The sequence below is a fragment of the Parvularcula oceani genome, assembly GCF_000733125.1.
GTDB classification, from domain to species: Bacteria; Pseudomonadota; Alphaproteobacteria; order Caulobacterales; family Parvularculaceae; genus Parvularcula; species Parvularcula oceani.
The window spans coordinates 57,672-99,864 of the sequence record NZ_JPHU01000013.1 but is presented as its reverse complement, the minus strand read 5'-3'; the positions used below and the strand labels follow the sequence as shown (position 1 = coordinate 99,864).

Annotated in this window: 39 protein-coding genes (1 of these 39 running past the window's edge); 18 read left to right on the top strand and 21 right to left on the bottom strand. The window is 68.5% G+C overall.

The window, feature by feature from the left end; genetic code table 11:
• Positions 1 to 417: 417 nt before the first annotated feature.
• Both IE88_RS0113285 and IE88_RS0113280 read right to left on the bottom strand, forming a co-directional pair.
• Positions 418 to 846 (bottom strand): CBS domain-containing protein, encoded by a 429-nt coding sequence (locus tag IE88_RS0113285; RefSeq protein WP_031555253.1) that lies wholly within the window; start codon positions 844 to 846, stop codon positions 418 to 420.
• A 72-nt stretch (positions 847 to 918) separates the two neighbouring features.
• Complete coding sequence (locus IE88_RS0113280; protein ID WP_031555252.1) at positions 919 to 1,716, bottom strand: rhomboid family intramembrane serine protease; 798 nt, start codon at positions 1,714 to 1,716, stop codon at positions 919 to 921.
• 116 nt (positions 1,717 to 1,832) lie between these two features.
• On the opposite strand from IE88_RS0113280, the gene IE88_RS0113275 reads away from it, so the two are divergent.
• The 4 genes from IE88_RS0113275 to IE88_RS0113260 all read left to right on the top strand — a co-directional run bounded on the left by IE88_RS0113275 (position 1,833) and on the right by IE88_RS0113260 (position 5,119).
• Positions 1,833 to 2,471 (top strand): PilZ domain-containing protein, encoded by a 639-nt coding sequence (locus tag IE88_RS0113275; protein ID WP_162178347.1) that lies wholly within the window; start codon positions 1,833 to 1,835, stop codon positions 2,469 to 2,471.
• A gap of 9 nt (positions 2,472 to 2,480) precedes the next feature.
• Positions 2,481 to 3,014 carry a GYF domain-containing protein gene (locus IE88_RS0113270; RefSeq protein WP_031555249.1) on the top strand — a complete coding sequence of 178 codons (534 nt, stop codon included), beginning with the start codon at positions 2,481 to 2,483 and terminating at the stop codon, positions 3,012 to 3,014.
• 61 nt (positions 3,015 to 3,075) lie between these two features.
• Positions 3,076 to 3,804 carry a response regulator gene (locus tag IE88_RS0113265; RefSeq protein ID WP_238319311.1) on the top strand — a complete coding sequence of 243 codons (729 nt, stop codon included), beginning with the start codon at positions 3,076 to 3,078 and terminating at the stop codon, positions 3,802 to 3,804.
• Positions 3,805 to 3,811: 7 nt separating this feature from the next.
• On the top strand, positions 3,812 to 5,119 hold the full coding sequence (locus tag IE88_RS0113260; RefSeq protein WP_031555246.1) for an ATP-binding protein: 1,308 nt from the start codon (positions 3,812 to 3,814) through the stop codon (positions 5,117 to 5,119).
• A 2-nt stretch (positions 5,120 to 5,121) separates the two neighbouring features.
• On the opposite strand, the gene IE88_RS0113255 is transcribed toward IE88_RS0113260, so the two are convergent.
• Both IE88_RS0113255 and IE88_RS0113250 read right to left on the bottom strand, forming a co-directional pair.
• Positions 5,122 to 6,519 (bottom strand): outer membrane protein assembly factor BamB family protein, encoded by a 1,398-nt coding sequence (locus IE88_RS0113255; protein WP_036767285.1) that lies wholly within the window; start codon positions 6,517 to 6,519, stop codon positions 5,122 to 5,124.
• 84 nt (positions 6,520 to 6,603) lie between these two features.
• A complete protein-coding gene (locus tag IE88_RS0113250) occupies positions 6,604 to 7,368 on the bottom strand; it encodes a tetratricopeptide repeat protein (RefSeq protein ID WP_031555243.1) in 765 nt (254 codons plus the stop codon).
• Between the two features lie 131 nt (positions 7,369 to 7,499).
• Here IE88_RS0113250 and IE88_RS0113245 point away from each other — a divergent pair, with 131 nt between their 5' ends.
• Complete coding sequence (locus tag IE88_RS0113245) at positions 7,500 to 8,837, top strand: GntP family permease (RefSeq protein WP_031555241.1); 1,338 nt, start codon at positions 7,500 to 7,502, stop codon at positions 8,835 to 8,837.
• 77 nt (positions 8,838 to 8,914) lie between these two features.
• Here IE88_RS0113245 and gor read toward each other — a convergent pair whose 3' ends face one another.
• The 5 genes from gor to IE88_RS0113220 are packed head-to-tail and all read right to left on the bottom strand — an operon-like array spanning position 8,915 to position 13,504.
• Positions 8,915 to 10,273, bottom strand: coding sequence for a glutathione-disulfide reductase (gor, locus tag IE88_RS0113240; protein WP_031555239.1), 1,359 nt, complete (start codon positions 10,271 to 10,273; stop codon positions 8,915 to 8,917).
• A 49-nt stretch (positions 10,274 to 10,322) separates the two neighbouring features.
• Complete coding sequence (locus IE88_RS0113235; protein WP_031555238.1) at positions 10,323 to 10,859, bottom strand: hypothetical protein; 537 nt, start codon at positions 10,857 to 10,859, stop codon at positions 10,323 to 10,325.
• Between the two features lie 9 nt (positions 10,860 to 10,868).
• Positions 10,869 to 11,855: a biotin synthase BioB gene (gene bioB, locus IE88_RS0113230; protein ID WP_051882201.1), complete on the bottom strand. Its 987-nt coding sequence runs from the start codon at positions 11,853 to 11,855 to the stop codon at positions 10,869 to 10,871.
• Positions 11,845 to 12,537, bottom strand: a complete 693-nt coding sequence (gene rpiA, locus IE88_RS0113225; protein WP_051882200.1) for a ribose-5-phosphate isomerase RpiA — start codon at positions 12,535 to 12,537, stop codon at positions 11,845 to 11,847. The genes bioB and rpiA overlap by 11 nt, the downstream gene beginning before the upstream one ends.
• Positions 12,538 to 12,577: 40 nt before the next feature.
• Positions 12,578 to 13,504: a divergent polysaccharide deacetylase family protein gene (locus tag IE88_RS0113220; RefSeq protein ID WP_051882198.1), complete on the bottom strand. Its 927-nt coding sequence runs from the start codon at positions 13,502 to 13,504 to the stop codon at positions 12,578 to 12,580.
• Between the two features lie 80 nt (positions 13,505 to 13,584).
• Between IE88_RS0113220 and IE88_RS0113215 the strand changes: the two genes are divergently transcribed.
• From IE88_RS0113215 to trpC, 3 genes are read left to right on the top strand one after another with little or no spacing between them, the layout of a single operon-like run.
• Positions 13,585 to 14,175: an anthranilate synthase component II gene (locus IE88_RS0113215; RefSeq protein ID WP_031555232.1), complete on the top strand. Its 591-nt coding sequence runs from the start codon at positions 13,585 to 13,587 to the stop codon at positions 14,173 to 14,175.
• Positions 14,172 to 15,182, top strand: coding sequence for an anthranilate phosphoribosyltransferase (gene trpD / locus IE88_RS0113210; protein WP_031555230.1), 1,011 nt, complete (start codon positions 14,172 to 14,174; stop codon positions 15,180 to 15,182). The genes IE88_RS0113215 and trpD overlap by 4 nt, the downstream gene beginning before the upstream one ends.
• Positions 15,179 to 15,961, top strand: a complete 783-nt coding sequence (gene trpC, locus IE88_RS0113205; RefSeq protein ID WP_031555228.1) for an indole-3-glycerol phosphate synthase TrpC — start codon at positions 15,179 to 15,181, stop codon at positions 15,959 to 15,961. The genes trpD and trpC overlap by 4 nt, the downstream gene beginning before the upstream one ends.
• A 23-nt stretch (positions 15,962 to 15,984) precedes the next feature.
• Here the strand turns inward: trpC and IE88_RS0113200 are convergent, their stop codons facing one another.
• Positions 15,985 to 17,133, bottom strand: a complete 1,149-nt coding sequence (locus IE88_RS0113200) for a glycoside hydrolase family 43 protein (protein ID WP_036767281.1) — start codon at positions 17,131 to 17,133, stop codon at positions 15,985 to 15,987.
• A gap of 233 nt (positions 17,134 to 17,366) precedes the next feature.
• Here IE88_RS0113200 and lexA point away from each other — a divergent pair, with 233 nt between their 5' ends.
• Positions 17,367 to 18,071 (top strand): transcriptional repressor LexA, encoded by a 705-nt coding sequence (gene lexA / locus IE88_RS0113195; protein ID WP_031555224.1) that lies wholly within the window; start codon positions 17,367 to 17,369, stop codon positions 18,069 to 18,071.
• A gap of 81 nt (positions 18,072 to 18,152) precedes the next feature.
• Here the strand turns inward: lexA and IE88_RS0113190 are convergent, their stop codons facing one another.
• Both IE88_RS0113190 and IE88_RS0113185 read right to left on the bottom strand, forming a co-directional pair.
• Positions 18,153 to 18,599 (bottom strand): Dps family protein, encoded by a 447-nt coding sequence (locus IE88_RS0113190; RefSeq protein ID WP_031555222.1) that lies wholly within the window; start codon positions 18,597 to 18,599, stop codon positions 18,153 to 18,155.
• A gap of 96 nt (positions 18,600 to 18,695) precedes the next feature.
• On the bottom strand, positions 18,696 to 19,934 hold the full coding sequence (locus IE88_RS0113185; RefSeq protein ID WP_202900508.1) for a pyridoxal phosphate-dependent aminotransferase: 1,239 nt from the start codon (positions 19,932 to 19,934) through the stop codon (positions 18,696 to 18,698).
• A gap of 74 nt (positions 19,935 to 20,008) precedes the next feature.
• On the opposite strand from IE88_RS0113185, the gene IE88_RS0113180 reads away from it, so the two are divergent.
• Positions 20,009 to 21,163: a mechanosensitive ion channel family protein gene (locus IE88_RS0113180; protein WP_162178346.1), complete on the top strand. Its 1,155-nt coding sequence runs from the start codon at positions 20,009 to 20,011 to the stop codon at positions 21,161 to 21,163.
• Positions 21,164 to 21,168: 5 nt separating this feature from the next.
• On the opposite strand, the gene IE88_RS0113175 is transcribed toward IE88_RS0113180, so the two are convergent.
• A complete protein-coding gene (locus IE88_RS0113175) occupies positions 21,169 to 21,726 on the bottom strand; it encodes a Dps family protein (protein ID WP_051882196.1) in 558 nt (185 codons plus the stop codon).
• A gap of 99 nt (positions 21,727 to 21,825) precedes the next feature.
• The gene (locus tag IE88_RS0113170; protein ID WP_031555214.1) at positions 21,826 to 22,197 is read right to left on the bottom strand and encodes a VOC family protein; all 372 of its coding nucleotides are present in this window, start codon (positions 22,195 to 22,197) and stop codon (positions 21,826 to 21,828) included.
• 128 nt (positions 22,198 to 22,325) lie between these two features.
• On the opposite strand from IE88_RS0113170, the gene IE88_RS0113165 reads away from it, so the two are divergent.
• Complete coding sequence (locus IE88_RS0113165) at positions 22,326 to 23,702, top strand: M28 family peptidase (RefSeq protein ID WP_031555212.1); 1,377 nt, start codon at positions 22,326 to 22,328, stop codon at positions 23,700 to 23,702.
• A gap of 4 nt (positions 23,703 to 23,706) precedes the next feature.
• Here IE88_RS0113165 and IE88_RS0113160 read toward each other — a convergent pair whose 3' ends face one another.
• Genes IE88_RS0113160 through IE88_RS0113150 form a run of 3 tightly spaced genes read right to left on the bottom strand, consistent with a single transcriptional unit; the run spans position 23,707 to position 26,734 of the window.
• On the bottom strand, positions 23,707 to 24,408 hold the full coding sequence (locus IE88_RS0113160) for a hypothetical protein (RefSeq protein ID WP_156032597.1): 702 nt from the start codon (positions 24,406 to 24,408) through the stop codon (positions 23,707 to 23,709).
• A gap of 20 nt (positions 24,409 to 24,428) precedes the next feature.
• A complete protein-coding gene (locus IE88_RS0113155; protein WP_031555209.1) occupies positions 24,429 to 25,244 on the bottom strand; it encodes an SDR family NAD(P)-dependent oxidoreductase in 816 nt (271 codons plus the stop codon).
• The gene (locus IE88_RS0113150; protein ID WP_051882193.1) at positions 25,241 to 26,734 is read right to left on the bottom strand and encodes a flavin-containing monooxygenase; all 1,494 of its coding nucleotides are present in this window, start codon (positions 26,732 to 26,734) and stop codon (positions 25,241 to 25,243) included. The genes IE88_RS0113155 and IE88_RS0113150 overlap by 4 nt, the downstream gene beginning before the upstream one ends.
• 105 nt (positions 26,735 to 26,839) lie before the next feature.
• Here IE88_RS0113150 and IE88_RS0113145 point away from each other — a divergent pair, with 105 nt between their 5' ends.
• The 6 genes from IE88_RS0113145 to serB all read left to right on the top strand — a co-directional run bounded on the left by IE88_RS0113145 (position 26,840) and on the right by serB (position 33,631).
• Positions 26,840 to 27,361, top strand: a complete 522-nt coding sequence (locus IE88_RS0113145) for a 2'-5' RNA ligase family protein (protein ID WP_031555206.1) — start codon at positions 26,840 to 26,842, stop codon at positions 27,359 to 27,361.
• Positions 27,358 to 28,848 (top strand): glycerol-3-phosphate dehydrogenase, encoded by a 1,491-nt coding sequence (glpD, locus tag IE88_RS0113140; RefSeq protein WP_031555205.1) that lies wholly within the window; start codon positions 27,358 to 27,360, stop codon positions 28,846 to 28,848. Before IE88_RS0113145 ends, glpD begins: the two co-directional genes overlap by 4 nt.
• Positions 28,849 to 28,983: 135 nt before the next feature.
• Complete coding sequence (locus tag IE88_RS0113135; RefSeq protein WP_031555203.1) at positions 28,984 to 29,919, top strand: UDP-glucuronic acid decarboxylase family protein; 936 nt, start codon at positions 28,984 to 28,986, stop codon at positions 29,917 to 29,919.
• Positions 29,920 to 29,981: 62 nt separating this feature from the next.
• Positions 29,982 to 31,139, top strand: a complete 1,158-nt coding sequence (locus IE88_RS0113130; protein ID WP_031555201.1) for a phosphoserine transaminase — start codon at positions 29,982 to 29,984, stop codon at positions 31,137 to 31,139.
• A 33-nt stretch (positions 31,140 to 31,172) separates the two neighbouring features.
• Positions 31,173 to 32,771, top strand: a complete 1,599-nt coding sequence (serA, locus tag IE88_RS0113125; protein ID WP_031555200.1) for a phosphoglycerate dehydrogenase — start codon at positions 31,173 to 31,175, stop codon at positions 32,769 to 32,771.
• A complete protein-coding gene (gene serB / locus IE88_RS0113120) occupies positions 32,771 to 33,631 on the top strand; it encodes a phosphoserine phosphatase SerB (RefSeq protein WP_036767276.1) in 861 nt (286 codons plus the stop codon). Before serA ends, serB begins: the two co-directional genes overlap by 1 nt.
• A 3-nt stretch (positions 33,632 to 33,634) precedes the next feature.
• On the opposite strand, the gene treY is transcribed toward serB, so the two are convergent.
• The 4 genes from treY to glgX are packed head-to-tail and all read right to left on the bottom strand — an operon-like array spanning position 33,635 to position 41,570.
• A complete protein-coding gene (treY, locus tag IE88_RS0113115; RefSeq protein WP_051882191.1) occupies positions 33,635 to 35,890 on the bottom strand; it encodes a malto-oligosyltrehalose synthase in 2,256 nt (751 codons plus the stop codon).
• Positions 35,887 to 37,653 carry a 4-alpha-glucanotransferase gene (malQ, locus tag IE88_RS0113110; RefSeq protein ID WP_051882189.1) on the bottom strand — a complete coding sequence of 589 codons (1,767 nt, stop codon included), beginning with the start codon at positions 37,651 to 37,653 and terminating at the stop codon, positions 35,887 to 35,889. The genes treY and malQ overlap by 4 nt, the downstream gene beginning before the upstream one ends.
• Entirely contained in the window at positions 37,650 to 39,437 is a 1,788-nt protein-coding gene (gene treZ, locus IE88_RS0113105) for a malto-oligosyltrehalose trehalohydrolase (protein ID WP_031555193.1), read from the bottom strand. The genes malQ and treZ overlap by 4 nt, the downstream gene beginning before the upstream one ends.
• Positions 39,438 to 41,570: a glycogen debranching protein GlgX gene (glgX, locus tag IE88_RS0113100; RefSeq protein ID WP_202900507.1), complete on the bottom strand. Its 2,133-nt coding sequence runs from the start codon at positions 41,568 to 41,570 to the stop codon at positions 39,438 to 39,440.
• Between the two features lie 154 nt (positions 41,571 to 41,724).
• Between glgX and IE88_RS0113095 the strand changes: the two genes are divergently transcribed.
• Positions 41,725 to 42,193, top strand: partial view of an alpha-1,4-glucan--maltose-1-phosphate maltosyltransferase gene (locus IE88_RS0113095; protein ID WP_202900506.1) — the beginning only. The gene runs 2,822 nt beyond the window's last position; only the first 469 of its 3,291 coding nucleotides appear in the window; its start codon is at positions 41,725 to 41,727; its stop codon lies off the right edge, out of view.

Here is a 42,193-nt window from a genome sequence, read left to right as displayed (position 1 = left end):
AATCTTTCCCGTCCCTGCCGTCAATCCCCAAAGTTGACTTTGTCTTTTGCTTTCAGGCCGTTCAAGCCGTCGGCGAAGACTTCGTCTTCCCTGGTGGAGCGGCGAGATATTCGCCCCGGCGCCCCGCGTCAACGACTTTTCGGAACTTTTTTCTCGCCGCATCCGACCCCGCTCGGGGAGCACGAACAAACCGGCGAGGCATCAGGTCTGGGAGGCGCCAGCCGCCCTTGCCGTCAGCAGTCTCGATTGCCGTTGAGGGAGGCGTATATGCCCAGACGGGCTTCGCCCCGCAAGCCTTTTTTGCGCCGCGCGCGAAGAAAGATGGTGAAGGTTTCGTAAACGCCGGCTCACAGGTCCGGCATCAGCGTCCCGCCGCGGCGCCGCGGTTCTGCGGCGCCGCCCGGCCGCACCCCTTCCTCAGCTCGAGGAGATGTAGCTTTTCAGCGCCTTGGCCTCGTCCTCGACCTCGCGGATGCGGTGCTTGACCACATCGCCGATCGACAGGATGCCGGACAGGGTTTCCCCCTCCAGGATGGGGACATGCCGGACCCGCCTCTCGGTCATCAGGTCGAGGAGTTCGTCGACGCTGGCCTCCGGGCTCGCCGTGAAGAGGTCGGTGGTCATCAGCGCCTCGACCTTGGTCTCGCGGAACCCCGTCGGCGCCCCTGCGAGCGCGCGGACGATGTCCCGCTCGGACAGGATGCCGGCGAGCGCGTCGCCGCGCCGCACGACCACGGCACCGATATTCTTATTAGCGAGCAGGGCGATGGCGTCATCGAGCCGGTCATCGGCCTCGACCCCCAGAACCTGCCTCCCCTTTCGCTCGAGGATGTCTTTGGCTTTCACCGCTTCTCCTCCTGCTTGTCTGGCAGGAGCGTGCGCCCTTTGTGCCCCTCGGTGCAACGCCCGGTGGCAGCGTCAGGATGGATTGGGCGCGGAGATCGGGCTCGACCGGCGGGCACAGCCATCGAAGAGCGGAAAGGCGAAGAGTCCGAAGAGGTAGCCGCCGATATGCGCCTCCCATGCGATGGTCAGGCCGCTGCCGAAGACGCCGCCCGCGCCGATGGCCGTCAGGAGGTTGAAGCCGATATAGACCGCGCTCGCCACGATGACGGGCCGGGCGCTCATGGGCGCGAGGCGACCCTGTTCGGGACCGAAGGGCGCGAAGGGGCGCAGGGCGAAGCGCATCGCCCCGGCCATCAGGCCGGAAATCGCGCCGGACGCGCCGATCAGGACGACGGGAGAGGCAGGATTGAAGGCGGCGTAGAACAGCGCGCCCGCCACACCGCAGGCGAAGAAGAAGGCGAGGAAGACGGCCGCGTTGAAAGGATGCGTGCGCCCGTCGGCCCCCTCCACGGCCAGGCGCCGGACGACGCCCGTCCCGAAGACGGCGAGCCAGAGGCTGTTGAGGAGGAGATGCGGCAGGTTCCCGTGCACGAAGACATGCCCGACCAGCGGCAGCAGCGTCTCGGTCAGGCCGACCTGCCCATTGAGCCCGGCGAGGAACCGCGCCGGAATGAAGCCGAGCACCCAGTCCAGCGTGCGCCCGAGCCCGAGCACGCCGAGAACGTGCACGATCGCCATGACGGCGATGAGGACACCGACGAGACGCGGCAGGACGATCATGCCGCCGCCGCCGCCGCGTCGACGCTCCGGCGGGTTGAGGCCCAGACGGCTGTCGAGACCACGGCGGGAGGCGGAGGGGCGCTGCTGCATCGCCCGAACATAGGAAGGCCGGACCGCTTTGCGTAGTCCGCGCGGCGCGCGAGCCGGGAAAGCCTTTGTTCACGGCTTTGTCCTACGCCGCCGGGGAACAGCAACAGGGCCTGCCGTTGACTCGTCTCTCTCCCTCCGCGGCGCCGCATGGCGAACCGGCGGCGCCGGCCGCCTCGCAGAAGCCGGAGAACCGGCGGCACCGGCGCGCGCCCCTGCCGCTCGCCGTCCGCTATCTCGCGGCGAATGGCGAGGAAGGCGAAGGCCGCCTGACCAATGTGTCCGCCGGCGGCGCGAGGATCGCGGGGGCCAGCGCCGCTGCCGTGGGCGACGTGCTGATCCTCTATGTCGAGAAGCTCGGCCGGTTCGACGCCTGCGTCGTCCGGCGGGAGGAGGACGGCTTCGCCGTGCGGTTCTCGCACAAGGCCGCCCGCGCCAAGCGCCTTTGCGACACGCTGACCTTTCTCGTGAACAGCGCCGGCGACGGCATCGAGAAGCGCGGCGCCCGCCGCTTTCCGCAGGACGAGCCGGCGCGCATGGTGCTGCCCGACGGCTCGATCATCGATTGCCGGATCCTCGACATCTCGACCACGGGCGCCTCGGTCGGCGTGAAGCCGAGGCCCGGCGTCGGCACGCATCTTCGCGTCGGCCGCATGCAGGCCCGGGTCGTCCGTCACCACGAGGACGGCATTGGCGTGGTTTTTGCACAAGCCGAACCGGAAGGGTCCGCGTGTTCCGAAGCCGAGCGGACCGGGTGAGGCGTCGGCATGCTCGCTACGGATAATTGGTGCATCAAGGTCGCGCAGAAGGTCTACGGCCCCTACACGCAGAGCCAAATGGCGAAGTTCGCGGGCGAAGGCCGCCTGTCCGACGCCTCGCTGGTCGCGCCGGCAGGCGGGCAGACCTGGCGCGAGGCGCGGCATTACCCGGTTCTCGCTTCGTTTCTGGACTCGAAACCGGCCCCCGAGGCCAAGCGGTTCGGCCGCGCCGGCACCAGCGCCCCGGCAGTGCGCCCGGAAGGCGAGACCGCCAATTTCATTCTGATCTTCGACACCGTTTCCGGCGCGGCCAGCCGCCTGTCGCAGACGATCTGCGATTTGGGCCCGGCCTTCCGCCTGACCGAGAATGTCTGGAGCGTCGCGTCGAGCCAGACCGCGCTCGGCATCAAGAACGCCGTCGCGCCGCTTCTCCAGCCTCGCGAACCGGTCTTCGTCATCGACTGCACCCGCGGCCGCACGGCCTGGCAGAACTTCCTGCCCGAAACCCATTCCCGCCTGACCAAGGCCTGGGTCCGGGTCTGAGCCGGGAAAGCGCCGCGCCGCCTGTTGGACGCTGCGGCATCTTGCGTGGTAGCACGCGGGCGTGAGCACCCACTCTTCTTCCGAGCCGGAACGGCCCGCTGTCTCAAACCACGAGATCGGCGACGACCTGCCTCATGTCCTCGTCGTCGACGACGATGACGGCATCCGCCGCCTGCTCGCGCGCTATCTCCGCGAGAACGGCCTCGCCGTCTCGGTCGCCAGGAATGCCGAAGAGGCCGACCGGGTGATGGACGCGCTCAGCTTCGACGCGCTCGTGCTGGACGTGATGATGCCTGGAGAGGACGGGGTCTCCCTGACCCGCCGCCTGCGCGCATTGTCGGACGTGCCGATCCTGATGCTGACCGCCCGCGGACAGGCGGACGACCGGATCGAGGGCCTGGAGGCCGGGGCGGACGACTATCTCCCCAAGCCCTTCGAGCCGCGCGAACTCCTTCTGCGGCTGCGGGGCCTCCTGTCGCGCAGGCCCCGCGCGGCGCGGGCCGAGGAATTGCAGTTCGGGCCCAATGTCTTCGCCCCGCGCAGGGGCGAGCTGAAGCGGGACGGGGAGCCCGTGCGCCTGACCGGAGCCGAGCTGACCCTCCTGCGAACGCTGAGCGCCAAGCCCGGCGCCGCGATCAGCCGGGCCGCCCTGGCCGAGAAGACCGGCGGCTTCGACCGCTCGGTCGACGTGCAGGTGACCCGCCTGCGCCGCAAGATCGAGGACGACCCGCGCGCCCCGCTCTACCTCCAGACGGTGCGCGGCGTCGGTTATGCCCTGATCGTGGACTGAGCGCGCCATGCTGAAGCGCCTTGCGCCGAGAAGCCTTTACGGCCGCACCATCCTGATCGTGGTCCTGCCGATCTTCCTGATGCAGGTCGTCGTCACCATCGTCTTCTTCGACCGTCACTGGGAGGAGGTGACCTCCCGCCTCGCCAAGGGCACGACGGCCGAACTCGAGCTGATGACCGATCTGTGGCTGTCCGCGGAGGATGCCGGGGAACGGGCATGGATCGTCGAGCGGGCAGCGCGGCAGGGCCTCGAGATCGAAATGGATTACCGGCCCGGCGCGCAGATCCCGCAGCGCAACCGGCGCCCGATCTTCGAGCCCTTCGACAGGCGGCTCAACCGCGAACTCGACCGCAATCTCAGCCGCCCCTTCGCCTATGATGCCGAAAGCGATCCGGACATCATCACCGTGGATGTGCAGCTGCCGGGCGGCGTGATGAGCTATGTCGTGCCGCGCAAGCGGGTGCTGGCGACCGATGGGCACCTCTTCGTCCTCTGGCTGATCGGCGCGACCCTTCTTCTCGGCGTCACCGCCCTCGTCTTCCTGCGCAACCAGGTCCGCTCGATCACCCGGCTCGCGGATGCGGCCGAAGCCTTCGGGCGGGGACGGGACGCGCCGGACTTCAAGCCGTCCGGCGCGCGCGAGGTGCGCCAGGCGGGCCACGCCTTCATGGCCATGCGCTCGCGCATCCGCCGCTATGTCCGCCAGCGCACCGAGATGCTGGCCGGGGTCAGCCACGATCTGCGCACGCCGCTGACGCGGATGAAGCTCGCCCTCGCCCTGCAGCCCGACAGCGAGGACATCGAGGCGCTGCGCTCGGACGTCTCGGAGATGGAGCGCATGCTGAAGGACTACCTCACCTTCGCGAGCGGCCAGGCGGAAGCGGCGTTCGAGACGGTGGATCTCTCGGCGCTCGCCCGGGACGTCGCCGAAGGGGCCGCGCGCACGGGCCACAGGATCGAGACGGAGGTGCCGCCCCTGCTCTCGATCGAGGCCCGGGCGACGGCGCTGCGCCGGGCCCTCGACAATCTGACCGGCAACGCCCTCAAGCATGCTAGCAAGGTCCGGCTGAGCGCCGAGGCGCTGGGCGAGGATGTCTGCGTCCATGTCGACGATGACGGCCCCGGCATTCCCGAAGAGCGGCGGGCCGAAGCCGTCCGCGCCTTCAGCCGGCTCGACAGCGCGCGCAGCGGGGCGTCGGGCACCGGGCTCGGCCTCGCCATCGTGCGCGACTTCGCCCGCAGCCATGGCGGGGCGCTGTCGCTGAGCGATTCTCCGCTCGGCGGCCTGCGCGCGACGCTGCGCCTGCCGCGCTGAGATCAGCGATAGGCGAGAAGCTCGCCTTCGTCGTTGAGGAGATAGAGCGTGCCGCCCGCGACCACGGGGGGGATGGTGCCGCCTTCCTCGATCTCGAACTCCGCCACGGTTGAGCCGTCCTGCGGCGAGGCGAGGAGGGCCCGCCCGCGCGAGGAGACGAGGATGAGATTGCCGCCCGCGAGCACGGGACCCGACCAGGTGATGGGGTCCTTGCGCTTCTTCATGTTCTCGTAGCTGTCGAGCTCGCGAACCCAGCGCACGCCGCCATCGTCGCGGGCGAGCGCGACGAGCTCGCCTTCGGTGGTGACGAGGAAGAGCGTGTTGCCCGAGATCCAGGGCGTATTCAGGCCGCCGACCGGCACTTCCCAGACCTCGCGCCCGGTGCGCAGGTCGATCGCGCTGAGCTGGCCCGAATGGCTGATCGCGAAGACCGCGCCGCGATCCACCACCGGGCTGCCCGCGATGTCGTTGAGGTCGGCGAGGGCATTCATGCGCGAGGCGCGCGAAACGGTGGCGTTCCACAGGAGGCGCCCGGTCTCGGCGCTCAGCGCCACGACCTCGCCGGAGGAGAAGGGCACGACCACCGTGCCGCCCTGCACCGCGGGAGAAGCCGAGGAGAGGAAGCGCGCGCTTTCCTCGAAGCTCTCATAGGTCCACACCGTGTCGCCGGTCTCCTGGTCGAGCGCGAGCACCTGGTTCGAGGTGGTGACGACATAGACCAGCCCTTCGGCCGCGGTCGGCGGGTTGCGGACCGGCGAGGGCAGGTCGGCCTGCCACAGCATCTCGCCCGTCGCCTGGTCGAGCGCGGCGGCGAAGCCGAAGCCGGTGGTCATGAAGACCCGGCCCCCATCGAGGGCGAGGCCGCCGCCGAAGCCGAGCTGCTCGGGCTTCACCTTGCCGGTGATCTGCCAGAACTTCCGGCCCTCCTCGCTGACATCGGGCGTCATCTCCCGCGACCAGACGCGCTCGCCGCTGTCCTCGGCGAAGGCCGTGACGCGGGCGACATTGTCGAGCGTGAAGACCCGGCCATTCGCGACGACGGGCGGCGCGGTCAGCGGGGAGCGGCGCGAGCCGCCTTCGCCGATATCCGCGTCCCAGGCGAGCGAGAAGCTTCCCGGCGCGGACAGGTGATGCATGGTGTGATCCGCCTCGCCGCCCGGCTGCGTCCAGTCGGGATTGGAGAAGGCGGGAGGAATGTTCACCGGCAGGCCGACATAGGCGGGGTCGGGCTCGAGCGTGCGGTCGAGCGCCAGGACCGCGACGCGGTCGTCGTCCTCCTGGATCTCCGTCGCGTCGTCATTGCCGCCCCAGAGGCCGAAGGGCCCGCTCGCGCAGGCCGACAGGAGAAGCAGGGCGGCGAGGCCGCCGGCGCTGCGCAGAAGCTGAGCGTCGTTCGTCATGATCCAATTCGCCCCTTGGTCTGGCGCGTGTCTTAGCCGCCCGGACGGCCGGCTGCATCTGAGGGCTTGTTAAGCCGGGCCGCGTCACTCGTCCGGCGTGTCTGCCGCCGGTTCCTCCGCCGGCGCCGCGCCGCCGACGCCCACGCCGGCTTCTTCGAGACGGCGGCCGAACATGTCGATGAAGTTCTCTTCCTGCTGGCTCGCTTCGAGCGGCACGCCCGCGCTGCCCGCCTCGGCGAGGCCGAGGAACAGCGTCGCGCGGCCGGCGGCGGCGGAGGTGCCCTCCTCGCGCAGCTGGGCGAAGGCGGCGGCGGCGCTGCCGTAATCGCCGCGGTTCAGCGCGGAGAGACCGCGGATTTCCAGAGCATTGGGCGCGAAGGCCTCGGTCTCGATGCCGGACACGATGTCGTCGGCCGCCGCGCCGTCCTGGTCGAGCGCGAGATAGCCCGCGCGCAGCCGGGCAAGGTCGCGCAGCGAGGCGGGCAGGTCCGCATTGTCATAGACCAGCGCATAGGCCGCGACCGCATCCGCCGCCTGCCCCTGCGCGGCGAGCGCTCCGGCCGCGCGCAGGATGGCGAGCGCTTCGTAGCCGCCATCGACGGCGCTTGCATATTGCATCAGCGCGTCCGGCCCGGCGCCTTCGTCCAGCGCCTGCTGATAGGCCACGGACGCTTCCGCCGCCTCGCGCCCCGCCTGGCCGCGCATCAGCTCGATCACCCCGACCGCGATCACGGCGACGAGGGCGAGGCCGCCCAGAATGGGACCGTAGCGCCGGAAGAAGGCGAGCTGGCGGTCCTGATTGAGCTCCTCGTCGACCTCGCGGAGGAAAACGTCTTCTTGCGTCGTCATGCAGGCTCCGGACTGGCGGGTTCCGGGCGGTGTAGCGACGCCATGCCCGGGCGGCAACGCCGAAGCGGCTGGCGTTGATCCCGCCCCCGAACAGCGGCCATAATTCGTTCCGGGCAGGAAAAGAGGTCGTCATGGTCAGTGCGCTGGGGCTCGTGGGCGGGCTCGCCCTCCTGATCCTGCTCACCGTCAGGGGCGTGAACATCGTCGTCGCCGCCGTGGTCTCCGCCGCCCTCGTCGCCGCCACCGCAGGGGTCGCCTGGCTGCCCCCGCTGGCACAAAGCGAGGCGCCGGATTTCGCGACGGCCTATATGGCAGGCTTCACGAGCTTCTTCGCCGACTGGTTTCCGATGTTCCTGCTCGGCGCCGTCTTCGGCGAGATCATGGCGCGCACCGGCGCCGCCGATTCGGTGGCGCTGGCGATCACCGGCGCCCTCGGGCCGCGCTATGCCGCCTTCGCCGTGGTGCTCGCCTGCGCGGTGCTGACCTATGGCGGGGTCTCGGTCTTCATCGTCGCCTTCGCGGTCTATCCGATGGCGCTCAGCCTCTTCCGCCGCGCGGACATGCCGCGCCGCTTCATCCCCGCCTGCCTCGCCTTCGGCTCGGTCACCTTCACCATGACCACCGCCGGCTCTCCCGAAATCCAGAACATCATCCCGCAGCAATATCTGGGCACCAAGGCCTGGGCCGGATGGCAGGTCAGCCTGCCCGTCGCCGTCCTGATGGCGGCGATCGGCTTTTTCTGGCTCTCGCGCATGATGCGGAAGGCGAAGGCGCGCGGCGAACGCTTCGAGGCGCGCGAGGACGACGAGAGGCGGGAGCATGACGCCCTGCCCGCCTGGTGGCTGAGCCTCCTGCCGCTCGTCGTGGTTCTCGGCGTCTTCCTTCTGACCCAGGAGCCGGGCTGGATCGGGCTGTCAGGAGAGGGCTTGGGCAAATGGGGCCTCGTCGTCGCGCTCGGCGCGGGCTGCGTCGCGGCGAGCCTGCTCGCGATCCGCGATCTGCCCGCTCTTGCGCCCGCCCTGTCCATCGGCGCGACGGGCGCGGTGATCGCCATCGTCAACACCTGCGCGGTGGTCGGCTTCGGCTCGGTCGCGAAGCTCAGCCCCGCCTTCCTCTCCGCTCTCTCGGCGCTCGAGACCCTGCCCGGCGACCCGCTGATCGGCGCGGCCATCGCGGTGACGGTGATCGCGGCGCTGACGGGCTCGGCCTCCGGCGGACAGACCATCGCCCTGCCCCTGATCGCGCCCGGCTATATCGAGGCGGGCGTCGATCCGTCGGAGTTCCACCGCACGGTCGCCATCGCCTCGGGCGCGCTCGATAGCCTGCCCCATAACGGCTATGTCGTGACCACCATCCGCGCCATCTGCGGCGAAACCCACGCCGCGGCCTATCCGGCCCTCGGCGCGCTGACGGTCGTCGTGCCGCTGATCGGGCTCGTCGTGGCGATCGGGTTGTTTGTGATCTTTTGAGCTGACGCCTCCGGCGACGGGCCGCTTCGCATCCCGGCGTCCCCGCTGGCGCGGCGCCGCTCAGCGGGAAAACCTAGTCAGGCTTCCCGCTTCGCCGTCATCGTGACCAACTCCTCGGCGGCCGTGGGGTGCAGGGCGCAGGTGGAGTCGAAATCGGCCTTCTTGATGCCGTGCTTGATCGGGATGGCGAGGGCCTGGATCACCTCCGGCGCGGCCTCGCCCACGATGTGGCAGCCGAGAACGTAATCGGTCTTCCGGTCTACGATCAGCTTCATCATCATGCGCTCGGAGCTGCCCGACAGCGTGTTCTTCATCGGGCGGAAGTCGGTCTCATAGACGTCGATCTCGTGGGTCGCCTTGGCCTCTTCCTCGGTATAGCCGACCGAGCCGACGGGCGGCTGGCTGAACACGGCCTTGGGAATGAAGCGGTAATCCATCCGGCTCGGCGTGCCGCCGAACTGGGTCTGGGCGAAGGCCGCGCCCTCGCGGATCGCGACCGGCGTCAAATTCACCCGGTTGGTCACGTCGCCGATGGCGAAGACCGAGGGCACGCTGGTCTGGCTGTGCTCGTCCACCGTCACCGCGCCATAGCGGTCGGTCTCGACGCCGAGGCGCTCGAGGCCGAGCCCGCCCGTCGCGGGCCGCCGGCCGATGGCCCAGAAGACGAGATCCGTTTCGATCTCGGACCCATCGAGGAGATGCACGCGTTTTACGTCCCCCGCCTCCTCGATCTTGGTGAAGACGCAATTGTTGATGTAGCGGACCCCCGCCTCGCGCAGCGCGTTCTCGACGAATTCGCCGACCTCTCTGTCGAAGGCGCGCAGCAGGCGCTCGCCGCGATAGACGAGCGTGGTCTCGACGCCGAGGCCCTGAAGGATGAAGGCGAATTCGACCGCGATATAGCCGCCGCCCGCGATTACCGCGCGCCTTGGCAGCTCGGGCAGGTCGAAGGCGTCGTCCGAGACGATGCCGATCTCGTGGCCCTCAATGCTCTCGTCCCGGATCGGCTCTCCGCCGACGGCGATCAGGATCTTCTCGGCCGTCACGTCCCGCCCCTCGTCGACGAGATGGACGGTATTCGCGTCTTTGAGCACCGCGCGCGTCTCGAACAGCGTCACGTCGTTCGATTTCAGGATGCGCTTGTAGATCCCGTTCAGCCGGTCGATCTCTGCGTCCTTGTTGTCCCGCAGCGTGTTCCAGTCGAAGCGGACATTGTCGGCCGTCCAGCCATAGCCCTTGGCGTCCTCGAAGGCGTGCGAGAATTCCGAGGCGTAGACGAAGAGCTTCTTGGGCACGCAGCCGCGGATGACGCAGGTGCCGCCCACGCGCGAGCTTTCGGCGATGGCGACGCGGGCGCCCATCTGCGCGCTCATCCGCGCGGCGCGAACGCCGCCCGATCCGGCACCGATGACGAACAGGTCGTAGTCGAAACTCATGAGCGGCTCCTGCAAGAAGAGGCGCCCATATGGCAGGCCGGGCGCGCTCTTAGAACCCCGGGCGCTGCGGCATGAAGCCGATGCCGCCCTTGTAGCGCTCGTCGTTATAGGCGGCGAGCTCCATCCGGAAGACGGCCATCAGCTCGCGGTGGATCGTCTCGAAGACGGGGTCGAGCTCGCCCTCGAATTCGAGCGGCACGCGCAGGAGGGGCTGGTTCGCGACGAAGACGTCGAAGGTCGAGCCCGTGATCTCGAGCCTGACGCCCGTGCGCAGCCACAAGGAGCCCGAATCCTCGGCATTGGGCACGATGACGCAGACGCCGAAGGTGATCGGCTCGAGCCGGATGACCTTGTCCGGATCGAAGCTGAACGCGCCGTCGCCGTAATCCTTGGCCGGATCGAAGGGGCCCTTGGCGGGCACGGCCGAGACGCAGGATGCGGAGACGCCGAGCCAGCCGGGCAGCCCCTCCATCACCGCGCGGCCGAAGGCGCGGCAGCGCAGGAGGTTCTCCATCGCCGCCTCGCCGTAATCGCGCACCGCGCGGCAAAGCTGCTCGTAGGGCGTGTCTTCGTCCTTGTCGGCCATGCCCCCTCCTCAGGCGCTCATCGGGCGCAGGTCCAGCCTTTCGAGCAGGCGGTCATCGGCCGAGCGCTCGGGATTGTCCTTGGTCAGGAGGACTTCGCCGACGAAGATCGAGTTCGCGCCGGCGAGGAAGCAGAGCGCCTGGCACTCGTCGGTCATGTCGTCTCGGCCCGCCGACAGGCGCACCACGGATTTGGGCATGGTGATGCGCGCGGCGGCGACCGTGCGGATGAACTCGAAGCTGTCGATGCGCGCCGAGCCCGAAAGCGGCGTGCCCTCGACCGGGATCAGCGCGTTGATCGGCACGGAGCCCGGATGCTCCTCCATGGTCGCGAGGGCGTGGATCATCCCTGCGCGGTCGCGGCGCCCCTCGCCCATGCCCAGGATCCCGCCCGAACAGACCGACATGCCCGCCTCGCGCACGGTCCTGATCGTGTCGAGCCGGTCCTGGAAGGTCCGGGTCGTGATGATCTCGCCGTAATAGTCGGGCGAGGTGTCGATATTGTGGTTGTAATAGTCGAGGCCGGCTTCTTTGAGCGCCTGCGCCTGCGGCCCGGTCAGCATGCCGAGGGTCATGCAGGTCTCGAGGCCGAGCGATTTCACCTCCGAGACGATCTCGCAGATCCGGTCGACATCGCGGTCCTTGAGCTCCCGCCAGGCCGCGCCCATGCAGTAGCGCTGCGCCCCGCCCTCCTTGGCGCGCTTCGCAGCCTCGACCACCTCGCAAGTGGGCATGAGCTTGGAGGCCTTCAGCCCCGTCTCCCAATGGGCCGACTGGCTGCAATAGCCGCAATCCTCGGCGCAGCCGCCGGTCTTGATCGAGAGGAGCTGGCTCATCTGCAGCTCGGAAGGGTCGAAATGGCGCCTGTGCACCTCGGCGGCGCGGAAGACGAGCTCCATGAAGGGCAGGTCGAGCAGCGCCTCGACCTCCTCGCGGCTCCAGTCATGGCGCAGTTCGGGCGCGGGGGCCTCGGGAGCTTCCGGGAAGCTATCGTACATCCTGATTCTCCGTACCCGTTTCGGTGCCGTAAATGATGCGGTCCGCAAGACCGATGAAGAGTCCCGTGGTGACGACGCCCGGCACCATGGTCAGGGCGGCGTCAAGCGCGGCAGGGTCGTGGATGCGCCCGAGCCGTGCGTCCACGATGTAATTGCCGCCATCGGTCAGCGCGAAGCCCGATCCGCCCTTTGCCGGGCGCAGGGTCAGCTCCGCCCCCTCCTGTCCCGCCGCCGCCAGCGCCTCGCGCAGGGCCCGCACGGTCAGGCCCCAGCCGAAGCGCTCGATCTCGACCGGCAGGGGGAAGGCGCCGAGCTGCGTCACGCGCTTGGAGGCATCGGCGATGATGACGAAGCGCTCTGCGGCCTGCGCGACGATCTTCTCGCGCAGGAGCGCGCCGCCGCCGCCCTTGATGAGATGGCCGTCAGGATCGACCTCGTCCGCGCCGTCCACGGCCAGGTCGATGCGGGTCGTCTCGTCGGGCACGGCGAGTTCGATGCCGACCTCCTGGGCAAGCGCGGCGGTGTCGTCCGAACTCGGCACGCCGCGGACATCGAAGCCCCGCTCGCCGACCAGCCGGACGAAATGCACGGCCGTCGAGCCCGTGCCGAGGCCGAGGGTCATGCCGTCCCGGACCTCTTCGAGGGCAGCCTCGGCCGCCCGCTTCTTGGCGTCATCTGTCATGACCGCTCGATAGCGGCCCCCGCCCGGTCGCGAAAGCCTCTCAGCGCAGGCCCGCGGTCACGACCGGCGCGGGCGGCAGGAGGTCGCTCACGCCGACGATCTCGAAGCCGCGCGCCTGGGCGGTGACGAGCCATGGCCCGAGCGTGCCGAGCGTCGCCTCGTAGGGATGCCCGATCACCACCGCCGCCCCGTGGATCTTCGCGATCTTCTCGGCCTGTGCGAGCTGCTTCTTCACGTAAGGCGCGCCGGCCTTGCGGTCGGTGTCCAGGAACACGTCCCGCTCGATCACCCGCCAGCCCGCCTCCTCCGCGAGGTCCTTCGCGACGGGGCGCGGCGTGGTCAAGCTGTCGAGGAAATAGAGCCCGCGCCGGTCGAGCGCCTCGAGCACGACCCGCATCGCCTCGGGGTCGGCGGTGAAGAGAGAGCCCGTATGATTGTTCACGCCCTCATAGCCGCGCAGCTTTTCGAGGTTCCCGGCCAGCGCGGCCGACAGCGCGGCCGGGCCCTGATCGGTGCGCAGCATGCCCGGCCCGGCATCCTCCTCGCGGATGGTCGGCTGCATGGGCAGGTGCAGCATGATCTCGTGGCCGGGCCCCACGGCCTCCAGCATGGCCTGCGCATCCTCGCCATAGGGCAGGAAGGAGAGCGTGACGGGCGGGGGCAGGGCCTCGGCCTGGCTGAACGCGCCCCAGTCGAGGCCGAGATCGTCGATCACGATGGCGATGCGGGGCCGCCCCGCACGGCTGAGCGGCGGCGCGAAGCGGGCGGAGAGAGGCAGGCCCGATTCGCCCTGCGGTGTCGGCAGCGCACTGACGATGCGCGCGGGCACCTGCCGCAGGGCGGCCGGGATGTCCGGCGCGGCGGCGCCGCCCGAGGGCAGGCCGAAGGCGACGCCGAGCACGACCCCGAGCCCGAGGCCCGCCGCGAACAGGCTCGGCCATCGCCACTTCCCGCCAGCCGTCAGCATGTCTGCCTCAGCACAACCCGCCCTGTCATCGCTTGATGCCGCCCGAAAGAAGCGGTTAGGGGAATTCGCCGGAGATTTCCATGATCCTTCTGATCGACAACTATGACAGCTTCACCTGGAACCTCGTCCATCTGATCGGCGGGCGGGGGCAAGAGGTGCGCGTGGTCCGCAATGACGCGATCACGGCGGAAGAGGCCGTGCGGTCCGGCGCCGACGCCATCGTGATCTCGCCGGGCCCCTGCTCGCCCGACGAGGCGGGCATCAGCCTGGACCTCGTTCCGCTGGCGGCGCAGGCGGGCCTGCCGCTTCTGGGCGTGTGCCTCGGTCACCAGGCCATCGTACAGGCTTATGGCGGCGAGGTCGTGCGCGCCGAGCGGCAGATGCACGGAAAGACGAGCCGCGTCCGGCATGAGGGCGATCAATTGTTCGAGGGCCTGCCCTCGCCCTTCACCGCGACCCGCTACCATTCCCTGACCATCCGCGAGCTGACGGTTCCGCCGCAGGTCCAGGCCACCGCCTGGGCCGAGGATGACGGCGAGGTGATGGCCGCCCGCGTGCGCGGCGCCCCGGTCTTCGGGGTGCAGTTCCATCCCGAAAGCATCGCCAGCGAGGGCGGCGACGTCATGATACGGAACTTCCTGCGCACACTGGCCGGAAGAGCGGCAGCGTGACCGGCTTTGCGCCCGCCCTCTTGCGCCTCGTCGACGGCGAAAGGCTGTCGCAGGACGAGATGCGTGCCGCCTTCGCCGAGCTTCTGGCCGGAGAGGTCGAAGAGCTCCGCGCGGCCGCCTTCCTGACCGCGCTGCGCGTGCGCGGCGAGACGCCCGGGGAGGTCGCGGGCGCGGCCGAGGCGATGCGCGCCGCCGCGCTGCGGATCGCCAGCCCCGAGGGCACGCTCGACACCTGCGGGACGGGCGGCAGCGGGCAGGACGCGCTCAACGTCTCGACCGCGACGGCCATCGTCCTGGCCGGGCTCGGCGTGCCGGTCGCGAAGCACGGCAACAGGGCGGTCAGCAGCCTGACGGGCAGCTCGGATGTGCTCTCCGCGCTGGGCGTCAATCTCGACATTCCTCCCGAGCGCGCCGAGACGATCCTGGCCGAGACGGGCCTCGTCTTCCTCTTCGCGCCGAACCACCATCCTGGCATGAAGCATGTGGCGCCGGTCAGGAAGGGGCTCGGCTTCCGCACGCTGTTCAACCTTCTCGGGCCGCTGTCGAACCCCGCAGGCGCGAAGCGGCAGGTGCTCGGCGTCTATGACAAGGCGCTCCTGCGCCCCGTCGCCGAGGCGCTTCGGGCGACGGGGTCCGAGCGCGCCTTCGTCGTGCACGGCTCTGACGGCCTCGACGAGCTGACGGTGACGGGCGAAAGCTTCGTCTGCGCGCTGGAAGGCGGCGGGATCACGGAATTCGCCGTCACGCCCGAAGAGGCGGGGCTTCAGCGCCGCGAGGCGGGGTCCCTGCGCGGCGGCGGGCCCGAAGAGAATGCGGCCGCTATGCTGCGCCTCCTGCGCGGCGAGCCCGGCGCCTTCCGCGACGCGGTCCTCCTCAACGCGGCGGCGGGCCTGATCGTCTCGGGGCGCGCGAGCAGCCTGAAAGAGGGCGCGGCGCAGGCCGCCGGGGGACTGGATGACGGGCGGGCTCTCGCCGCGCTCGAACGGCTGAAGGGCGCGACGGCATGAGCATTCTCGACGATATCGTCACCTACAAGCGGGGCGAGGTCGCAAGGGCGAAGCGCGAGCGGCCCGAGGACAGCCTCTTGCGCGAAGCGCGCACGGCGCCTCCGGTGCGCGGCTTCGCCGCTGCGCTGGACCGCGCGGCCGAGGGCGGCTTCGCCCTCATCGCCGAGGTGAAGAAGGCGAGCCCTTCCAAGGGCCTCATCCGCGAGGACTTCGATCCGCCCGCGCTTGCGAGGGCCTATGAGGCGGGCGGCGCGGCCTGCCTCTCGGTGCTGACCGACGAGCCGAGCTTCCGGGGCCATCCCGATTTCCTGCGCACGGCGCGCGAGGCCTGCGCCCTGCCCGCTTTGCGCAAGGATTTCATGATCGATCCCTATCAGATGGTCGAGGCGCGGGCCTGGCACGCCGACGCCGTCCTTCTCATCATGGCCTGCCTGTCGGATGCGCAGGCCGGAGAGCTCTATGACGCGGCGCGGACGCAAAAGCTCGACGTGCTGATCGAGGTCCATGACGAGGAGGAGCTCGAGCGGGCGCTGCGCCTGCCGGGCGGCCTTCTCGGCGTGAACAATCGCGACCTGCGGACCTTCGAGACCGATCTCGGCACGAGCGAAAGGCTCGCGAGGCTGGCGGGCATGCGGCCCATCGTGGCCGAGAGCGGGATCGCCGGGCAGAGCGACCTTGCCCGCCTTTCCCGCTCGAACATCCGCCGCTTCCTCGTCGGCGAGAGCCTGATGCGGCAGGCGGACGTCGCGGCGGCGACGCGGGCCCTGCTCGAAGGCTGAGGGGCCCGCGCCGCGGCTTCCGGTCAGTCGCCCGTATAGACGTCCACCGTTTCGAACAGCCCGTCCTCGGTCAGGCGGATCGGCGTCATCTTGACGTTGCGCAGGTGGTTCTGCCCCGACAGCTCGGTGTCGTGATAGGCGAGATACCAGTCGCCTTCATATTCGAAGATCGAGTGGTGATTGGTCCAGCCCTGCACGGGCTCGAGGATGCGGCCCTGATAGGTGAAGGGGCCATAGGGGTTATCCGCCGTCGCATAGACGATGTAATGCGTGTCGCCGGTCGAATAGCTCAGATAATAGGTGTCCTCGATCTTGTTGACCCAGGCCGCCTCGAAGAAGCGGCGCTCATGGTCGCCGGTCAGGATCGGATCGCCGTTCTCGTCCACGATCATCACGTCGCGCGGCTCTTCGGCGAAGCTGACCATGTCGTCCGACATGCGGGCGATCTTCGGCATCAGCGCCGGGGCGGAATCATCGCCGAGGTCGGCGACGAGGTCGGGGTCGTCATTGTATTCGCCCGTGGCCCAGCGCTGGAGCTGGCCGCCCCAGATGCCGCCGAAATACATGTAGTACTCGCCGTCCTCGTCCTCGAAGACCGAAGGGTCCATCGAGAAGCTGCCCTCGATCGGCTCGGGCTCGGCCTCGAACGGGCCGGTCGGGCTGTCGGAGGCTGCCGCGCCGATATAGAAGACGCCGTTCTCGTCCTTGGCGGGGAAATAGAGATAGTAGGTGCCGTCCTTCTCGGCGGCATCCGGCGCCCACATCTGCTGCGCAGCCCACGGCACGTCGTCGACCGAAAGGGCGACATCGTGGACGGTCACCTCGCCGCCCGGCTCGTCCATGGACAGCACGCGATAGTCGCGCATGGCGTATTGGGTGCCTAGATCGTCGTCGGGAATGCCCGCATCGATGTCGTGGCTCGGATAGATGTAGATGCGGCCATCATCCCAGACATGGGCGGAAGGGTCGGCCGTGTAGATCTCGGTGACCAGCGGCGCGTTCAGGAAGGGCGAGCCGGCCTCTTCGGCCTCCTCGGCCTGCGCGACGGCCTCGGCCGGCTGCTCCACCGCCACCGTCTCGGCCGGGTCCTCCGGCTCGGCTGCGGGCTCGACCTCCGCCGCGCAGGCCGTGGCGATCAGGCTTGCGCCCAGAAGTAGTGCGAAACGTTGCATGGTCGGAACCTCCCTGGTGTGCCGTCTCGGCATCGAGGAAGGGTCCTACCGCGTTCGATGTTAGCGCTAAACCCCGCTTCGCCACCTGCGGCATCGGGCCGGACCGGGCTGCCCTCCCCGCGCTCCCGGGCCTCGGCCTCCTCGCGCGGAGGGAGTTGACCGGCCCCCGGAACAACCCTAGAACGATCACCGTTTGTTCACGGTCGGCGCCGGCGCGCGCGAAAGGGGTCCCCATGCTCACGGCGAAGCAGCACGCCTTGCTCATGTTCATTCACGAGCGGCTCACCGATACGGGGGTTTCGCCCTCCTTCGAGGAGATGAAGGCGGCGCTGGACCTCAAGTCGAAATCCGGCATCCACCGCCTCATCACCGCGCTCGAGGAGCGCGGCTTCCTGCGCCGCCTGCCGCACAAGGCGCGCGCGCTCGAAGTGCTGCGCCTGCCCGACACGGCCGCGCCGGGCACGGCCCGCGCGGTCGCGACGGGACCGGGCGCCGGCTTCCGCCCCTCGGTCATCGAGGGCTCCCGCCCCGCGCCCGCGCCCGCTCTCGCGCCCGGCACCGAAGAGGTCGCGGTTCTCGGCCGCATCGCCGCGGGCACCCCGATCAGCGCGATCCAGCACGAGCAGGACCGGATCGCCGTGCCCCTTTCGATGCTGCGCGGCGGAGAGCATTTCGCGCTCGAAGTGCAGGGCGATTCGATGATCGAGGCGGGCATCCATGACGGCGACACCGTCATCATCCAGCGCTGCGACGACGCGCCGAACGGCGATATCGTGGTCGCGCTGGTGGAAGACGAGGAAGCCACGCTCAAGCGCATCCGCAAGCGCGGCGGCTCGATCGCGCTCGAGGCGGCGAACCCGGCCTATGAAACCCGTATTTTCGGCCCCAACCAGATCAAGGTGCAGGGCCGCCTGACCGGCCTGATCCGCGAATATTGAGCCGCCTCCTCCCCGCCGGCATGTGAAAAGGCCCGGCGCGATGCGCCGGGCCTTTCTTCGTTCGGGCTTAGCGGGAAAGCCTTACATGCTGCTGCGCAGCATCCAGGCCGATTTCTCGTGCGAGGCGATCATCGGCACGAGCAGGTCCTCCGTGCCGTCATCGCCCGCCTCGCGCGCCACTTCCAGCGCCTCGCCGGCCCGGCGCACCCAGGTTTCGTGATCGGCGGCGAGGATGCGGAGCATCTCCTTCGCCTCCGGCACCTCGTCGCCCGCCTCGTCGATCTCGGAGAGGGCGGCGAGCGCCCTGCCCGAACCCGGCGCCGTGTCGCCGAGGGTCCGGACGCGCTCCGCGATGTCGTCGAGCGCCTCCCACATCTGGGTGTACTGCTCCTCGAAGAGGGTGTGCAGCGCGTGGAATTGCGGCCCCGTCACGTTCCAGTGGAAGCCGTGGGTCTTGAGGTAGAGCGCATAGGTGTCGCCGAGCACGCTCTTGAGCGACTGGGCGACCTGCGTGTTGCGGTTCGTCATGGAAACCTCCTTCTTCGCCTATAGATAGGAAGCCTGGCTCTATTGACAAAATTGATAGTGGTGATGCCCTTCATCGACGCTATCGATGAACCACTCTCAATTCAGGCTCTCGCAGAAGCGCTTGATGCGGCGGCAGGCCTCTTCGAGCGTTTCCATATCCGTCGCGTAGGAGACGCGGAAGGCCGGAGCCGCGCCGAAGGCGGTGCCCGGCACGACGGCCACGGCCTCCTGCTCCAGAAGCGCTTCGGCGAAGTCGAGATCGCTCTCGATCTTGCGGCTCAGGAAGCTCTTGCCGATCACGCCCGCGCAGGAGGGATAGAGGTAGAACGCGCCCTGCGGCAGCAGGCAGGAAATGCCCGGCGCCTCGTTCAGCGCCGCGTGCACCCGGTCCCGCCGGTCGCGGAAGGCGGTGTTGCGCTCGCCGAGGAAGCCGTGATCGCCCTCGAGCGCGGCGAGCGTCGCCCATTGGCTGATCGAGCAGGGATTGGAGGTCGACTGGCTGAGGACCTTGCGGATCGCCGCCATCAGCGGCTTCGGCCCCCCGCCATAGCCGATGCGCCAGCCCGTCATCGCATAGGCCTTGGACGCCCCGTTCATGGTCAGGGTGCGGTCCTTCAGCTCGGGCTCGACGCTCGCCAGCGTGCAGAAGGTCGCGTCATAGATGACGTGCTCGTAGATGTCGTCGGACAGCGCCCAGACCTGCGGGTGGCGCAACAGGACATCGGCCAGCGCCCGCGTCGCCTCCGGGCCGTAGACGACGCCGGTCGGGTTGGAGGGCGAGTTCAGGATCACCCAGCGCGTGCGCGGCGTGATATGCCGTTCCAGCGCCTCGGGGGTCAGGACATAGCCGTCCTCCTCGCGCGTCTCGACGATGACCGGGACGCCGCCCGCGATCTTCACCATGTCCGGATAGCTGACCCAGTAGGGCGCGGGGATCACCACCTCGTCGCCGGGGTTCAGGGTGGCGAGCATGGTCGCGAAGATCATGTACTTGCCGCCGGGCGTCACCGCGATCTCGGTTCCCGGATCATAGGTCAGGCCGTTGTCGCGCTCGAACTTGTCGGCGACGGCCTGCTTGAGCTCGGGAATGCCGTCCACGGCCGTATAGCCGGTCTTGCCGTCGCGGATGGCCTTGATCGCGGCCTCCTTGACGTGTTCGGGCGTGTCGAAGTCGGGCTCGCCGGCGGCGAGCGCCTTGACGTCTCGGCCCTCGGCCCGCAATTCGCGCGCCTTCTGGGTGACGGCGAGCGTCGGCGACGGCGTGACGCGGTTCAGAAGGTCGGAGAGGGTCAGGTCGGTCATCGCATCCTCGTCTGGCACGCGCAGTCTCGCCATGTTTTGCTGCGGTGCAAGATGGCGAGGCCGGAAAGTTCGGCTAAGCGGCCGATCGGAGCATGAGGAGCAGGGACGTGGAAGAAGCGCAACCGGCAGAGGTGCTAGAAGGCGCCGGGGAAGCTGTTCGTGATCTGGGCGCGACGGCGGGCGGGTTCGCCGCCTGGCTGCGCGACAATGGCGTGGAATGGGCGCTGGCGCTCGGCATCATCGCCGGCGTCTTCCTCCTCCTCCGCCTCGCCAGGGCCGCGCTCTGCCGCGTCATCAGCGACCGGAACAAGCCCGCCACCGCCTTCCGCAACATCGTCGCCGACGTGGTTCGCGCCACGAACAGCGCCTTCCTGCTGCTCGTCTCGGTGATTCTCGTCACGCCCTTCTTCGTCGTGCTGACGGAGTGGCTGAGCGAAGGCCTCCAGACCGCCTTCATGATCTTCTTCACCTTCCAGATCGCCTTCTGGGCGCGGGTGGTGGTCAAGGCGCTGCTCGCGCGGGTGTCGGAAAAGCATAGCGGCGACGAATCGACTCTCGCCAATGCGATGGCGCTGATCGTCGTCTTCGCCAATGTCGTGATCTTCGCCATCGCCATCGTCGTCATCCTCGACAATCTCGGCATGGACGTCACCGGCCTCATCGCCGGCCTCGGCGTCGGCGGCATCGCCATCGGTCTCGCCGCGCAGAGCCTGTTCGAGGACCTCTTCGCGGGGCTGTCGATCATTCTCGACAAGCCCTTCGTGCGCGGCGACTTCATCATCTTCGGCGACAAGATGGGCTCGGTCGAGAAGGTGGGCCTCAAATCGACCCGCATCCGCACCCTGTCGGGCCAGCAGCTGACGGTGAACAACTCCAAGCTCCTAGACAACGAAATCAACAATTACCGCCGCATGGCCGAGCGCCGGATCGTCACCCGGGTCGGCGTCCTCTATTCGACGCCGCACGAGAAACTGAAAACGCTGCCAGGCCAGATCCGGCAGATCGTGGAGAACACCGAAGGGGTGCGCTTCGACCGCTGCCACCTCGCGGCCTTCGCCGATTTCTCGATTGTCTTCGAGCTCGTCTTCTACGTGCTCTCGCGCGACTATAACGAATATATGGACTACCAGCAGTCGATCTTCCTCGACATCCATTCGCTGTTCGAGCGCGAGGATATCGAGTTCGCCTTCCCGACGCAGACCATCCATATCGGCTCGACGCCGCAGAGCGGGCAGGACCAGGCGAGCCTGGCCGCCCAGTAGAAGGCTCAGAGCTGGAAGCTGCGGATCATCCAGAGATCCTTCTCGATCGTGCGCGCGACGTCGATCAGGAGGTCCTGGGTGACCGGGTCATCGCTCGTCTCCCCGATCCGCTGCTGGAGGCGCTCCGACACCGTCTCGTAGCGCGTCAGGAGGAGGTCCAGCACCTCGTCATCGGCCAGCAGGCCTTCGGGAAAGCCCGGCAGCGCCGCGTTCTGCGCCACGGCGGCGGGGCGGCCATCGGCCGGCGCGCCGAGGGCGCGTTTGCGCTCGGCGACCTGGTCGATATAGCCGCCAAGCCCCGTATAGGCCTCGCCCAGAAGGTCGTGGAGCGAATAGAAGAGCGGTCCCGTGACGTTCCAATGCGACTGGTGCGTCATGTGCTTGAGGGCGATCAGCTCGTAGAGCGTGTCCTGCAGCGCCTCGCTGGAGGTTCCGCGAACGCCCTCTTCCAGCGGCACCGCGCTTGCGGCGGCGTCATCGGCATAGGCGTTCGGCATGTCCTGCGCGGCGGCAGGCAGGGCGAGGCACAGCGAGGTGCCCGCGATGATCAGCGCGTTTCGCATGGGTCTTCTCCGAATGACGGGACCCGGGCAACACGGCTGCACCTGCCGATGTTCCTGAGACGGATCGGCGCGGGGGGGGGCTCCCGGCCGATGCCGCTTTCAGCCCATGGTGAAGGCGTTGAGCTTATTGCCGTCGGGATCGCGGAAATAGGCGGCATAGAAGCCGTCATCGCCGCGCGGTCCGGGCGCGCCCTCATCGGTGCCGCCATTTTCGAGCGCGAGGTCGTAGAGGCGCTGGACCTGGTCCTTATCCCGGGCTTCGAGCGCCAGCATCACGCCATTGCCGACCGTGGCGGGCTTGCCGTCATGGGGCGCCATCGCCCCGATCCCCGCGCCCCCGCCGGGCTTTCCCCAGGCGATGCCGGTCCCGAATTCCATCATCCGCCCCACCCCGAGCTCTCCGGCGAGAGCGTCGTAGAACCTAGCCGCCTTCTGCAGGTCGTTGGTTCCGACCGTGACATAACCGAGCATGTGCTCCTCCTCTTCCCCAGCAAAAGAACAATACAGGAACACCTGCGGCGGGTCGACGGCTTTCGGCAGCGCTCCGGCCGCTGTCCCGCGGGTTGGCGCGGGCGGAAAAGACGCCCTACGCTAGCGCCATGAGAACGCTTCTTCTTTCCGCCGCCCTCCTCCCCCTCGCCCTGCCCGCCGCCGCGCAGGACCGCGACGTCCAGGCGCCGCCATCGGAGGCCATGGTGCTCTACGACGTCGCCGATGCCGTCTCGGCGGACCGGATCATGTCGGATATCGAGACGCTGGTCGGCTTCGGCACGCGGCACACCCTGTCCGAGACCGAAAGCGACACGCGCGGCATCGGCGCGGCGCGGCGGTGGATCGCAGGCGAGTTCGAGCGCATCTCGGAGGATTGCGGCGGCTGCCTCGAGGTCCGCATGATCTCGGACACGATCTCGGGCGAGGACCGCATCCCCGAGCCGACGGAGGTCGTCTCGGTGATCGCGATCCAGCGCGGCACGCTCGACCCGAACCGCATGGTGATGATGTCCGGCGACATCGACAGCCGCGTCTCGGACCCGCTCGACGGCACGTCGGACAGCCCCGGCGCGAACGACAACGCCTCCGGCATGGCCGGCGTGCTGGAGGCGGCGCGCGTCCTGACGCAGCACGACTTCCCCGGCACCATCGTCTATGCGGGGCTGTCGGGCGAGGAGCAGGGCCTGTTCGGCGGCAAGATCGTCGCCGAGGTCGCGCAGGAAGAGGGCTGGGACCTCAAGGCCGTCCTCAACAACGACATGATCTCGAATATCGGCGGGGTCGACGGGGTGATCGACAATGCGACCGCCCGCGTCTTCTCGGAGGGCACCCGCGCGGTCGAGACCGAGGAAGAGGCCCGCCTGCGCCGCTTCACCGGCGGCGAGGTCGACAGTCCCTCGCGCAATCTCGCCCGCTATATCGACCGCATGGCCGACCAGTACCTCACCAATCTCGACGTGATGATGGTCTACCGCCTCGACCGCTACGGGCGCGGCGGCCATCACCGTCCCTTCAACCAGGCGGGCTTTCCCGGCGTGCGGATCATGGAGACCCATGAGAACTATGTCCGCCAGCACCAGGACCTGCGCACCGAGGACGGCGTAGAATACGGCGATACGCTCGAAGGGGTGAACCCGGACTATGCGGCGAAGCTCACCGCCCTCAACGCCGTCAGCCTAGGGGGCATGGCGGGCGCCCCGCCCTTCCCGGCCAATGTCGAGGCCTCGGGCGCGGTCGAGCCGTCCGCCACCCTCACCTGGGAGCATGGCGGAGAGGGCGAGGCGCTCGAAAACCTCGCGGGCTACCGCGTCCACTGGCGCGAGACGACGGCGCCGCAATGGACGCATTCCCGCTTCGTCGGCGACGTGACGGAATACACCTTCGAGAACCTCGTCATCGACAACTACTTCTTCGGCGTCTCCGCCGTGGCGCAGGACGGCTCGGAGACGCCGGTGGTGTTCCCGGGGCCTGCCGGGCGGTTCTGAGGGTTCAGAAACTCCGGCCGAACCAGACCCTGAGATCGGTGTCGCGCGCGGCGCCGGAGACGCCGAACAGCGCGCCGCCGACCAGCTGCCAGCCTTCGCCCAAGTTCGCGGACACGAAAGGGCCGACCTGGTGGTCGGCCCGGTCGAAGGCCCGCAGGCGCGAGGTGGAGCCGTAGATGTCATAGCTCTCGACGCCGAGGACGAGGCCGCTGTCCAGCCGATAGGCGAGCTGCGCGCGGGAGGACAGGGCGATGCCGTCGCTGCGCCCCTCGCCCAGCTGGAGCGCGGTCAGCCCGACGAGGCGCGCGCTCAGGCGCTCGGTCAGCGCCCATTGATTGGCGAAATTGAGCCCGACGTGATGCGGCCCGCCATTGTCGCGCAGGCGCAGATCGAAGCGCAGGCCGCGCTTCCAGGCATCGGCATCGTCCGACAGCTCCCAGAGGAGCTCGCCCTGCACGAAGGCGAATTCGGTGCCCCGCCCTTCGATCGTGGCGGTCTGGACGACGAGCCGGGCCATGCGGTCGCCATCCAGCGACTGCTCGTAGTGGAGGCGCTGGGCGAGGCCGTCCGGCGTGCCGCCCTCGCCGGGGGCGAAGGCCATGCGGTACTGCACCGCGCGATGGCCGCCCGCGACGCCCGGCGCGATGACGCCGCCCGTATTCTGGGCCGCAGCCGTCGAAAAACCGAGGCCGCGCAAAAACAGCAAAGAAGACGTCTCATCCTGCCTCAGCCCATGGCCCTGCGGCTCAGCACGCCCCAATAGCGGGCAGGCAGCAGGCGCTGCAGGGTCTCGGCGATCTTCGCGTCATTGCCCACGAGGACGCGCGGAGCATCCTTTTCCACCGCGCGCAGGATGATCTCGGCCGCGCGCGGCGGCGGCATGCGCAGGAACCTGTCCGCCTGGGCGCGCCGCTTCTCGATGTCTTCGTCGCTCGCCTCGGCGTTCACGCGCGCGTCCTTGGCGATATTGGTCGCGATGCCGCCCGGATGGACGACGGTGACGCCGACGCTCGATCCGTCGAGCTCATGGCGCAGCGCCTCGGAAAAGCCGCGCACGGCGAACTTCGACGCCGAATAGGCCGTCTGGCCCGCCGGCGCGATGACGCCGTAGATCGAGGAGACGTTGACGAGCCGGGCCTTGGGCGCTTCGCGCAGGAGCGGCAGGAAAGCGCGGGTCATCCGCACGACGCCCGAGAAGTTGATCGCGACCAGCCAGTCGAAATCCTCTTCCGCGACCTCCTCGAAATCGCCCCCGAGCGCCACGCCGGCATTGTTGAAGAGGAGCGAGACCGTCCCGTGATCGCGCCGCACGGCCTGCGGCAGCGCGGCGACCGCCTCCTTGTCGGCGACGTCCAGCACATGGGTCGTCACCTTGCGGCTATTGCTGCGCAGCTCTTTCGCCACCGCGTCGAGGCGCTCCTCGGAGATGTCGGCGAGGGCGAGGTCCATGCCCCGCCCGGCCAGGCCATGCGCCAGCGCCCGGCCGATGCCCGAGCCCGCGCCGGTGACGAGGGCGGTGCCGCTATAGGGAAATCCGCTCACGATGCGATCCTTTCATCCGCTGGCGCTGCGGGCGCCTCGCCCTCGAAGCGCATGGCGCCGTCATCGAGCCGCGCGAAGGTGACGTCGGCGAGGTCGCGCAGATAGTCGTCGTGATTGCGCCAGGGCCGCTCGGTCCCCTGGCGCGGGAACATGTGGATGCCGCGCTGGATATAGCCGGCGGAGAAATCCACCAGCGGCTGCGGCTCTGGCGCCTGTCCGCCGAGGCGCGGCACGCACCAGCCCGCGCCGCGCTTGTCCGTCTCCTTGATCAGGCGGCAGACATAGCGGCTGGCGAGGTCGGTCTTCAGCGTCCAGCTGGCATTGGTATAGCCGAACATGGCCGCGAAGTTCGGCACGCCCGAAAACATCATGCCCTTGTAGTTGTAGGTCTGGCCCGGATCGAGCGCCTCGCCGTCAATGGTGACCGCCATGCCGCCCAGCGGCTTGAGGTTCAGCCCCGTTGCCGAAACGATCACGTCCGCTTCGAGGCTTTCGCCCGATGAAAGCGCGATGCCCTTCCCGGTGAAGCGGCCGATATGGCCCGTGACGATCGAGGCCTGCCCTTCGCGCAGGACCTCGAACAGGTCGTCGTCGGGAACGAGGCAGAGCCGCTGGTCCCAGGGGTCGTAGCTCGGCGTGAAATGCGGATCGACGGGCACCTTTCCGCCGAGCTTGCCCTCGGCATATTCGGCGAGCTTGCGCCTGACCGTCTCGGGCTTCCTGCGCGAGAGCTGGTAGATCCAGATGCCCAGGAGCACGCTCTTGGCGCGCAGGATCTGGTGGCCGATCGAGGGCGGCAGCCAGCGGTTCACGATCCGCGCGAGCGGGTCCTTGGCAGGCCGCGAAGCAACATAGGTCGGCGAGCGCTGCAGCAGGGTGACGTGCTCGGCGCCTTCCTGCACCAGCGCCGGGACGAGGGTGACGGCCGTCGCGCCGCTGCCGATGACGATCATGCGCTTGCCGGAGACGTCGAAATCCTCGGGCCAATGCTGGGGATGGATCAGCGCGCCGCCGAAATCGTCCGCGCCCGGGAAATCGGGCATATAGCCCTGCTCGTAGTCGTAATAGCCGCAGCAGGAGAGAAGGAAGCGGCAGGTCATCCGCGCCGTCCCGCCCTCGGGCCCGCGCACGGTCAGCGTCCAGCGCGCCTCCTCCGACGACCACTCCGCCGCCTCCACCCGGTGGGAGAAGCGGATATGGCGGTCGATGCCGAATTCGCGCGCCGTGTCCTCGACATATTCGCGGATCGTGTGCCCCTCGGTGATCGCCTTGTCGCCGCGCCAGGGGCGGAAGGGATAGCCCAGCGTGTACATGTCCGAATCCGACCGGATGCCGGGATAGCGGAACAGGTCCCATGTCCCGCCCATGCGCTCGCGGCCTTCGAGGATGGCGTAGCTCTTGTCCGGAAAGCGCTTCTGGAGGTGATAGGCCGCGCCGACGCCGGAAATGCCTGCGCCGACGATCAGGACGTCGAAATGCTCACCGCTCATAATGCCTCCCCGGGGGCGCGTGCGTGGTCTTTTCCTCTTTGTTCCAGATGTCGCGCCGTCTCGCCAGAGAAGCCGCGGCCGTGAAGAGCACTATTCTCTCCGCGCATGACCGATCCGATCATTCTCACCCTGCAACTCGATGCAGAAACGCAAGGATTCTTCGACCGCGAGCGGCAGCGCTGGTTCCCGCCCCGCCTCGATCAGGTGCCGGCGCATCTGACTTTGTTCCACAAGCTGCCGGGCGAGGAATACGAAGCGGTGCTCCGCCATGTCGGCGAGGCCTGCGCCCGGCGAGCCGCCTTCGCGGTGGAGGTCGCCGAGGTCGTCCCCTTGGGCAAGGGCGTGGCCTACCGCCTCGCCGCGAGAGCGCTGGACGATCTGCGGGCCGATCTCGCGGGCCGCTTCTCCCACTGGCTGACCGGACAGGACCGTCAGCGTTTCAGGGCCCATGTCACCGTGCAGAACAAGGTGACGCCGGACACGGCGAAGGCCTCGCTCGGCGTCATCCGCGCCGGCTTCGAACCCTTTGCCGCCCGCGCCGAGGGCGTGCAGATCTGGGCCTATAAGGGTGGCCCGTGGGGCGCGATGGGTGCAGTGGGGTTCTGCGGCGAGGGGGGAACGGAATGAAGCGCTACGACCTTCTGGTGATCGGCGGCGGAGTGAACGGCTCGGGCATCGCGCGCGACGCGGCGGGCCGCGGGCTCTCGGTCTGCCTCGCCGAATGCGGCGATATCGGCGGGGCGACCTCGTCGGCCAGCACCAAGCTCATCCATGGCGGCCTGCGTTATCTCGAGCATTACGAGTTCGGCCTCGTGCGCAAGGCGCTGAAAGAACGCGAGGTCATCCTGCGCAACGCGCCGCACATCACATGGCCGCAGCGTTTCGTCCTGCCCCATGACGAAGGGGTGCGCCCGGCCTGGATGATCCGGGCGGGGCTGTTCCTCTACGACCATCTCGCGCGGCGCAAGCGGGTGCCGGGCAGCGGCTCGGTGAACCTGAAGACCGATCCCGCCGGCCAGGGGCTCGCCCCGCGCCTCACGCGCGGCTTCACCTATTGGGACGGCTGGGTTCAGGACAACCGCCTCGTCGTCCTGAACCTCGTCGATGCGAAAGAGCGCGGCGCGGATATCCGCACCCGCACCCGCGCCGTCACCGCGCGCGAAGCCGACGGCGCCTGGCAGGTGACGCTGCGGGACGAGGAGACGGGCGGGGAAGACACCGTCTCCGCAGGCGCGGTCGTCAACGCCGCGGGCCCCTGGGCGGAGGCGGTGGCGCGCGGAGTCTTCGGCCGGAACGATGCCCGCGCGCCCCGCCTCGTGCAGGGCAGCCACATCGTGACCCGCCGCCTCTTCGCGCATGACGACGCATACATGTTCCAGAACGAGGACGGCCGGATCATCTTCGCCCTGCCCTATGAGCAGGACTTCACCCTGATCGGCACGACGGACCGGAATTTCGAGGGGGAGCCGCGCGAGGTCTCGATCTCGCAAGAGGAGACGGACTACCTGCTGGACGCGGTGAACCGCTGCCTCGCCGAGCCGGTCTCGCGCCAGGACATCGCCTGGACCTATTCGGGGGTGCGCCCGCTCTACGGCGCCGAAGCCGAGGAGGCGGCGAAGCTGTCGCGCGATTATGAGCTGGACCTCGTCACCGCCGCCCCGCCGCTCCTCGACATTCTGGGCGGCAAGCTGACCACCTACCGGGTGCTCGCGCTCGAGGCGCTCGAAAAGCTGGAGCCGCATCTGCCGCCGATGGCGCCCGAATGGACGCATGAAGCGCCTCTGCCCGGCGGCGACTTCGCCGATTTCGAAGACGCGCTCTTGGCGTTCCGGAAGGACCGTCCCTGGCTGCCCGAGGCCATCGCCCGCCGCTATCTGCGCGACTACGGCACCCGCGCCGCCCGGATCACCAAGGGCGCCGTAAGCCTGTCGGATCTCGGCCGCGACTTCGGCAGCGGCATCCACGAGGCGGAGCTGCGCTATGTCCGGGATCATGAATTCGCCCGCAGCGGCGCGGACTTCCTGTGGCGCAGGTCCAAGCGCGGACTGCACAGCGACGAGGCGACCCGCGCGGCGGTGACGGAATGGTTCTCCCGCGAAACGATCCCTGCCTGATCACATTGCTGCCGCAGCCGGCGGCCAACAGGCTGGCACCGCGCCGCTTTTCACGCAGGCCCTTCTGGGAACCGGACTGGCCGCGGCGTGGTTTGTGCGTAGATTGCGGCTTCGGACCGCAGGCAGGATGAATCTATGACTCGCGTACTCGTCACCGGCGGCGCCGGCTTTCTCGGCTCGCATCTCTGCGAGGTGCTGCTCGCGCGCGGCGACGAGGTCCTCTGCGTCGACAACTTCTTCACGGGCCGCAAGCAGAACATCCTGCACATGCTGGACAATCCCCTCTTCGAGGTGATCCGGCACGACATCACTTTCCCGCTCTATGTCGAATGCGACGCAATCCTGAACTTCGCCTGCCCGGCCAGCCCCAAGCATTATCAGTTCGATCCCGTGCAGACGACGAAGACCTGCGTCCACGGCACGATCAACGTTCTCGGCCTCGCAAAGCGCACGGGCGCGAAGGTGCTCCAGGCCTCGACCTCCGAGGTCTATGGCGATCCGGACGTCCACCCTCAGCCCGAGGAATATGTCGGCTCGGTCAGCTTCACGGGGCCCCGCTCCTGCTATGACGAGGGCAAGCGCTGCGCCGAGACGCTGTTCCACGACTATCGCCGCCAGCACGGCATCGACACCAAGATCGTGCGGATCTTCAACACTTACGGCCCGCGCATGCAGGCGGACGATGGCCGGGTGATCTCGAACTTCATCTGCCAGGCGCTGCGCGGCGAGGACATCACCATCTATGGCGATGGCAGCCAGACCCGCAGCTTCTGCTATGTCGATGATCTGGTCCGCGGCATCATCGCCCTGCTCGACCAGCCAAAGGACGTGGCGGGCCCGATCAATATCGGCAATCCGCGCGAGATGACGATCCGGGAGGCAGCCGAGCTCATCGTCAAGATGACCGACACCCCCTCGCGCGTGACCTATCACGACCTGCCCCAGGACGACCCCAAGCAGCGCCAGCCCGACATCACCAAGGCGCGCGAAATCCTGGGCTTCGAGCCGAAAACGCCGCTTGAAGAGGGGCTTCAGCGCACGATCGCCTATTTTCAGGCTCACGGCTGCTGATTTGTATCGCAGCCGCAGCAAAAGCGGCTGCATCGCCCCAGGGCGATCTCTATAAGGGCGGCATGAATCGTCCCACCGAACGCCCCGCCAACCCGTCCTTCTCTTCCGGCCCCTGCGCCAAGCGCCCCGGCTGGGACGCGGGCGCGCTGCGCACCGATGCGCTCGGCCGCTCGCACCGCTCCGCGCTCGGCAAGGCGCGCCTGAAAGAGGCGATCGACAAGACGCGTGCCGTGCTGGAGGTGCCGGAGAGCCACCTGATCGGCATCGTCCCCGCCTCGGACACCGGCGCCTACGAGATGGCGATGTGGACACTTCTCGGCGCGCGGCCCGTCACGGCGCTCGCCTGGGAAAGCTTCGGGCAGGGCTGGGTGACCGACGCGGTCAAGCAGCTTGGCCTGGAGCCGATCGTCGTCACCGCCGATTACGGCGCGCTTCCCGATCTCGCTTCGGTCGATACGGACACGGATGTCCTCTTCACATGGAACGGCACCACCTCCGGCGTGCGCGTGCCGAACGGTGACTGGATCAAGCCGGACCGGCAGGGCCTGACCCTGTGCGATGCCACCTCCGCGGCCTTCGCGCAGGACCTGCCCTGGGACAGGCTCGATGTCGTCACCTATTCCTGGCAGAAAGTGCTGGGCGGCGAGGCGCAGCACGGCATCCTCATCCTAGGCCCGCGCGCGGTGGAGCGCCTCGAAAGCCACACCCCCGCCTGGCCGATTCCGAAGATCTTCCGCCTGACCAAGGGCGGCAAGCTGATCGAGGGCATCTTCGAGGGCGCGACGATCAACACCCCTTCCATGCTGGCGGTCGAGGATTATCTCGATGCGCTGTCCTGGGCCGAGACGGTGGGCGGCCTTTCCGGCCTGAAGGCCCGCGCGAACGAGAATGCGAAGCTGCTCGGCGAGTGGGTCGCGCGGACGGAGTGGATCGAGAACCTGGCCGAAGACCCCGCCGCGCGCTCGAATACCTCCGTCTGCCTCAAGATCGTCGATCCGCGCATCGCCTCCTTGCCGGAGGACGGGCAGCGCGCCTTCCAGAAGGCGATCGAGAAGCGTCTCGCCGCCGAAGAGGCAGCCTTCGATATCGGGGCCTATCGCGACGCCCCGCCGGGACTGCGCATCTGGTGCGGCGCCACGGTCGAGCCGCAGGATGTGCGCCTGCTCACGCAATGGCTCGATTGGGCCTTCGAGAGTGAAATCGGCGCGATATCGGGCTAGCCAAGCCTTCCTGCATCGCACAAAAGGCCGCGCATGACCGATGCTGCTCCCGCCCCCCGCGTCCTGATCTCCGACAAGCTCTCCGAAGATGCCGTCCGCGTGCTCGAGGCGCGCGGCATTTCGGTGACCTTCGATCCCTCGCTCGGCAAGGATCCCGAAGCGCTCAAAGCCGCGCTCCCCGGCCATCAAGGCCTCGCCATCCGCTCGGCCACCAGGGCGACGGCCGAGGTCATCAAAGCCGCGCCGGACCTCAGAGTGATCGGGCGGGCCGGGATCGGCGTCGACAATATCGATATCGACGCGGCGACCAGCGCCGGCATCGCGGTGATGAACACGCCCTTCGGCAATGCGGTGACCACGGCCGAGCATGCCATCGCGATGATGTTCGCCCTGTCCCGCCAGATCCCGCAGGCGAACGAGAGCACCCATCAGGGCAAGTGGGAGAAATCCCGCTTCATGGGGCGCGAGCTCTACGGCAAGACGCTCGGCCTGATCGGCTGCGGGAATATCGGCTCCATCGTCGCCGACCGCGCGCAGGGCCTGCACATGAAGGTCGTCGCCTTCGACCCCTATCTGACCGAGGAACGGGCGGTCGAACTGGGCGTCGAGAAGGTCTCGCTGGCAACGCTCCTGTCGCGCGCGGACTTCATCACGCTTCACACCCCGCTCACCGACCAGACGCGAAACATCCTCTCGGGCGAAGCGCTTTCGAAAACGAAACGGGGCGTGCGGATCATCAACTGCGCCCGCGGCGGCCTGATCGACGAGCGGGCGCTCGCCGAGGCGCTCGATGCGGGACAGGTCGCGGGCGCCGCGCTCGACGTCTTCGAGACCGAGCCTGCGACCGACAATATCCTGTTCGGGCGCGATGACGTGGTCTGCACGCCGCATCTTGGCGCCGCGACGACCGAGGCGCAGGAAAATGTCGCGGTCCAGATCGCCGAGCAGATCGCGGATTACCTTCTGAGCGGCGCGGTCACCAATGCGCTCAACATGGCCTCCGTGTCCGCCGAGGAGGCGCCCAAGCTGCGCCCCTTCATCGCGCTGGCCGAGCGCCTCGGCAGCTTTGGCGGCCAGCTTACCGCAACGGGCGTCGAGGAGATCGAGGTCACCTTCGCAGGCGCCGTGGCGGGTTTGAACCTCGCCCCCATGACCGCCGCCGCCGTCTCGGCTGCGCTGCGGCCCATGCTGCAGGGGGTGAACACCGTCAACGCGCTGAGCGTGGCGCAGAAGCGCGGCGTGCAGATCACTCAGACCAAGACCGACCGCTCGCCCAATTTCGGCTCGACCATCACCCTGTCGATCCGCACGGAGAAGGAGACGCGGGAAGTCACCGGCGCCCTCTTCGGCGGCGAGCCGCGCGTCGTGCGCATCGGCGAGGTGCGCCTCGAAGCCAGCTTCTCCGAACACATGCTCTATGTCGTCAATGATGACCGCCCGGGCTTCATCGGCGCGCTCGGCGACCGGATGGGCGAGGCGGGCGTGAACATCGCCACGTTCAATCTCGGCCGCCACCATGCGGGCGGCGAGGCCGTCGCGCTGATCGCTACGGACGAAGCGGTGGGCGGCGACCTCCTCAAGGCGATACGCGCCCTGCCCCACGTGCAATCCGCCGACCCCTTGCGCTTCTGATGGGGGCGATCCTCAGCCTGATCGGCGAAGGCGCCTCCGACCTCGCCGCGCTCTTCTCGGGCGAGACCGGCGGGCGGGTGCGGGATCTCGGCGGCGCGGTGGAGATCGAGACGCAGGAGAGCCTCGACGCGCTGCGCGGCTGGCTCGCCGGGGTCACGGTGCCGGCCGGGATCGATGCCAATGTCCTGCCGGGCGGAGGGCGCGAGGTCCGCCTCCTCCTCGCCGACATGGATTCGACGATCATCGGGCAGGAATGCCTCGACGAACTCGCCGATGCGGCGGGGCACGGACCCGCCGTGGCCGCCGTGACCGAGGCCGCCATGCGCGGCGAGCTCGACTTCGAGGAGGCGCTGCGCGCGCGGGTGAAGACGCTGGCGGGCCTGCCGCTGGCCGCGCTCGAACAGGTTCTCGCCGAACGGATCACCCTGACGCCCGGCGCGCGGGTCCTGACGAGGACGCTGCGCGCCAGGGGCGTGCGCTGCGTCCTCGTCTCGGGCGGCTTCACCCAGTTCACCGATGCCGTTGCCGGAAGGGCAGGCTTCGACGCGGCCTTCGGCAATACGCTGGGGGTCGAAGGCGGCACGCTGTCCGGCCGGGTGGTGGACCCGATCCTCGGCCGGGAGGCCAAGCGCGAAAGGCTGGAGGCCGAGCTGGCCGAACTCGGCGCGGCGCCTGATGACGCGATCTGCGTCGGGGACGGCGCGAACGACCTCAGCATGCTGACGGCCGTGCCGCTGGGTGTCGCATTCCGCGCCAAGCCGGTCGTCGCCGAGGCCGCGCCTCTGCGCCTCGTCCATGCGGATCTGCGCGGGCTCCTCTACCTCCTCGGAATCCCGCGCGATCAGTGGGCGGACGCCTGAGCCTCAGGCTTCGAGCGTCACTCTCGCCGCCCGGTCGTCCAGCACACTCTCTCCGGGGATCTCCGGGAGGGATGCCCCGGGCGCAATGGCGACCGCAACCGAGATGCTCTTGCCGTTCCCGCCGCGGGTGAAGGCGAGCGCGCCCGTTCCGGCTTCGACCGGCGCGTAGCCGCCATCGAGGAAGACGTCCGGATGATCCCGCCGCAGGCGCAGCATCGCGGCCGTCGCCGCCATCTTGCGCGCGGCGGGGCCGTCACCGCCGCGCGCCAGGAGCGTCTTCCTGCGCTCGAAATCGACGGGGCGCCGGTTGTCGGGATCGACGAGGCTGAGATCGGTCAGCTCCGTGCCCTGATAGGTGTCCGGCACGCCCGGGATCGCGGCCTTCAGCACGGCGCGCGCGACACAGAGGTCCGCCGCGGGCCCCGCCAGCGCATGCGCCGCCGTCTCGGCCCGCCGCGCCAGCTCGCCCTCGCAGGCGGCCCTTGCAAGGCGGTCGAGCCGTTTCTCGTAGGCCTCGTCGCCATCGGTCCAGGACGTATCGCGCTTCGCCTCCCGCGCCGCCTTGAGCATATAGGCGGAGAGACGGTCCGCCAGCCCATCGCGTGGATCCTCGCCGTTCACGGGCCAGAAGCCGACTATGGTCTGGAACAGAAGATAGGCGTCGGAGCCGGACACGCCCTCTCGCTGCGCGGCCGAGGCGTTCCACCAATCCCTCGCCCAGGACGCCCATTCGTCCGGCACATGGCTCGCGGCGGCGAGCCGGGCCCGGACATCCTCGCCGCGCTTGGTGTCATGGGTCGCGGTTGCGGAAAGCGCCAGCGGCGCGCGCTGCGCCCTCTCCTGCATGCGCGAATGGAAGGCATCAGGGCTCCGCCCGAAAATGGCGGGATCGCCGCCGACCTCGTTGAGCGCCGACCAGCGATGCCAGCGATAGAAGCTCGTATCCTCGACCGCCTTGGCGGTGACGGGGCCGGTCATCTGCTGGAAATTTAGCGCTTCGGGCATGTCCGGATCGCTCAGCACCGAGAGGACCGCCTCATAGGCATCGTCCTTCCCACCCTTCGCCTCGCCCGCGAAGGCTCTCAGGCGCTGCGCATCATGGCTTTCGCCCGGCCGCAGATAGGTGCGATAGATCGGGAAGGCGACGGCGATTTCCTCGATCACGCCCCGGACGGCGCCAGCATCCCGGCCGAGCCGGCCCGCCAGCCGTTCGGCCAGCAGATCGAATTCATGGTCGAAGGGGCCGGCGATGATCTCGCGCTTCGCCTCCACCTCGACGGCGTGGAAGCTTCGCGTTTCGCCGGTCAGCTCGGCGTAGAGGTCGGTGAGAGCGCGCTCCGCCCCGGTCTCCGTCAGCACGCCGTCGAGCCAGGGCATGACGGCATAGCCCGTCTCGCCGCGCACCGGCCAGTCGGCGGGAATGCGCTCCTCGCCCTCGACGATCTTCTCGACCCAGACGGGCGGCGTGTCCGCCTCCGGGAACAGGGCGGCCAGCCTTTCGAGATAGCCCTTCGGGTCGCGCATGCCGTCGACGTGATCGACCCGCACGCCGTCGATCAGCTCCTCGCCGATCAGCTCCTTGAGCAGGCGGTGGGACGCATCGAAAACGCGCTCATCCTCCATCCGCACCCCGATCAGGTCCGTGATGTCGAAGAAGCGGCGATAGTTGAGGCGGTGAAGGTCGCGCCAGAAGCTCAAGGCGTAATGCTGGCGCGACAGGGTCTCTGCCAGATCCTCCGTCTCGCTGCCTTCGGCCAGCGGGAAGCGCGTGCCGTAATAGTCGATGGCGCGGCCGAAACGGTCATCGTCCACGAGCTTGAGCTCGCCTCTGCCGAGCACCTCTTCGAGGGGCGCGCCGAGCACGGGCAGGACGAGCTTTCCGTCCGCCCTGTCCCAGTCGATGTCGAAGGCCGCGGCGTGCTCCGAGGCCTGCCCCTTGGCCATCGCATCGGCCAGCCAGGGGTTCTGAGGGCTCGCCGCCATGTGGTTCGGCACGATGTCGAGGATCAGGCCGAGGCCCTCGGCTTTCAGCGCCGCCGCCATGCGCTCGAACCCTTCACGCCCGCCGAGCGCGGGGTTCAGCGTGTTGTAGTCGGTGACGTCATAGCCATGCGTGCTGCCCTCGCGCGCGGCGAAGACGGGGCTGGCATAGAGATGGCTGATGCCGAGCTTGCGGAAATAGGGCGCCAGCTCGGCCGCCCTGTCGAATGTCGTCTCGCCGCCGAACTGCAAACGATAGGTCGCGGTCACCGAGGTCATCGCCGAGCCTCCAGAGCCAGAGCGCGCACGGCCGCATCGCCGGTCCAGTCCGAAATTTCGCGCGCATAGCGGCGGCGCCAATTGGGATGCGCGTCCGTCGTGCCCGGCAGGTTCACCTGCGCCTCCTGAAGGAGGAGGTCCTCGAGCGCGACCATCACCACGGCGGCGCGGCTTTCACCCAGGAACCTGTGCGCGGCCGCCACCACCTCTTCGGGCGGCGCATCCGCCGTCATGCCCCACAGCGCGAGGAGGCCGTCGCGCTCTTCTTCCCAGGCCTCGCGCGCAGCCCGTTCCTCGTCCGCATCCGACCACAGGCCGAGTTCGGCGCGCGTGTCGATCTCGCCGCCCTTGAGCCAGCCGGCGATGGGGACGATGTCATGCGTGCTCGCCACGGCGAGGCAGAGGCGGGGATAGGCGTCCGCCGCCAAGAAGGCGCCGTCTTCGTCCCGCGCCCAGCGGGCCACCTCATAGGACAGGATATCGGCCTCGTGCAGCGCCTCGGTCAGGCCCTCGGGCACGGTGCCGAGGTCCTCGCCCACGACGAGGCAGCGCGCCTTGCGGCTCTCTTCCGCCGTGACGGCCAGCATGTCGTCGCGGGGGAAGGCGACATAACCGCCTTCGGCCGCGCGCTTTCCTTCCGGGATCCAGAACTGGCGATCGAAGCCCAGCACGTGATCGACCCTGAGCGCCCCCGCATAGGCCATCGATCCCGCCAGCACGTTTCTCAGCGTCTCGTAGCCCTCTGCGGAGAGCGCCTTGGGATTGAGCGGCGGCAGGCCCCAGTCCTGACCCTGCGGCGCCATGGGATCGGGCGGCGCGCCGAGGCGGCAGGAGCGGACATAGCGATCGCCGCCGGACCACAGCTCCGAGCCGTCCGGCGCGGCGCCCACGGCGAGGTCGAGATAGAGCGTCGTCGCAGGCTGTGCCTGCACGCCCGCGCCCGCGGCCTCTTCGAGCTGCAGCCGCGCGATCCATTGCAGATAGGCGTGGAAGGCGACCCGGTCCGCCTTTTCGTCCGCGAAGGCACGAACCGCCGGGCTATAGGGCCGGGAATACTCCTCGGGCCAGGCGTGAAATCCGCCATCGCGCCCCTCGGCCGCGAAATGTTCGTGCAGCGCCTCGAAGAGCGCATGGCGGTGAAGCGGCTCGCCGGCCTCCTCGCGGAACTGCGCGAACTGCGTTCGGCGCGCAGGCTCCCCATGTGCCTCGAAACCGGCGAAGAGCGCTTCGAGAGCGGGCCGTTTCGCGGCCGCAACCGCTTCGTAGTCGATCAGCGCGCCGGCCCGCGCCCTGGCGATGCGCGCCTCGGCCTGCGGATTGCGGAGCTCGACCGCCTCCTCGCCCACGGCGACATTGTCCGGGTCGATATAGAGCGGGTTCAGGAAAAGCCGCGAGGACGGATAGTAGGGGCTCGCCCGCCCGGGCGCCGACAGGAACAGGGCATGGAGCGGGTTCACCCCCACATAGGCGGCGCCGAGGCCCGCCGCCCAGCGCATCACCGCCGCAAGATCCGTGAAATCACCGATTCCCCAGTTCCGCTCGGAGCGCAGCGCATAAAGCTGGACCGCCACGCCGAACGCCTTGCCGCCCTCTTCCAGCGCGGGCGGCGTATAGGCCCGGGACGGCTTCAGCGGCGCGCCGCTATCGGGCGCTTCGTCGAGTATGCCTTTCAGGATGCGGATCGTGTCTTCGGGGACGGCGCGGGTCTTGCCGCCCGCATCCTCGAAGCTGGAAGGCACGTGGATCCGGTTCGACGACGTCATGACAGGGTGGCCGTCAGGGACCAGGCGGGCATTTCGCCCGGCGATGCCTCATGGGTGGAGAAGAGGACCTCGCCGCGCAGCGCGTCGCCGAGCGGCACGGGCTCGGCCGTCAGATTGACGGCGAAGCTCAGGACCCGGCCGCCGAAATCGTAGCGCACGGTCACGCCACCCCCCTCATGCGCCGCCTCCACCTGCGGCCGTCCGCTCTTGAGGAGGGGAACGACATATTCCTTTCTCAGGGCGATCAGGTGACGGAACAGGTCGAGGCGGTCCTGATGGACGTGGCGGCCGATCTCCTGCCAGTCGAGCTTGGCGGCGAGGAAGGTGTCCTCCGCATTCGGATCGGGGATGAGCTCCCGCGCAGCCGGGTCGGCGAAGCGCTCGAAGCGGGAGAATTCCCGCCGCCGCCCCTCGCGCACGGCATCCGCCAGATCGCCGGAGAAATCGCAGAAGAAGGGGAAGGTGCTGGTCGCGGCCCATTCCTCTCCCATCCAGATCATCGGGATCTGCGGGCACAGAAGATAGAGCGCGGTCGCAGCCTCCACCGCCTCGCGCGGCGCGGCGGCGGAGATGCGGTCGCCGAGCGCCCTGTTGCCGACCTGGTCGTGGTTCTGGATGAAGCTGACAAAGGCCTGCGGCGGCAGGTCCGCGGACGGCGTTCCCCGATGGGCGCCGTCGCGATGGGGGCTCGCCTCGCCCTGATAGGCGAAGCCTTCGGACAGGACCCGCGCCAGCCGCTCGGCCGCCCGGTCGTAATCGTCGTAATAGCCGTCGGTCTCTCCGGTCACCATGCGGTGCACGACGTGGTGGAAATCGTCATTCCACTGCGCATCGTAATGGCGCGGCGCGCCGCCCTCCCGCGCAAGGAGTTCGGAGCGGTTGTCGTCGTTCTCGAGGATGAGGTGGACATGGCGGTCCGGCTCGATCGCGGAGCGGATGACGCGCGCCATCTCTTCGAGGAAATGGGCCTCGCCTTCGGTCCCGGCCATGTCTTCGATCGCGTGGACGGCGTCGAAGCGGATGCCGTCGAAGCGGTACTCGTTCAGCCAGTAGACGGCATTCGAGATGAAGAAGTCGCGCACGGGCCGCTCCGAGAAATTCAGCGCCGCCCCCCAGGGCGTCTGCTTTTCCGCATCGAAGAAGCGCTCGGCATAGGCGTGCAGGTAGTTCCCGTCCGGACCGAAATGGTTGTAGACGACGTCGATGAAGACCTGCAGCCCAAGTCCGTGGGCATCGTCGATCAGCCGCTTGAGGTCCTCGGGGCGGCCATAGGCGCTGTCCGGCGCGAAAGGCAGGACGCCGTCATAGCCCCAGTTCCGCTGGCCTGCGAAATCGGCCACGGGAAGCAGCTCGATCGCGGTGACGCCCAACTCCTTGTAATGGTCGAGCTTGCGGCGCAGCCCGTCAAACGTGCCCTCGGGCGTCGCGGCGCCGACATGGACCTCGACCGCCACCGTCTCCTCGAAGGGAAGGCCCCGCCAGTCCTGGTTCTGCCAGCTATGGGCGATGGGGTCCACGACCAGAGACGGGCCGTGCACGTCCTTTTTCTGCGCCCGGCTCGCGGGATCGGGGACGAGAAGATCCTGGCCGATCTTGTACTGGTAGGCATCGCCGGCCTGCGCCTCGGGCACGACCGCTTCGCGCCATCCATTGTCGCGCAGGGGCATTTCGTGGGCCTGGCCCTCGAGGATCAGCGTCACCTCCTGGGCATCGGGCGCCCAGAGGCGGAAGCGGACGCCGTCGCCGGTGATTTCGGCGCCGAAGGGCATGCTGTGCTCGGCCATCTATTCCTCCGTGTTCTCTGCGACGCGCTTGACGAAGAGCCGCAGCGAGCGGCTCGCGATCTTGCCATCCTCGGCCAGGGGCGCGGTCTCGTCCGTCTCGACGAGGAAGCCGCCCGGCACATTCGTGTCGATCACCAGCCGCCAGGGCGCCGAGGACGCCACATCGGTCGGCAGCTTGTAATCGAGCGCTTCGGGCGAGGAATTCATCAGGATCAGGAAGGTGTCGTCCGTCTCCTTCTCGCCCTTGGCGGTCAGGTGCACCTGCCCCGCCTCGCCCGAGAGGAGGAGGCCGAAGCGCCTGCGCTCGGTGTCTTCCCAGTCCTCGGGGTTCATGTCCTGCCCGTCGAGGCGTAGCCAGCGCACGTCGCGCACATCCGTTCCGGGAATCTTGTCGCCCGAGAAGAAGCGGTGGCGGTGGAAGACGATATGATCGTGGCGCAGCTTGATCAGGCGTTTCGTGAAGTTGAAGAGCCGTTCGGAATCCTCCGTCTCCTCCCAGTCGATCCAGCCGATCTCGTTGTCCTGGCAATAGGCGTTGTTGTTACCGCCCTGCGTCCGGCCGCGCTCGTCCCCGGCGAGGAGCATGGGCATGCCCTGGCTGAGGAACAAGGTGGCGAGGAAGTTCCGCCGCTGGCGCGCCCGCAGTTCGGCGATCTCGGGGTCGTCCGTCTCCCCCTCGACGCCGTGGTTCCAGGAGAGGTTGTCCGAGTGGCCGTCATTGCCGCCCTCCCCGTTCGCCTCGTTATGCTTGTCGTTGTAGGAGACGAGGTCGTTCAGGGTGAAGCCGTCATGGGCGGTGATGAAGTTCACGCTGGCAAATGGGCGGCGGCCCCTGTGCTTGAAGAGGTCGGGACTGCCCGACAGGCGCGTCGCCAGCTCGCCGAGCTGGCCCGGATCGCCCTTCCAGAACTTCCGCATGGTGTCGCGGTACTTGTCGTTCCATTCCGACCAGCCGGGCGGGAAGGCGCCGACCTGATAGCCGCCCATGCCCGTGTCCCAGGGCTCGGCGATCAGCTTGACCTTGGACAGGACGGGATCCTGCGCGATCGCGGTCAGGAAGCCCGCATATTCCGAATAGGCCCCGTCGATCCGCGCCAGCGTGGTGGCGAGATCGAAGCGGAAGCCGTCCACCCGCATCTCCTGCACCCAGTAGCGCAGGGAATCCGTGACCATGCGGAGCACGTAGGGATGGCGCAGTTCGAGCGCGTTCCCGGTGCCGGTGAAGTCGTTGTAATAGCGCGGATTGTCAGTGAGATAATAATAGGAGGTGTTGTCGATTCCCCGGAAGGACAGGGTGGGGCCGAGATGATTGCCCTCGGCGGTGTGGTTGTAGACCACGTCGAGGATCACCTCGATATCGTTCTCGTGCATGACCTGCACGAAGGACTTCACCCCGTCCACGCCGCCATCGGCGGTGTATTCGGGCTGCGGCGCGAAGAAACCGATCGAGTTGTAGCCCCAGTAATTCTTGAGCCCCATCTCCTCCAGGCGCTGGTCGTGCGCGAAGGCGTGGATCGGCAGGAGCTCGACCGCTGTGATCCCGAGATCGTTGAGATAGGCGACGACCTCCGGATCCGTCATGCCGAGAAAGGTGCCGCGCCGGTCATCGGGCATGCCCGGCCATTTCATCGTGAAGCCGCGAAGATGCGTCTCGTAGATGATCGTCTCGTGGAAGGGGTGGCGCGGACGGCGGTCCGACCAGGTGAAGGCGGGGTCGATGACCTCGGCCTTCGGCACGAAGGGCGCCGAGTCGTCCTCGTTGAAGCTCAGATCCGCGTCCTTGTGCCCCAGCTTGTAGCCGAAGACCGCCGGGTTCCAGTCGATCGCGCCGGTGATCTTCTTGGCATAGGGATCGAGCAGCAGCTTGTTCGGGTTGAACCGGTAGCCCGCATCCGGCTCGTAGGGGCCGTAGACGCGCCAGCCATATTTCTGGCCCGGCCGCGCCTCCGGCAGATAGCCGTGCCAGACCTCCTGGGTCATCTCGGGCATGGCGATGCGGCTGGTTTCCTTGCCGTCATCGTCGAAAAGGCAGAGTTCCACTTTCTCGGCATGCGCCGAGAACAGGGCGAAGTTCGTTCCCGACCCGTCCCAGGTCGCCCCCAGGGGATACGGCGCGCCCGGCCAGACTCGCATGATGTCGCTCCTCGTCATGTCGCTGCGGAAGATGCGTCCTGCCGCACTCGCCTTCCGATCCGAGCGAACACGATCGGGCAGGGCCCGTTCCCGGTCCTGCCCTTTTGCAGTGCACCCGCTGGAACGCCAACTCGTCTCGCGTGTACCGATATGTATGAGCGATACACAGCAGACCAAAGCGCCAGGGGCGCCCCGCAAGTCCGCTCGCAAGACCGGGCGCAAAGCCGTAAAGCCCGAGGCGACGCCGAAAGGAAGCGCGGCCAAGCCTGCGCGGTCGAAGGCCGCGAAGGCCAAGGCGCCGAAGAAAGCCAAGCCGGAGGCGCAGGCGCAATCCCAGGCCTCCTCCGCCCCGCGCATTCTCTTCGCCGGAAGCGAGACGGTGCGGGAGGACGCGGCGGCGCTCGGCTTCGACGCCGTGCTCATCTCTCCTCTCGGCCCCGTGGACCGGCCGGTGCGTGATGTCGCCGAAAAGGGGGCGCAGGACGCCGTGCGGGAGGCGGCCTCATCCGGCCTGAAGGTTCTCGTGGACATTCCCTGGCTGCGCCACAGCATGGCCTCGCCGCTCCTGCGCGAGCAGCCGGGCTGGTTCGAACCGGGCGCCGGCACGGAGCAGGCGGCGGCCG

Coding starts and splice junctions, on each gene's coding strand:
- IE88_RS0113185 (WP_202900508.1), bottom strand. CDS start 19,934: ATGGCGAGACTGCGCGTGCCAGACGAGGATGCGATGACCGACCTGACC.
- IE88_RS0113150 (WP_051882193.1), bottom strand. CDS start 26,734: ATGAGCGGTGAGCATTTCGACGTCCTGATCGTCGGCGCAGGCATTTCC.
- IE88_RS0113175 (WP_051882196.1), bottom strand. CDS start 21,726: ATGCGAAACGCGCTGATCATCGCGGGCACCTCGCTGTGCCTCGCCCTG.
- IE88_RS0113270 (WP_031555249.1), top strand. CDS start 2,481: ATGCTCGCTACGGATAATTGGTGCATCAAGGTCGCGCAGAAGGTCTAC.
- IE88_RS0113220 (WP_051882198.1), bottom strand. CDS start 13,504: ATGCTGACGGCTGGCGGGAAGTGGCGATGGCCGAGCCTGTTCGCGGCG.
- IE88_RS0113145 (WP_031555206.1), top strand. CDS start 26,840: ATGACCGATCCGATCATTCTCACCCTGCAACTCGATGCAGAAACGCAA.
- IE88_RS0113250 (WP_031555243.1), bottom strand. CDS start 7,368: ATGACGACGCAAGAAGACGTTTTCCTCCGCGAGGTCGACGAGGAGCTC.
- rpiA (WP_051882200.1), bottom strand. CDS start 12,537: ATGACAGATGACGCCAAGAAGCGGGCGGCCGAGGCTGCCCTCGAAGAG.
- glgX (WP_202900507.1), bottom strand. CDS start 41,570: ATGCGAGTCTGGCCGGGCGCGCCGTATCCCCTGGGGGCGACCTGGGAC.
- IE88_RS0113235 (WP_031555238.1), bottom strand. CDS start 10,859: ATGGCCGACAAGGACGAAGACACGCCCTACGAGCAGCTTTGCCGCGCG.
- IE88_RS0113260 (WP_031555246.1), top strand. CDS start 3,812: ATGCTGAAGCGCCTTGCGCCGAGAAGCCTTTACGGCCGCACCATCCTG.
- IE88_RS0113190 (WP_031555222.1), bottom strand. CDS start 18,599: ATGACGAACCGCAACACGCAGGTCGCCCAGTCGCTCAAGAGCGTGCTC.
- malQ (WP_051882189.1), bottom strand. CDS start 37,653: ATGACGTCGTCGAACCGGATCCACGTGCCTTCCAGCTTCGAGGATGCG.
- IE88_RS0113245 (WP_031555241.1), top strand. CDS start 7,500: ATGGTCAGTGCGCTGGGGCTCGTGGGCGGGCTCGCCCTCCTGATCCTG.
- IE88_RS0113255 (WP_036767285.1), bottom strand. CDS start 6,519: ATGACGAACGACGCTCAGCTTCTGCGCAGCGCCGGCGGCCTCGCCGCC.
- IE88_RS0113165 (WP_031555212.1), top strand. CDS start 22,326: ATGAGAACGCTTCTTCTTTCCGCCGCCCTCCTCCCCCTCGCCCTGCCC.
- IE88_RS0113215 (WP_031555232.1), top strand. CDS start 13,585: ATGATCCTTCTGATCGACAACTATGACAGCTTCACCTGGAACCTCGTC.
- bioB (WP_051882201.1), bottom strand. CDS start 11,855: ATGTACGATAGCTTCCCGGAAGCTCCCGAGGCCCCCGCGCCCGAACTG.
- treY (WP_051882191.1), bottom strand. CDS start 35,890: ATGACCTCGGTGACCGCGACCTATCGTTTGCAGTTCGGCGGCGAGACG.
- IE88_RS0113170 (WP_031555214.1), bottom strand. CDS start 22,197: ATGCTCGGTTATGTCACGGTCGGAACCAACGACCTGCAGAAGGCGGCT.
- gor (WP_031555239.1), bottom strand. CDS start 10,273: ATGAGTTTCGACTACGACCTGTTCGTCATCGGTGCCGGATCGGGCGGC.
- serA (WP_031555200.1), top strand. CDS start 31,173: ATGACCGATGCTGCTCCCGCCCCCCGCGTCCTGATCTCCGACAAGCTC.
- IE88_RS0113200 (WP_036767281.1), bottom strand. CDS start 17,133: ATGCAACGTTTCGCACTACTTCTGGGCGCAAGCCTGATCGCCACGGCC.
- glpD (WP_031555205.1), top strand. CDS start 27,358: ATGAAGCGCTACGACCTTCTGGTGATCGGCGGCGGAGTGAACGGCTCG.
- IE88_RS0113135 (WP_031555203.1), top strand. CDS start 28,984: ATGACTCGCGTACTCGTCACCGGCGGCGCCGGCTTTCTCGGCTCGCAT.
- treZ (WP_031555193.1), bottom strand. CDS start 39,437: ATGGCCGAGCACAGCATGCCCTTCGGCGCCGAAATCACCGGCGACGGC.
- IE88_RS0113280 (WP_031555252.1), bottom strand. CDS start 1,716: ATGCAGCAGCGCCCCTCCGCCTCCCGCCGTGGTCTCGACAGCCGTCTG.
- serB (WP_036767276.1), top strand. CDS start 32,771: ATGGGGGCGATCCTCAGCCTGATCGGCGAAGGCGCCTCCGACCTCGCC.
- trpC (WP_031555228.1), top strand. CDS start 15,179: ATGAGCATTCTCGACGATATCGTCACCTACAAGCGGGGCGAGGTCGCA.
- lexA (WP_031555224.1), top strand. CDS start 17,367: ATGCTCACGGCGAAGCAGCACGCCTTGCTCATGTTCATTCACGAGCGG.
- IE88_RS0113130 (WP_031555201.1), top strand. CDS start 29,982: ATGAATCGTCCCACCGAACGCCCCGCCAACCCGTCCTTCTCTTCCGGC.